This window comes from Plantactinospora endophytica, assembly GCF_016862915.1.
GTDB classification, from domain to species: domain Bacteria; phylum Actinomycetota; class Actinomycetes; order Mycobacteriales; family Micromonosporaceae; genus Plantactinospora; species Plantactinospora endophytica.
The window spans coordinates 576,716-634,386 of record NZ_BONW01000013.1 but is presented as its reverse complement, the minus strand read 5'-3'; the positions used below and the strand labels follow the sequence as shown (position 1 = coordinate 634,386).

Here is a 57,671-nt window from a genome sequence, read left to right as displayed (position 1 = left end):
CGGCAGCGTGAGCCGGCGCAGTTGCCCGAACGGGCCGCAGCCCTCCAGCGCCGCCGCCTCGTAGAGCCGCCCGTCGAGCAGGCGCCGGGCGGCGAGGACGACGAGGAAGCCCTCTCCGATCGGGAAGAGCAGCATCAGCACCACCCCAACCCGGGCGGTGGTCGGCTCGGCCAGCCAGGTGTAGCCGGGGTGCCCGACCAGCCCGAGGAGCTGGTTGAGCGGCCCGTAGAGCGGGTTGAGCACCCAGAGGAAGAGCACCGCCAACGCCACGTCGGGGATCACCGTCGGCAGGTAGACGGCGACCCGGAACCACCGGCCGCCGGGCCGGGGCGCGGCGAGCAGCAGGCCGAGCCCGACCGCCGCGAGCAGTCGCAGCGGCACCGAGACCGCGACGTGGAACAGCGACGCCTCCAGGCTGTCCAGGAAGAAGTCGTCGGCGAGCAGCCGGCGCAGGTTGGCCAGCCCGGTGAACCGGGGGTCGCGGGTCAGTCCGGTGTGGTCGGTGACGGCGTACCCGACGTTGAGCAGCGCCGGCAGCGCGATCAGCAGCAGCACGGCGACGCCGTACGGGGCGAGGAACATCCACGGGGTGAGCGGACGTCGGAACCGACCGCTCATCGACGTCGGCCGGTCTCGGCGACACTTCCTCGGCGCTGGCCGGTCTCGGCGACGCTCGCTCGGCGCTGGCCGGTCTCGGTGTCGAAGCGGTGCATCCGCTGCGGGTCGGGGCGCAGCCGCAGCCCGGCACCGGCCCGCAGCCCGTGCCGGGGGCCGGTGCGGACCGCCAGCCGGGTGCCGTCCGGGCAGCGGGTGAGCAGGATCGCCTCGCTGCCCAGCGCCTCCACCGCCTCGACCGTCGCCTCGATCGGTCCGTCGGGGTCGAGGGCGAGGTCCTCCGGGCGTACCCCGACGGTCAGCCCGGGGGCCTCGCCGAAGATCCCGCCGCCGGCCACCAGGTTCATCGGCGGGCTGCCGAGGAACCCGGCCACCACCAGGTCGGCCGGCTCGTCGTAGACCTGCTGCGGCGGGCCGACCTGGTGGAGCCGGCCGGCGTGCAGCACCGCCAGCCGGTCACCGAGGGTCATCGCCTCGGCCTGGTCGTGCGTGACGTGCACCATCGTGGTGCCGAGATCGCGGTGCACGGCGAGCAGGTCGGCCCGGGTGGCGAACCGGAGCTGGGCGTCCAGGCTGGCCAGCGGCTCGTCCAGCAGATAGACGGTCGGCTCCCGGACCAGGGCGCGGGCCAGCGCCACCCGCTGGCGCTGCCCGCCGGACATCTGGTCGGGATACCGGTCCAGCAGGTCGGCGATGCCGAGCCGCTCGGCGGCGGCCCGGGCCCGCCGGTCCGCCTCGGCCCTCGGCACCCGGCGGACCCGCAACCCAAAGAGCAGATTCCCGCGTACGGTCAGGTGCGGATAGAGCGCGTAGTCCTGGAAGACCATCGCCACCGCCCGCCGGTGCGGGGGCACCTGGGCGACGTCGGTGCCGTCGACGAGGATCCGACCGGAGTCCGGCCGGTCCAGTCCGGCGACCAGTCGCAGGATCGTCGACTTGCCCGAGCCGGAGGGCCCGACCAGGGTCAGCAGCTCGCCGGCCCGTACCTCCAGGTCGACGTCGTGCAGCGCGGTGACCGACCCGTACGCCTTGGTCAGCCCCTCCAGCCGGATCGCGCCCCGGTCGGCACTCACCGGGGCGGGTCCCGGAACAGCGGCCGGATCTTCTCCTCCAGTTGGCGCAGCCCTTCCTCGCGACCGACCCGGCCGTAGAACGCCTCTTCCAGCAGGGCGTCGGTCTCGCGTTCCACCCGCGACCAGCTCGCGGTGCGCGGGGTGGCCCGCAGGTGCGGCTCGGCGTCGAGATAGACCTGCGACGAGCGCGGCGGCAGACTCGGCTTCAGGAACTCGTCGGAGCGGGCGACGTCGAGCCGGGACGGCACCGTACGCCCCGACGCGGCCAGGATCCGCTGCCCCTCGGCACCCATCGCGAACTCGATGAACCGCCAGGCACTGCGGTGGTCGGGCCGCCCGGCGCTCATGCAGTACGCGTCGCTGTGCAGGATCGACGCCGGTACCCCGCCCGGTGCGACCGGCAGCGCCGCCACGTCCCACTCGAAGTCCTTGATCGTCCGCAGGGTCGGCACCGCGACCCGGCTGTTCAGGTACATGCCGAGGGTGCCGCGCAGGAACCGGGCCTCGCTCGACTCGCTCTGCTCCTCGGCGTCCGGCGGCACCACGTGGTGCACCAGTTGCAGGTCGAGGAACCAGTCGACGGCCTTCCGGGTGGCCGGCGAGCCGGTCAGGGTGAGCGTGCTGGGCCGGTTGGGGTCGTCGACCAGGTCACCGCCGTTGGACCAGACGAACGGCGCCAGCCGGGGCACGCTCGGCTCGACGCCCACGCCGTACCGGCCGTCCCGGGTGAGCGCCTTCGCGCTGGCCAGGAAGTCGTCCCAGGTCCAGCCGGCCGTCGGCGGTGTCAGACCGGACGCGCGGAACAGGTCGGCGTTGTAGTAGACGACCAGCGACGACAGGTTCTGCGGCAGGCAGGTCAGGGTGCTGCCGTCGAACCGGAAGGCGTCCAGCGCCCGCCTGCTGAAGTCGCCCTCGTCCAGCGCCCCGCTTTCGTCCAGATAGGACTGAGCGGGCTCGATCGCACCCTGCGCGGCGAACTGGCCGTACCGGCGGTAGTTCAGCAGGAAGACGTCGGGTGGGGCGCCGCCGGCGAACGCCGTGGTCAGCCGGGCCATCAGCTCGTCCTGGGTGGCCACCGGGGAGAGCGTGACGTCCACGTCCGGGCTGGCCTTCTCGAACGCCTCGACCATCGTCCGGTAGCCGGCGATCTCCTCGGCGTCGCCGAAGAGCACAACAGTGATCCCCACGCTCTCCTCGGGGTCGTCCGCGCCGCAGCCGGCGAGCAGGCCGGCGACGAGCAGGCCGGCGGTCCAACGCCGCCAGGATCGGGTCGAGCGCTGCCAGGATCGGGTCATCTGCGTCCTCCAGATCTCAGTGCCGCCAACGGATCATCGTTCAGCAGGATCCGCTGGGCCAGCAGGAAGACCAGCACGCACGGCAGGGTCGCGACGACACAGCCGGCCATCAGCAGCGGCCAGTCGGTCGGGTTCAGCAGGCGCAGGAACTGCAACCCGAGCGCGTACGTGTAGCGGTCACCGCTGTGCAGGTAGAGCAGCGGGTCGATGAAGTTGGCCCAGTGGTAGGTGAAGGCGAGTACCGCCACCGCCAGCGTGGTCGGGCGTACCTGGGGCAGCGCCACCCGACGCCACACCGACAGCCACCGGGCGCCCTCCAGCCGGGCTGCTTCCAACTGGCTCTCCGGTACGCCACCGAAGCTCCACGCGTAGAGCAGCACCAGGAACGGGCTCACCGCGAGCAGGGCCGGCGCCAGCAGCGGCAGGTAGGTGTCGACCACCCCGAGCAGCCGGAACAGCTCGAACCGGGTCGCCCAGACGGCGGTGACCGGGACGAGCAGCACCACCAGCAGACCGAGTACCACCCGGCGTCGGGCGACCGGGCCGAGCAGCCGGATCCCGAACCCGGTCAGCGAGGCGGCCAGCACCGTCACCGGTACGGCGAGCGCCACCACCAGCGCCGAGTTCGCCAGATAGCGGAACAGCGGGATCAGCTCGGGCAGCCGGGCGTACGCGGCCAGCGTCGGCTCGGGCGGCAGGACCTCCAGGGTACGCGGCGGCGGAAGGCCGGCGGGGCGGAGCGAGCCCACCACCATGAACCACAGTGGAGCGGCGAAGAGTGCCGCGACCAGGGCCGGCACCACGAACCGGCCGACGATCCGGGTCGTCCGGCGACGTCCGTCCCGCCGCGCGGGGTGAAGGGGACGGCCGGAGGTCGGGCGGCGTCGCGGACCCGACGCCGTTCCGGGGGAAGTGCCCGGTCGGGGGGAAGTTTCCGGCACGCCGCGAACCGTCATACCGACCCGCGACCCGCCTCTCACCACGCTTCGATGACCGATCCCGCCGCTCGGCGCCCATCCTACGCTGATGATCGATATCGCCGTCCAGCCTCGATTCCACCGACCCGGCGGCCAGCCCAGGCTCCGTTGACCCGGCGGCCAGCCTCGGTTCCGTCGACCTGGCGGCCGGCCCCGGCTCGACCGGGCGACGTGGACGGTGGTGACTCCGGTGCCGGCGTGGACCGCGAGGGGGCCGGTGGCACGGGCGGTCGCCGCGCCAGGCAGACGACGTACTCGACCGTGGCGCCCTGGTGGATCCGGGTTCCCGCCACCGGGGTCTGCGCGACCACCCGACCCGGTCGGCAGTCTGCGGTCCACCGCTCCGGCCGGGGCTCGGCGTGCAGCCCGGCGTCGTGCAGTTCGCGTACGGCGTCGCCCTCCGGCAACTCCACGAGCTGCGGGACCCGTACCTCGGTCGGCCGGGTGGTCAGCCAGAGGCCCGTCCCGGCGAGCCCGAGCAACAGGGCACAGAGTCCGAGCAGCAGGGCCGGCGGGCGCCAGCGGTCGTTCCGGTACCGGCCGGGCGACGGCAGGGCGTCGGCCCGCCAGGCCGGTACCTGCCCGGGTGGTACGACCGGCTGACCCGGTGGCGTGGCGCGGGGCTGCCCGGGTAGGGCGGCGCGAACCTGCCCGTGCCCAGCGGGACCGGCCGGTCGCCCGACGATCTCCGACCGCAGCGGATACGGCTCCGACACCCCCGGCCGGTACGCCGCCTCGTCGGCGTGGAACCGGCGGAACGCGTCCAGCGCCATTTGGCGGGCGTACCGCAGATCGTCCTCGTCGACCCGGGTCACCCGACCGCCCCGGCACACGAAGCCGTACGCCAGGACCAGCGGTCGGCCGGCCCGGTCGAGCAGCGGCACGGGTCGGCCGGCTCCGGTGGTACCGGCATCGGCGGCGCTGGGTCGGAGCGTCCGGTAGACGACGCAGAGTTCGCCGCCCGGGCGTGGGTCGAGGACCGTGACCACCGGTGGCGCGTCCTCGGGCACCTCGCCGGTCACCACGGCGAGCAGCGCGGCAGAGTCGTCCGCGTCGGCCACCGGACGCGGGGTGAGCAGCATCCGGTAGCCGGCGTCGCGACCCCGGCCGACCAGGAACGGCCAGCCGGACCGGGTCGGCGCGGCGCTCACCGGACACCCCAGGTGGTGAGGTCGGAGGCCGGTAGCTGCCGACGGAGCACCACCATGTTCTCCCGGAACTCCTCCAGCACGGCCTGCCGGGCGAGCCGGATCTGGTCCGCCGAGCGGTGCGCGTCGTCGATCGCCTGTGCCACCTCCCGGGCCTTCGCCTCGAACGGCTCGCCGATCCAGTCGAGGAAGGTGCCGACGATCTGTTCGCTGAAGACGTTCCGTCCGACGGCCAGGTCGGCGGCGAGGCGTACCGCCTGGCCGGTCGGGCGGGCGAGGAACCGGCCGACCGCCGACATGGTCTCGGTGAGGGAGAGCCGGGAGAGTGCCCGGGACTCCTCGGCGATCTTCCGCTCGACGGCCGCGTCGAGCTTCGCGCTCACCTGGGCGAACAGGTCGGGCAGCACGGCGCAGAGCGGCAGTTCGACGTTGACCGGCCGGAGCCGGCCGTGCGGCAGCTTGACCATGTGCCCGTCCTCGGTCATCGTCGCGAACTGCCGCCCGATCGCGCTGACCGGGATGAGCCGGACGATCTTGTGGGTCCGCCGTCGCTGTTCGACCAGGTTGCGGATCGGCGGGTACGACAGCAGTTCCTTGCGGGCGAGTTCGAGCCGGTCGTTCTCCTCGTCCTCGTCGGCGCCGACGGTGTCGAACAGGTCCCACTTGGTCAGGACGAAGTGCACCGGACACTCGGCCCGACGCATCAGGACGATCATCGGGACGATGGTGTTCTCCAGGTAGAGCTGGCCGTCCCGCCCGCCGCGCAGCGCGTCCACCATGCGTCGGCCGTCGATGATGCCGAAGATCGCGTGTGCGGCATCCAGCCGCTGCTCCAGGTCCTGCTGGCTGACCTGCCGCCCGTGCACCGGTACGCTCGCCGCCCGTCCGCCGCCGACCAACTCCCCCGCGTAGTCGAGGTAGTTGAACCGGAGTACGGCATGGTCCCGGCCGCCGGCCGTGCCGACGCAGTCGAAGCTGAACGACCTTGTCTGTCCGATCATCGTGCCGGGTGGCCAGGCGTCCCCCGGGTCGCGCAGGGTGGCGTACAGGTCGGTCAGGTCGGCGGCCTGTTCGAGCCCGGTGACGAGGCGGAAGCCGCCCTCGCGCAGTTCGGTGCTGAGCCGGTGGAACATGCTGGCCAGCAGGACGGTCTTACCGGTCTCCTGTGCGCCGAGGGCGATGATGTTGAAGGTCGGCAGTTCTGCGGTCACGTCGATGGTGGACGGACGGCCGGCGCCGGCCGGGGCGGGCCGCGCCCTGCGGTGGCGCAGCAGGCGGACGACCAGCACGACACCGGTCGTCACGACGGCAAGCAGCAGCAATATCCCGATGGGCTGCATGGGTCACCGATTCCGGACGGGGTACAGCCGGGTCGGGTCGGCCACGGCTCACCAGAACAGAGGCCACCGCCCCCGCCGTAGATTCGTCCGGGCCGAAATCCGATCGGACCGGCTTCGGTCGGGCCGGGGTCGACGGGGCCTGGTTCGGTCGGGCCGGGGTCGACGGGGCCTGGTTCGGTCGGGCCGGGGTCGATCGGGGCCGGGGGTCCGGTCGGGGTGTGGTCAGTGTCGGCGGCGGCGCCGGGTCTCCTGCTCCTGCATCTCCTCGACCGCCTGGCAGGCGTTGTGCATCGGGTCGAGCCGGTCCGCGTGGATCGCCACGCGTTGCAGCAGCTCCTTGAAGGCCGGCTCGTCCCGGCCGAGCACGGAGAGGATCTCGGCCTCAGCGCTGGCCAGTGCGGCCTGCCGGTCCTGCCAGAGCGCCTTGCCGGCCTCGGTGGCGACCACCCGGCGGCTGCGCCGGTCGGCCGGATCCGGCTGCCGCGAGACCAGTCCGGCGGCCTCCAGGTCGTCGATCAGGTAGGTGAGGACCGTCCGGTCGATGCCCAACTGGGCGGCCATCGCGCCCTGGTTCGTCGCGAGGTTCTGGCTGGCCGAGGCGACGACCTGGTAACCACGCGGGCCGCCGGGGACGTCGTTGACGATCTCCTCCGCCGCGCGCAGGTAGCGCCGCATGATCACACCGAGTGCCCAGCCGAAGTCGTCCTTGAGCAACTCCGCCGCGATCCGCCCGGCACCGTCGCGGGGACGGGCGTCGGATGGCGCGGGAGCTGCGGTGTCGGACACCTCACCAGCATACCTGCCCGGGAGATCATCCCGTTCATGGATGTTCTGTAACACAGAAGTATCAAGTCGAAGATAATATAAATCACAGTCCTGCTGCACAGCAGTCGATCTGCGGTTAATTTGGTCGCGCTTGCAGAACTTTTCTTCGGAGGTAGCAGTGAGCCTGTTCCGACTCGACGCCAGCATTCGCGGCGAGCAGTCCGTCAGCCGCGCGGTCGCGGACACCGCCGAGGCGGCGTGGACGCGTACCCATCCGTCCGGTCTGATCACCCGGCGCGACCTGGCCGTGTCGCCGGTACCGCACGACGCCTGGCCGGCGGCGGTCAGCGCCGGGTTCGTACCCGCCGACCAGCGCACCGAGCAGCAGGTGCGGGCCGCCGCCCTCGCCAGCACGTACGCCGACGAACTGGTGGCGGCCGACGCCTACCTGTTCGCCGTGCCGCTCTACAACTACGGCATCTCCCAGCACGTCAAGTCCTGGATCGACATGCTGCTCACCGAGCCCCGGCTGGCGCCCAACCAGGAGTCGCCGCTGCGCGGCCGGCCGGCGGCGCTGATCATCACCCGGGGCGGCGGCTACGGGCCGGGTACGCCCCGGGAGGGCTGGGACCACGCGACGCCGTACTACCGGCGGATCTTCGGCGACCTGTTCGGCCTGGACCTGCACGTGAGCGAGGTCGAGCTGACCTTGGCCGAGGTCACCCCGGCGATGGAGCCGCTGCGGGACCTGGCCCGGCAGTACCTCGACGCCGGTCACACCTCCGCCGGCAAGCACGGCGAACTGCTGGCCCAGCACACCCTCGGTCTGGCGGCCTGACCGTTCCGGCCGACCGGTACGGGTACGGGGCGGGCGGCCGACCCGCCCCGTACGCCCGCACGGGTGGGCTGCGTAGGCTTGCTGGTCGTGCTGATCCTGCTGCCTCCGTCGGAGGGGAAGACCGCGCCCCGCACCGGCCGGCCGGTGCGCCCGGACGCGCTGACCCTGCCGGCGCTCGCCCCGGGCCGGGAGCGTGTCCTGGCGGCACTCGTCGACCTCTGCGCCGGGCCGGACCGGGAACGCGCCCGCGAGGTGCTCGGGCTCAGCCCGGGGCAGGACGAGGAACTGGACCGCAACGCCCGGCTCCGCACCGCCCCGGCCCAGCCGGCGGCCAAGATCTACACCGGGGTGCTCTACGACGCCCTCGACCTCGGCACCCTGCCCGCGCCGGCACGCACCCGGGCCCGGCGGTCCGTCCTGGTCTTCTCCGGCCTATGGGGCGTGCTGCGGACGGACGACCGGATTCCGGCGTACCGCTGCGCGATCGGGGTGAACCTGCCCGGGGTGGGCGGGCTGGCGGCGTACTGGCGCGGACTGCTCGACCCGGTGCTCACCGAGGCGGCCGGTGGCGGGCCGGTCCTCGACCTGCGCTCCATCGGGTACGCCGCGATGTGGCGGCCCAGCGGCCGGCTGGCCGAGCGCACCGTCACCGTCCGGGTGCTGCACGAACAGGTGGTCGCCGGGGTGGTCCGGCGCTCCGTGGTCAGCCACTTCAACAAGGCCAGCAAGGGCCGGCTGGTCCGGGACCTGTTGCTGGCCGGCGCGGCGCCCCGGTCGGCCGGCAAACTGGTCGAGGCGCTGCGCGACCTGAAGTACACCGTCGAGGAGCAGCCGGCGGTGGCCGGCCGCCCCCGTCAGCTCGACCTGGTGGTCACGGAACTCTGAGATCGCACCGGGCCGCCCGGCCGGGACGACCGGCGCCCGACCCGGTACGGCACCCGGCCGCCGCCGGACCGGGACGCTTGTCGGTGACCCGTGGGCCGTGCGAGGTCATCAGCACCGGTACGTCGAGCAGGCCGCCGATCGTGGTGGGCCAGTCGTCCGGCCGGAACAGCACCGCCGGCCGGGCCCGGTACAGCAGCGCGGTCAGCTCCGCCTGCCGGGCGAGGTCCCGCGCCGGGCCGGGGACCAGCCGGAACACCGGGGCACGGTCCACCTCGTAACCGGTGCAGACCCGCAGCGCCGGTTCCCGCTCCGGCGCGTCGACGTGCGTGACGGCCAGCGCGTCGACGCCGCCGCAGACGCCGACGGCGTACCGGTGCGCGACCGCGTCGAAGTGGCCGACCCGGAACGGGCCCTGCCAGCGACCTGTCCCGTTGTGCGGCTCCGGCAGGCGCAGCGCTGGATCCTCGGTGACGAACGGCCCGGCGCCGTGCCGGGTGGTGTACGTCCGCACCACACCGAGCCGCAGCGCCGACTCGTCCGCCTCGGCCAGCAGGGTCGCCGCGTTGTCGAAGGTCGTCGTCGACCACGTCGTGTACGGGTGCCAGCCACGCCACTCGTCCAGCAGCACGCCCTGCGCCCCCTCGAACACGCACGGTCCGGCCCGCAGCAGGCGGCGCCGGGCGGCGGCGCCGTCCACCACCGCGACCGCCTCGCCGAACGCCCGGAACGCCGCCACCACGTCGTCCACCGACGGCACCTCGAAGCCCGGCGCGTCGAGCGGTGCCGGGGCGGGGCGCGGGACGGTGGCCGGCGCAGCGTCGAGGGACGGGACGTTGCCCGGTGCGGCATCGGGGGGCTGGGCGTCGAGCGGACCGAGTTCGTCGGTGAGGCGGTCACGCAGGCTGGTGAGCCGGTGACGCAGGCGTACCGGATCACGCACGTCGGCGACGCGCGGGGCGTCGGGGTGGCGCTCGGCGTACCGCATGGTCTCGCCGACGCCGACCCCGCACGAACCGTGCCGGTCGGCACCGCGCCGCAGTTCGCGGAGCTGGTTCGCGGCCCGGTGCCACGGTGTCGTGAGCAGCGCGTCGCCGTCGACCGTCAGCAGCCCGAACGGGTCCGGCACCCCCAGGCGGGCCAACTGCGTCGCCTCGGCGGCCAGGGCGAGCGGGTCGACGGCGACGAACCGCGACAGGTGGGTGGGTACGCCGCGCAGCGTGCCCGAGCCGAACTGGGCGAAGGTGTGGTGCCGCCCGTCCGGCGTCAGCACGTTGTGTGCCGCCTGCGCGCCCCCGTTGAACCGGATCACGGCGGTGACCGGCGCCCGGGTGCAGAGCCACTCCACTGTGGTCCCCTTGCCCGCGTCCCCGTAGCCGAGGTCCACGACGACCGTGTGTTTCACAGCCGGAGGTTCCCGCCGGTGCCCCGGTCGAGGCCGGTCAGCGCCACCGAGCTGCCGACCGGGTCGGGCCGGATCGCCGCCAGCGCCCGGCCGACGCTGTCGCCGGCCGTCGAGCCGAGGTCGTCGAGGTCCCGCAGGCCGGCGTCGAGGTCGACGGCGCGCTCGCCCAGCCCGACGGTGAGGGCGATGGTCTCGCAGACCGCGTCCAGGTCGTCGAGTTCCAGCACGTTCTGGCCGAGCAGCTTCCGCCAGGCGGTCAGGGTGCGCGAGTTGCCGGCGTAACTCGAACCGCCGGGCAGGATGTAGTAGACCTCGAAACTGCGCCGCAGCTCCCGGACGATCTCGTCGACGGCGATCGGCTCGGTGAGCTGGTCCCCGATCACCCGCCGCACCTCCGCCGGCTTGACCCGGTCGTACGGCAGCTCGTCGCCGATCAGGAAGAGATAGCCGGTACGGCCGCGCTTGCGGACGCTGTCCAGCACGGTGTGCCGGGCCATGAAGTACATCGCCAGTTCGTACGACTCGGTCTGCTGGCCGCCGCCGCCCCCTTCGAGGACGATGTTGGCCAGTTGGTCGTCCATCCGGTTGTCCGACTCGAACTGGCCGATCTGCAACGGCACCCGGTCGCAGGTGGCGTCGCCGACCGCACCGAACAGGATCTGCGGATCCGTGGCGTAGCCTTGGCGCAGCAGCAGGCCGAGCAGTTGCGGCAGCTTCGTCTGGAGTACCCGGGGCACGTCGTACATCGAGCCGGTGACGTCGAAGAGTACGGCGATCGGGGTCGTGTGCGGGTGTTCGGCGCTGTCCCGGCTCTCCCGGGCGGTCACCTTGTACGGGCTGAGGTCGGGGTGCGCGGTACGGGCGCCGCTGTCGTTGTACGCGAACGGGCTCGCCCCGCGGGCCGCCCGGTAGCTCGCGGCGGCCGAGTACACGTCGGTCGACCAACGTCCACTGCCCATGATGCTTTCCCTTCGGTCGGGCCTGAGCGGTCAGGCCGGGATGACGAACGGTCGAGATCGAGTGGGGGTCGGGTGGTCAGGCCGGCAGGGACGAGCGGCCGGAACCGGCGGGGGCCGGGGTCAGGTGGGCAGGACGAACGGTCGGAACCGGCGGGGGCCGTAGAGGTCGTGCAGCAGGTCGTCGAGTTCGGCGAGCAGTCGCCAGGCGTCGTCGGGGCGCATCGAGGGCCGGTCCAGGCGGCAGCCGTCCGCGAACCGGCGCAGGGCCGGCGGCAGCCGGGGGCCGATCAGTCGGGCCATCAGCTCGGCGGCGGCGTACAGGTCGGTGGCCGGGGTGGCGGGTCGGCGGCCGGGCACCTCCGGCGGGTAGGTGTCGCGGTAGCGGGCGACGAGCGCGGCTATCCGCTGGCCGGGCCGGACCGCGTAGCACCAGTCGACCAGGGCGAGGCCGTGTTGGGCGGGGTGGATCAGCACGTGCTCGGGGAGTACCGCGCCGTGCACGAGGCCGGCCCGGTGCGCCCAGCCGAGCCCGACGAGCAGACGGCGCCACATCCAGGCGGCGTCGCGCGGGTCGACTCCGTCGGGGTACCGCCGGGCCACCTCGGCGAGGCTGACGAACCCGTCGAGGCGTTCCAGCACCGGTCCGGTGCGACGCGTCCCGGTCGCCGGATCGTCGTGCACGACGGTGTCCAGCAGTCGTGGGGCGTAGTCGCGGAACCGGTGTTCGCCGTGGCTCGCCAGCCGGTCGAGCGCGTCGATCTCGGCCCGTACCAGATCGGCGTCGGCCGGGTCGCGCGGCAGTTTCAGCAGGCCGGACAGGGGTCCGTCGGTGACCTCGCGGAGCGTGGCCAGGTCGCCGACGGCGATCTCGGCACCGACGGACCAGCGGTGCCGCCGGGTCCGGATCACCGCCGTGGTCGTGGCCCAGAGCGCGGTGAGCCGGGCCAGCGCCGCCGTCGCGGTCGCGGTGCGACCGGCCGGTGCGACATCCGGGTGCAGGATCTTGACCAACCGGCGGTACGCGGTCGCGCCGTCGGCGAAGATCTCGGCCGGGGTACGCGCCCGCTGCACCAGGGCAACCGCCTCGTCGAAGGTCATCGTGTCGGTCCCCTCTCGCGGCCGGCTCCCGGCGCCGCGTCGGCCACCCGGCCTCGTCCTCCGCCGGCCGCCGTTGCGGCACCTCGGCCCCGTACCGCCGTCGTCGCCCGTCGCGTCCGCACCGCCGTCCCCGGCACCGCCCCGGTTCACCGCACCTGCTCCTCCCGGGTCGGCCGGAGCAGAGCCGGATGCAGCAGGGCGGCGTCGCCCGCACGGTAGAGGCGGGCCCGTGGCCCACCCCGTTCGCCGCCCCGGCTGGTCGTCCCGCCGGTGCTCTCCACGAAGCCGGGCACCGACAGCACCTTGCGGTGGAAGTTGCCGGCGTGGAGTTGCTCGCCCCAGACGGCGGCGTACACGGCGCGCAGCTCGCCGATGGTGAACTCCGCCCCGAGGAACGCCGTGCCCAGCGGGGTGTACTCCAGCTTGGCGCGGGCGCGTTCGAGTCCATCGGCGAGCACGGTGTCGTGGTCGAAGGCGAGTTCCCGGGCCTCGTCGACGGGCACCCATCCGGCGGTGGCCGCGTCGCCGCCGGCCCGGGGGTCCGGCAGGCTCGGCGCGAATCCGAGATAGGCCACGGACATCACCCGCATCCTCGGGTCACGTCCGGGATCGCCGTAGGTGCGCAACTGTTCGAGGTGGACCCGGGCCAGGGCGGCCTCGCCCGGGCACAGCCCGGTCTCCTCGGCCAGTTCCCGGCGGGCCGCCTCGGCCAGCGTCTCGTCCCGGACGAACCCGCCGGGCAGGGCCGACCGCCCCCGGTACGGATGTTCGGCCCGCTCGACCAGCAGCACGTGCAGCGCACCGTCCCGGATGGTCAGCACCACGATGTCGACGGTGACCGCGACCGGCGGATATCCGGCCGGGTCGTACGCCGCCAGGAACGTGGACTCGGCGCGCATCGGCCACCCTCTCGTTATTCTCAGATTGAGTCTTACTCACCTAGAGAAGAAGTTACCGCGCCCGCCTCGCCGACTCAACCCCCACCGACACACGGATTTCCGCCAACCGCGCTCCGCCGTCCGGCGACCACAACCGACCGTCCGGCGACAGACGGGTTAGGGAAGCCTTTTCCCGCCGCCCTCCGTGCGGGCCACCGGTGATCGACGGGCTAGGATCGGCTCGCCTTCAGCAGCCCTCGAACCTCTCCCGGGAGTGGCCTTGCCCATCCAGGACTCCGCGCCGTCCGGTGTCGACACGACGCAGATGAGCCACGCCCGCGCGTACGACTACGTGCTCGGCGGCAAGGACAACTTCGCGGTGGACCGGGAGGCGGCCAAGCAGGTCATCGCGCTCGCCCCGGACCTGCCCGCGCTCGGCAGGGCCCAGCGGCGGTTCCTGCTCCGGGTCACCCAGATGTGCGCCGACCTCGGCATCAAGCAGTTCCTCGACGTGGGCGCCGGCATTCCGACCGCACCCAACGTGCACGAGACCGCCCGGGCCATCACCCCCGACGCCCGGGTGGTCTATGTGGACAGTGACCCGATCGTCTTCGTCCACAACCGGGCACTGCTGGCCACCGACGAGAACGTGGTCTCGATCCAGGCGGACGTCCGCCGCCCGGACGAACTCCTCGACGACCCGCAGGTGCAACAGCTCATCAACTTCGACGAGCCGGTACTGCTGCTCTTCATCGGCCTGTTCCACCTGGTCACCGATGCTGAGGACCCGGCGGCGCTGATCGCGCGGTTCCGCGAGCGGTTGGCGCCGGGCAGCTACGTCTGCATCTCCCAGTTCTGCGTGGACGGCAGCGACCCGGCGGCCAAGGCCAAGCTGGAGGAGATCTCGGTGAACTCCCCCGCGCCGATGACGTTCCGCCGCCGGGAGGAGATCGAGCGATTCTTCGAGGGCTTCGAACTGCTGTCACCCGGCGTCGTCGACGTGCAGGAGTGGTGGCCGGACGAGACCGCACCGCCGACCATGTTGAAGGTCGCCGCCGGGGTCGCCCGGAAGCGATAGGCGGCCGGCGACGGGTCGGGTTCGCTGCGGCGGTGAGACAGCCGTAGGCGCGACCTCCGACCGCCACCGTGATCGGGTACGCCCACCGACCGGTCCCGACGGCCCTGGTCAGGTGCGGCGCGGCGCCAGGTCGGCGAGTACCTCCAGCATCGCGGTCACCGCCGGCGCACGGAATGCCGGCGTGGCCGTCGCGGCGTAGAGCCGACGGGTCGGCAACACCGGAACGGTGGGACGCAGCACCACGTCACGTCGTACCGCCACGGCGGCCAGCGTCGGCATGAGCATCACGCCGACACCGGCCGCCACCAGCGCCTGCTTGCCGTTCCAGTCGTCGCACCAGAACCCGATCCGGGGCGCCGTGCCGAGCGCACCGGCCAGCGGGGCGACCGGCCCGAGACAGTCCGGATGCGCCCCGTCGATCCACGTCTCGTCGCCCAGGTCGGCCAGGCGTACCCGACGGCGCCGGGCGAGCCGGTGCTGGGCCGGCAGGACTACCTGGAGTTCCTCGTCGAGCAGGGGTACCAACTCGACACCCTCCATGGTCGTCCGGGGCAATTCGACACCGGCCGGGGCGTCCCGGGCCGCCTGCGGCTCGTCGTACAGGTGCCAGTCGGTTACCAGGGCCAGGTCGATCCGCCCGTCCCGTACCGCAGGAAGCAGGCCCGCCTGGTCGAGTTGCCGGAGGCTGAGGGTCACGCCCGGATGGAGCTGCCCGAACCGGCGGACGGCCTCGGGCACGAAATGCGTGTTGGCGCTCGGAAAGGCCGCCAACCGGAGTTCACCCGACTCCAACTCGGCGAAGGACGCCAGCCGGGCCTCCAGGGACCGCAGTCGGGTCAGGCTGTCCCGGGCGAGTTCGATCGCGACCGCACCGGCCGGGGTCGGCCGGACCCCACGGGCGGCCCGGCTGAACAGCCGGACACCGAGTCGCCGTTCCAGACCCGCGATCTGACGCGAGACGGCGGGCTGGGTCAGCGAGAGCGCCGAGGCCGCCGCCGAGAACGAGCCGCGCTCGCCGACCGCGACGAGCACCTGCAACGACCAGGGGTCAAGCATGCGTCGAGCTTATGGCAGACCCAACCAACCCGCAGTTGTGTGCATGGGATGCCGGACCGACGCTTGACCGGTGAGTCCAATCAGCACCGACCGGGGGTACGACCCGGATGCCGGGGTGACGGCGGCCCGGATCGCCGACCAGATGGCGTACCTGTCCGGGTGGCTGCCGCCGGCGCCCGCCCGGATCCTCGACGCGGGATGCGGACGGGGCGACCTCGCCCGCGCCCTCGCCCGCGCCGGCTACACGGTCACCGCCGTGGACGTGGATCCGGTGACCGTCGGTACGGCCGTCGCGCGTGGCGCTCCGGCGATCGTCGCCGACCTTCTGCACTACCAGGACGACCGGCCGTTCGACGTGGTGCTCTGCGTACTGTCCCTGCACCACATGACCGATCTCGCCGGTGCGGTCCGGCGGGCCTGGTCGCTGCTGCGGCCGGGCGGGCTGCTGGTGGTCGACGAGTTCGCCTGGGAGCGGGCGGACCCCGCCACCGCCGGCTGGTACCACGACACGGCTGCGCTGCTCGCCGCCGCCGGACGACTCGCCCCGGTACCGCTCGACCCCCCGGAGGCGGCACCGCTGGCGACGGTGGAACCGCGTGACAGGACGGCGGAGCCGGGCGACGGGACGCCGGAACCGCGAGGCGGGACGGCGAGGACGGCGAGCACGACGGCGGAGCCGGGCGCCGCACCCGACGGGACGCCGTACGCGCGCTGGGTCGGACGGCACCGCGACGTGCACCGTCTCCATCCGGGCGACGCCGTGACCAGGGAGATCGCCAGGCTCTTCGAGATCCGCGAGGCGGTGCGGGTGCCGTACCTGCACCGCTACCTCGCCGACCGACTCGGCGACGACGCCGACGGGCTGGCCGTGTTCACCGTACTTCGCCAGATCGAACGACTGCGGGTGGCCGACGGTGGCCTCGCCGCGGTCGGCCTGCGGCTGCTCGCCCAGGCCCGTCCGAAAGGAAACTGAGATGCGCATCGTCAACACCGACCAGGCCGAGGCGTGGAACGGGCCGGAGGGCGCCAACTGGGCCGAGCAGGGCGACCGGGACGACCCGGTGAACGCCGCACTGACCGGGGCGCTGCTCGCCGCCGCCGGGATCGGGCCCGAGGACCACGTCCTGGACGTCGGCTGCGGCACCGGCGAGACGACCCGGCTCGCCGCCCGACTGGCCGACCGGGGACGGGTGACCGGCATCGACCTCTCCGCACCGATGCTGGAGCAGGCCCGGGCCGCCGCCTCGGCGGCGGGGTTGCGGCACGTCGAGTTCGTGCGGAGCGACGCGCAGGTGCACCCGTTTCCCGATGCCAGCTTCGACGTGGCGATCAGCCAGTTCGGCATCATGTTCTTCGCCGACCCGGTGGCGGCGTTCGCCAACCTCCGTTCCGCGCTCCGCCCCGGCGGGCGGCTCGCCTTCGTCTGCCCCCGCGACATGGCCGACAACGCCTGGTACGTGGCGCCGATGTCCGCGCTGCGCCAGGGGCGGGGCACCGGCCGACTGCCCGAGTCGGCGATGTTCTCGCTGGCCGACCCGGTACGGCTGACGCACGTGCTCGGCCGGGCCGGCTTCACCGACGTACGGCCCCGGCCGCTCGACGCGCCGATGAACTTCGGCCGCGACGTGGAGCAGGCCGCCGACTGGTACCTCGGGTCCGGGCCGGTGATGGCCGTCCTCCAGCAGGAGAACGGGCCGACCGCCAAGGCCGCCCGGGCGATCCTGGTCGAGACGCTGCGGCCGTACGAGGGGCCGGAGGGGGTACGAATCCCCGGCGCCAACTGGCTGGTCACCGCCGTCCGGCCGTGACCGGGGTGGGCGGCGCCGGCCGGTGTCGGGTCTTCCACTCCGGCGCCACATGCCACATCCTGGATCCATGGGCGAAGTACGGCCGATGCCGAGCGTTGGTGACCTGTTCATCGATACCCGTGGCGGCGACCGGACGATGCGGGTCAGCTACCACGGCGACCGGGGCACCGTGGTGGTGTCGTTGTGGCTCGGCACGGTGTGCCGGGGATCGTTCCGGATGGCGACCGACGACGTACGCAGGTTGGTCTCGACGCTCAACGAGATCGACCGGACCGCCGCCGTGCCGGTCGCACCGGTCGGGGCAGGACCGGTCGACTCCGGGCCGGGTGTCACCGGCACCGCCACGGTCGACGCCGCCGGGCCGGCCGACCCGCCGGTCGACGAGACCGGCGACATCTCCGGCATCGCCAGGATGGTGGCCGCGCCGACGCTCCGGGTCGCCTGAGCGTGGACGCCCGAAGGCTGAGCGTGGACGCCCGTCGGCTCTGCGTCGCTCCGGGTCGGCCGAGCGTGGGCGCTGCACCCGGGCACTGTGGACGCCGCCGGTTAATGTGCTGTCGGCGGTCGACGGCTGGGCTGCGGGCGTACCGGTGAGGGGTAACGCCGGTGTGCGGACCCGGCGCGGACCGACGGATGGAGGCCCGTGAGGATCTGGGAGTCGGCGCTGCTCACCGTGCTGGGTGGGCTGATGGCCGCCGGGGCGGGCCTGTTGGCGGCGGTACTCCAGGGCCGGCAGGCGGCACGGGCACGGGCCGAGCAGCAGAGCCGGGAGGACCGGTACCGCCTGCACCAGGACCGGGTGGCGGCGTACCTCGATTTCCACCTGTCGGCCAGCAACGCGCGGGGTGTCATGCAGGACGTCACGGGCGAGACCGAGGAGGCCGATGCCGAACGGCGCGCGGCGCGGAACGCGACGCAGCACAGCTACGTCATGGTGATGCTGATCGGTGGCGCCGAGACGATCGCCGCGGCCCGCCGGACGATGGTCTACATCGACGGCGTCGTGTTCCGGCGGGAGCCGTTCGACGCGCCGGCCTGGAGCGACATCATCGGCGGCTTCCAGCAGGCGGCCCGGTACGACCTGACGGGGCACCGGGACCTCGCCGAGATCTGGCGGATGGTGGACTGGCCGCCACCGCCACCGCGCGGCCACCCCGGCCACGGGTCCGGTGTGCCCGGGGCCGACCCCGAACTACAGCACGCCGAGCCGGACGGCGGCCGGCCCGGTAGCTCAGCCGGCACCTCCGGCGCCTGACGTCCGCAACTCGCTGGCACCGCGACGGGATAAGGCGTCCGACGAGGGCTAGCGCAGCGGGCACCTCCGGCGCCTGACGTCCGCCGCTCGGGCCAGCTCGGCCCGGTAGGCCGGGGCCCTGAGGTCGCGTCGCATCGCACCGTTCCGGGTGTTCGGCCGGCGCACCGTACTTTTGACCGGTTCGGCAAGTGGCACCGCACCTCGTAGCCTGACCTACGTGAACGTTCGGAAGTGGCTGGCCGGGCGGTCCTGGGTCGCGGCCGACACCGGGCTCGGCATCGTGTTCGGCGCGGCCCTGCTGGTCACGGCGACCGCGCTCGCCGGAAGCTGGGGCGGCAACTACTGGCAGTTCGACTGCGCCGCCGGGGCGCTGGCCTGCGGCATCGCGCTGGCTCGCCGACGGCACCGGCTCGCAGCGGCCGTCGCCGGCCTGGCCGTGGCGGTGCTCGCCATCCTGGTCGCCCGGTCCACCGGGCTGCCCGCCGAGCCCGGCCCCGCGATGGCGCTCGCGCTCGCCGTACTGGTGGCCTCCGCGCTGAGGACTCTTCCGGCGCCGTCGGCCGGCGCCGTCACGGCCGGCGGGTTGGCCGTCGTGGTCGGCAGCCAGCTCGCCTTCCCGCCCTCCTCCGGCGCCGGCCTCGGCGGGGTCACCGCGCTGAACGCGGCGAGCTGGCTCGGCGCGCTGACGGTCGGGCTTGGCCTGCGGCTGCTGGCCGCCCGACGGCGCAGCGTGGCCGAGCGGATCCGGCGCAACGAACGCCTGGAGCTGGCCAGAGAGCTGCACGACGTCGTGGCGCACCACATCACCGGCATCGTGGTGCAGGCCCAGGCGGCCCAGCTCGTCGCCCGCCGGCACCCGGAACAGGCCGGCACCGCCCTGGCCGGCATCGAGGCGGCCGGCTCGGAGGCGATGGCCGCGATGCGCCGCGTCGTGGGACTGCTCCGGGACACCGACGACGCGGCTCCGGCCAGCGGCGGCCCGGAACAGCTCGGCGAACTGGTCCGACGCTTCGCCGGCCACGGACCGGCGGTACGGCTCCGGCTGCCGGACGGCGAGGACGAGTCGAACTGGCCGCCCGAGGTGACCAGTACGGTGCACCGGGTGGTGCAGGAGTCGTTGACCAACATCGCCCGGCACGCCCCGCAGGCCCGGTCGGTCACCGTGACCGTCGCCCGGGAACCGACGGCGGTCACCGTCGAGATCGTCGACGACGCCCCACCGGGCGGCAGCCGCCTACACCAGCGCGGCGGATACGGGCTGCTCGGAATGCGGGAACGCCTCGAAGCGCTCGGCGGCACCCTCCGGGCCGGCCCGCGCCCCGACACCGGCTGGGCCGTGCACGCCAGCCTGCCCGTACCGGTCGGGAACCGTCGATGAGCATCCGGGTGCTGCTCGCCGACGACCAGGCGATGGTACGCAGCGGCCTGCGGCTGATCCTGGAGGACCAGCCCGACATCGACGTGATCGCCGAAGCCTCGGACGGCGGGCAGGCGGTCGCGCTCGCCCGACGGCTGCGCCCGGACGTCTGCCTGGTGGACATCCGGATGCCCCGGCTCGACGGCATCGAGGTCACCCGCGCGCTGGCCGGCCCCGACGTCCCGGATCCGCTCCGGGTGGTCGTGGTGACCACGTTCGACCTGGACGAGTACGTCTACGGCGCGCTGCGCGGCGGCGCGGTCGGCTTCGTACTCAAGGACGCCGGTCCGGCCCTGCTCGTCGAGGCCGTCCGGGCGGCGCACGCCGGGGACGCCCTGGTCTCGCCCTCGGTGACCGTACGGCTGCTGCGTCACCTACGGTCCACCACCGCGCCCGGCAGCGGGCGGCCCGCCCGGGCACTGACCGAGCGGGAGGCCGAGGTCGTCCGGGCCATCGCCCGGGGACGGACCAACCGGGAGATCGCCGCCGAACTGTTCATCACGCTGAGCACGGTCAAGAGCCACGTCTCCGGCATCCAGACCAAGCTCGGGCTGCGCAACCGGGTCGAGATCGCCGCCTGGGCCTGGGAGAACTCGGTGGTCGGGCTCGGCTGACGACCGAGCCGGACCGGAGGTCCCCGCCGCCGACGGGGACCTCCGGAACTTCGTGCCGGTGGTGTGGAACCCCGGTGCCGGTCACCTGGTGCCGGCTGGTTCAGGACCCGGTGCCTGTCACTCGTCCTCGAAATAGCAGGACCACGAGGCCCAGGCCGAGACGAACCCGTTGGCGCTGTGGCTGCGTACCCGAATGTGGTGGCACTCCGGACTGGTCGCCCGGAACGAGATGTGCGCCGTACCGTCCTCCTCGGCGGGTACGGTCCGCGGCTCGTCGCGGTCCAGCACGTACTCATACCGGTCGACCTGGACGCCCCGGGCCGGCGACGCCTTCAGCACCACCTCCTGGCCCAACTCCGGCTCGGCGCCGAGGCGGGTCACCCCGGGGGCCGAGGACGGCACGGACACCTGGTAGACGGCGGTGGGCGACGCGTTGCCGGCCGCGTCGAGCGAGCGGACGAACAGCCGCTGCACACTGCTGCCCGGTGGGTTCAGGGTCACCGTGGCGGAGCCGCCCGGCGCGTTCGCCCGCACCGTGCCGGGTCGGCTGAACACGGGCTGGCAGACCAACTGCCCGACGTCACCGCCCGACTCGCAGCCGGGAACGCTGAACTCGGTCCAGCCGTACTGGAAGCCGGCGACGTCCCGGTCGCCGTTGCCGGAGAAGGTGAAGATCCCCGGCTCGCCCGGCGGTGTCTGCTGGCCGTCCTCGTCCGGCGGATAGTTCGACGAGCTGACCGTCGGCGGCTCGGCCGGGCTGCTGCGGTCGTAGGTGAAGTAGCACTTCTTCGACCAACCGGAGAGGTCGGCACCGTCGCCGGCACGGGCCTGCCAGACGTACGAGGTGCCGTCGACGAGTACGCCCTCCGGCAGGTTCACCCCGTTGGCCCGGCCCGAGCTGCCGTGCTCGCCGGTGAACTCGGCGCGGGCCTCGGGTCGACCGACCGGCCAGATGGCGACGGTGGTCCGCACGTTGTGCTCGTCCTGTCCGTCGGCGTCGGAGCCGCGCGCCTGGAGAACGTCGGCGAAGGCGCCGATCCTCGGGTACGGCTTCAGGGTGCTGCACGGGAAGCCACCGTTGTAGAGGCGGCTGCTGTCGACGGTCGGCACCGAGTTGTACCGGACGCTCAACTGCACCGAGTAGTACGCGGAGAGCCGGCGGGCGTAGCTCGGGTCGTTCTCGTACTGTTCCGGCACCCGGATCTCGAAGCTGATCCGTCGCTGCCGCTGCTGGAGCGCGTCGAGCAGCACCGCACCTACGTCGAAGTTGATGGTCGCGCCCGGGCAGAAGTCCGCCGTGTGGATCTCGTCGGCTCTGACCAGCGGTGCGGGAGACCGCCGCCAACTGGGCGTGGCCCCGATCGGCCGGGTCCGCCACACCTCGATGGCCCGCTTCGTGCAGTCGGCGGCGCTGTCCTCCTGGATGAAGAGTGAGCCGGCGTAGACCTTCCTGCCCTCGAAGGCGGAAAGGTCGAAGGTGGCGTAGACCCGCGAGGTGTGCCGGATGCCGTCCTCGTCCGGCCAGCTTCCCAGCGGCAGGTCCTCCGCACCGGCGTCGTACGCCTGTCCGGGGTTGGCCGAGTCGGTGTAGCCGATCTGGACCGGCGGCGGCGATTCGTTGAAGGGTGCTGCCCGGGCGGCCCCGGCGGTCGCGACCATGCCCAGTGTGCTGGTCACGAGCGACAGGGCGAGTGTCGACACCAGGAAACGGCGTGGCCCACGTCCGGTCACGATCGATCCTCCCCGTTTGTTTCCGCGTCGATGTGCGGATAGTGAGGAGGATTGAAACCGCCGCCCGGGAGAACGGCAATCACCGTGTATCCCATGCCGAACGGAACTGTCAGGTAAATGTCCGACGATCCGCCCGGTAAGCAATCCTATTTCCCGGTAAAACCAGCTCATTCGATTACGGAAAAGCGCCGGCCGTTGCGGATAACGGCAGTCGGCACCGTAGGGGCGCGTGTATGGCTGGCTCCGGGGCTGACGGCGCGCGTTCCGCCGCTGCGCCCAGTCGTCCCGCCCCCGCCGCATCCCGATCACGGTAGCCGGTCGGAGACCCGGTCAACCGGCCCTGACGCCGGCCAATTCGGCCTCGCCACGCTCAGGCGGCCCTGCCTGGTCACGGTCCGCCGAACCGGCCTGGTCACGGTCCGCCGAACCGGCCTGGTCGTGGGCTGTCCGACCTGCCTGGGCGCGGTCGGCCGGCCCCGCCTGGTTGCGATCTTCCCGACCTGCCTCGTCATGGTCGGCCGGGTCGTCCGCCTGGTCACGGTTGGTTGGTGAAAGCGGGTACAGGGCCGCCAGGCCGGCGACGGTGGCGGCCAGCCGCTGTCGCAGCGACTCCGGCGCCAGCACCTCGACCTCGGCGCCGAGCCGCAGGAACTGCCGCTCGGCGTGGCTGTCCGACTCGATCGGCACCCGGGCGAGGATCCAGCCGTCGGGCTGCGGCTCGCCGTCCGCCACCGCCGCCGCCACCGCGTTCCCCAGCAGGTGCGACACCTGGTCCAGCACGCCCGGTGCGAATCGGGCGAGCGCCTCACCCTGGTGCAGCCGGGCACGAAATTCCAGGACGTGCGCCCGCCAGTACGCCGCCAGGTCGAACTCCGCCGGCCGGTCGAACCCCTCGGCGAGCACCGACAGGTGACGGATGTGGTTGACCCGGAACGTCCGTACGCCCCGCTCGGCGCGAGCCACCAGATACCACCGGCCGGCCTTCAGCACGAGCCCGTACGGCTCCAGCCGGCGGTCGACGATTCGCGTCCAGTTCTCGTACCGCACCGTGACGACGCGTTGCCGCCACACCGCGTCGGCGACGACGGCGAGCTGGTCGGCGCTGTCCCCGTCGTGGTACCAGCCGGGGCTGTCGAGGTGGAAGACCTGGCGCATCCGGTCCGCCCGCTCCCGCAGCGCCGCCGGCAGCGCGGCGGTCAGCTTCAGTTGCGCGGCGGCCACCGCCTCGGCCAGCCCCAGGTCCGCCGCCGCGCCCGGCAGCCCGGTCAGCACCAGCCCCCGGGCCTCGTCGGGGGTGAGCCCGGTCAACTGGGTCTGGTAGCCGTCGACCAGGCAGTAGCCGTTGGCGTCACCGTAGACCGGGATGCCGGCGGTGCCGAGGGCCAGCACGTCGCGGTAGATCGTCCGGACCGAGACCTCCAGCTCGGTCGCGAGCTGCCGGGCGGTCAGCCGGCCCCGGCTCTGCAACAGCAGCGCGATGGAGAGCAGACGGTCGGCGCGCACGGTGCCGAAGTCTGCCAGTCGGGTCTGACAGAACGTGTCAGGGGTACGGCCGTAGCGTCCGGGCCATGCGGAACACGGATTTCGACTTCCTGGCCGGACACTGGACCAGCCGGCAGCGCCGCCTCGTCAAGGTGCTCGCCGGCATCGACGAGTGGTACGAGTTCGACGCGACCCTGGACTGCCAGATCCTGCTCGACGGTACGGGCGTCTTCGACGTGCTCCGGGCGCCGGAGCGGGACATCGAAGGCGTCACCCTGCGGCTGTACAGCCCCGAGGAGCGGGTCTGGCGGATCTGGTGGGCCGCGAAGACCAGCGGCGGCCAGTTGGACGTACCGGTCGTCGGGCGGTTCACCGACGGGGTCGGTGTCTTCGAGTGCGACGACACCTGGCAGGGGCGCCCGATCCGGGTGCGCTACACCTGGTCCGACGTGGACACCGGGCGGCCCCGTTGGGAGCAGGCGTTCTCGGCCGACGGCGGGCAGACCTGGGAGGTGAACTGGGTGGCGGACTTCCGCCCCGCCGAGCGAGGCGGACCGGCCGCAATTGCGTGAATCAGCACGGCGCAATCCCGACAACGCGCCTCGGGACGCCATTCCCCGGCTCTAGAGTCGAGTTTGTCATCGATCCACCTGCGGACAAGACAGGGGAGGGCACCGCAGTGCGAGGACACGAAACGGCATCCGAGATCGGCATCGTCGCGGTCGCGAACGACAACACCTTCGCGCACGCGTACCGGGACGTATCAACCCTGCTCAGCGACGACATCATGGGAATCGACAGTCTCCACCGCGACGATCTCGCGTTCTTCGACGCCACCGGGCACCGGCTGCTGCCGGTCTTCGGCCCGGAACGGGAACTGGTCGACCTGCGGAGGTCGACCGAGGCGCCCGACCCGGAGGGCCTTCGGCGCCGGCTGGCCGAGGTCGTCCGGCACGTCGAGAGCTACCTCCGGGCGCATCCGGAACTGGCCGAGCGCTCGGGGCTGACGCCGGAGGCCGCCGTCGCCGGACTGCCCGACCCCGAGCGGCAGAGCCTGGCGGAGTTGCTCGCCGCGTTCCCGCACGAGGTCCGGCCCGAGGTCGAGGCCGCCTGGTGGCAGCCGCGCACGATGGCGTACGCCGACCGGGGCAGCTACTTCCACAATGCCCTGCACGCAGCCGGCTGGACGCACTGACGTCTTCGTCGACCGAGTCGGCCGGGGTCGACGGGCCGCGGCTGACCGCCGTACGTCCCGGCCCCGGTCCCGGCTGAACCCTTCCGGACGTCTGCCGCCCCGGGTGGCGAACGTTTACGGTCGGGCCGCCCGGGTAGCCCGCCGGACAGCGTGGCGGACGGAGCCGGCGGTTGAGGATCACGAAATTTCTGCACTCGTGCCTGCTGGTGGAGCAGGACGGGGTGCGGCTGCTGCTCGATCCGGGCCGGTTCAGTTTTGTCGAGGGCCGGGTACGCCCCGACGACTTCGGTCGGCTGGACGCCGTCGCGCTCACCCACCACCATCCGGACCACGCCGACCCGACGGCGCTGGCCGAGATCGTGCGACGGACCGGGGCGCCACTGCTCGGCAACCAGGAGACCGCCGAGGTGCTGCGCGGGGCCGGGCTCGACGTGGCCGTACTGGCGCCGGGCGAGCACCGGATCGGCGCGCTGCGGCTCGATGCCGTACCCGCCGATCACGAGCCGGTGCTCGACGACAGCACCCCACGCAACACGGCGTACCTGGTCGACGGGCGGCTGCTGCACTGCGGTGACTCGCTGCATCCCGGGCTGCTGGCGTACCGGGGTGTGCGGGTGGCGGCCGTACCGGTGATGGCGCCGTTCCTGACCGAGCGCGCGGTGGCCGGGTTCGTCGCCCAGCTCCAGCCGGGCGGGGTCCTGCCGGTCCACGACGGGTTTGCCCGCGACTTCTTCCTCCGGCAGCGCTACGACACCTACCGCCGGTACGTCGAGCGGCTCGGCATCACCTTCCACGAGCTGGCCGAGCCCGGCGCCAGCCTGACGCTCTGACCCGCCTGCGCCGCACCGCCGTCCGCAGGGTGATCAGCCTCGCCCTGGACCCTGTCAGGGTGTCACGGCGATGTTGGTGAGGCCGCTGGTCGCGTTCGTGACCGTGTTGCTGGCGTACACCACGTTGAGGTTGCCGGCGCACTTCGAGGTCGAGGTGACGTTGACCGCCCAGCGACCCACTCCGCCGAGGTCGGAGCTGTTACGCCGCCAGATGTTCCCGCAGCCCGAGCCGGCCACCGGGTTGTGCGTCTCGTAGCCGTTGGCGAAGGTGCCCGGTGGGGCGTACGAGCCGGTGTTGTCCTCGACGAGGTAGCCGGTGCCCTTCAGGTCGACCCAGGAGTCGGCCGAGTTCTGCCCGGACAGCCCGCGACCGTCGAAGGTGTTGCCCCGGATCACCCCGCCGACGGTGCCCTCCTTGACGTCGATGTGTTCCGCGGTCACCCCGGGGCCGAGCCGGTTGCCGAGCACCTGGACCCGGTCGGAGCGGTCCACTCCCCCACTGTTGCCGTGGCAGGACCAGTTCGAGTTCGCCGAGCCGAGGTAGACCGCCTCGCCGTAGCCGGGCTGGGTCAGTCCGGTGTGCTCGATCCGGGAGTTCCGCAGGATCCCGTCGGCGGAGGAGCGGCGGAAGTGCACCGCCTCCTCGTCGACGTGGTGCACGTACACGTCGTCGATCGTCACGTGTGGCGAGTTGTCCAGCACGATGCCCTTCTTCGACTCGGCGACGGTGAAGCCGGAGAGTCGCCAGTGGGCGGAGTCGAAGAGCCAGAGGCCGTAGCCGGAGTCCCAGCCGGTGGTCGGTACCGGGCAGGCCGGGCCGGTGCCGCTCGGGCCGTCGTTGACGAGGATCGCGTCGCGGGGGCCGGTGAGCACGATCGGGGCGGCGGCGGTACCCGGCCGCCGCGCCACGAACGCGCCCCGGTAGGTGCCGGGGGCGAGCTGGATCCGCTGGCCGGGGATCGCGTCCGCGAGTGCGGCCCGGAGCTGCGCGGCGGTGGCCACCGGGACGACCGGCCCCGACGGCGGCTGACTCGGCGTCGGGGTCGGAGTCGGGCTGGCCGGTGGGGTGGTCGGCGCGGGTGGGGTGGTCGGGGGCGGGGTGCCCGGGTCGCCGCCGAGGCAGGGCTCGCCGTTGACCAGGCAGTTGGTCGGCCGGCCGAGCCCGCTGACGTTGAAACCGAAGTCGGCCGAGGCACCGGGTGCGAGGCTGCCGTTCCAGGTGGCGTTGCTGAACCGGTAGCGCTGACCGGTCTGACTGCGTACCGAACTCCAGGAGCTGGTCACCTGGGAGCCGGCCGGCAGGTCGAACTCGACGGTCCAGCCCTCCGCCCCGGCGTCGCCGGTGTTGCGGACGGTGTAACCGCCGCCGTAGCCGGTGCTCCAGGTCGACGCCTCGACGTAGCCGGCGGTCAACCGCGCGGCGGCAGCGTACGCGGCCGGGGCGGTCAGCGGAGGTACTCCGGCCAGCGCGGCGACTCCGGCGAGCAGCGCGGCCAGGCCAGCCGCGACGGCGGGGCGCGGCGCTTTGGCGGGTACGGGCACCGGAGGCTCCTCCCTCGGCCGCCACATGGCGACATCCGTCTATCCGTTAGTTAACTTAACAGTTCCCCTCCCCGTCAAGGCCGAGGACGTGCCGACCCGCCACACACAAGCGCCGCCACGACGACGGCGAGTCGTCAAGGGACGATCCGCCCCTGCCGTGTCGACGGGTGGCCGGAGGTACTCAGACCGATCGTCCCGCCACCGACCAAAGACATATCAGATCGATGAACGTCGAGCTAGCACAGTTTGGTCAGCGCCCTGTCACTTAGCGCGCATGAGCCGCATTCACATCGCTCCATACTCCCTCTGGCGCGACATCGGGTTCGTATCCCCCATTTCCCCGCGCGCCCCGACGAGGAGGAGTTCATGAAGCGTGCAAGGTCGGCCTGGGCCGGCACCGCCGGCATCTCGATAACGGCGCTGGCACTCGTTCTGACCACCGGGCTGCCGGCCGGCGCCGTCGACGGCAACCTGCCCGGCGGCACCAGCATCTCGGTCACCATCGACACCCCGGCCGACGGGGCGGTGCTGCCGCCGGGCCCGGTGACCGTGACCGGGACCGCCTCGGTCGGCGTCGGCCAGCCGGTGGCGAACACCGCCGTCGTCTACGTACTGGACGTCTCCGCCAGCACCATCGCGGGCGGCAACAGTTGCGGACAGATCATCGACTGCGAGATCGCCGCGGCCCGGAACCTGAACAACAAGATCGTGACCGATCCCGCCGTCGCCGGCACCGTCGGCAGCGTCGGCGCGGTGGTCTTCGGGTCGACGGCCGTGGCCGCCGACGTGGTGCCGGGCGGCACACCCGACGATCTGATCACCGGCCCGGACAGCGACCTCGGCGGCACCGGCGCCGACGCGGGCGACCGGGACATCGAGGAGGTGTTGAGTTCCGCCTTCGCCAGCAACGGCAACGGCGGGGTCGACGACTTCACCCACCGCGAGGTGGCGGGCTCGACCGACTTCGCCGACGCGGTGACCCAGGCCCGGGCGGTCGCGGCGGCCACCGACGAGCAGCGCAAGATCGTGGTCTTCCTCTCCGACGGCGTGGCCACCGACGGCGCGGTCGGCGGGGTGCAGGCGGCCCTGGCCGGCATCCCGGAGAACGTCGACATCTACACCTTCGCGGTCGGCTCCGGCTCCTCCTGCGCCAACAACGGCGGCGGGCGCGGCAGCCTCGAACAGATCACCGCGGCGACCGTGCCCGGCGGGCACTGTGTCGCGGTACCCACCGAGGCCCTGCCGGACTTCCTGCCCGGCGTCATCACCTCCGAGCTGACCTCGCTGGCGTTGAGCAGCACCGGACCGGGCGGGCCCTACACGCCGATCGGCAACGCCGACATCCAGCCCGACCTGCCGCAGTCCCCCGGCCCGCGCAGCGTCACGTACAGCACCAGCACGCCGGCGCTGGCCGCCGGGACGCACGAGATCTGCGTACGGGCCAGCGGCAGTGACGGCGGTGGCACCGGCTCGGTCACCGACTGCCGTACCGTCGTGGTCAACGCCCCACCGGTGGTGGAGCCGGGCGGCCCGTACGCCGGCCAGGAGGGCACCCCGGTCGGCATCGCCGGCACCGTAACCGACCCGGACGGTCCCCCGGCCACCCTGGACTGGGACGTCAGCGGCGGCGGCGAACCGGGCGCCACCTGTGCCTTCGGTAACCAGGCCGCCATCTCCACGACGGTGACCTGCACCGACGACGGCGTCTACACGCTCACCCTGCAAGCCGACGACGGGGTCAACCCGCCGGTCTCGGCCAGCACCACGCTGACCCTGAGCAACGTCGCCCCGGCGGTCAGCATCTCCGCCCCGGCGAACGGCGCACTGTTCACCCGGGGTACCCCGGTCAGCTTCACCGCGCCGTTCACCGACATCGGCACGAACGACACGCACACCTGCTCGATCGACTTCGACGACGGCAGCCCGCTGGCCACCGGCACCGTCACCGAGTCCGGCGGCGCCGGCACCTGCACCGCCAGCCACCCGTTCACCGCGCTCGGCCCGCACAACGTGCTGGTACGGGTGACCGACGACGACGGCGGCTCGGCCACCGCCGTGGTCCGGGTGGTCGTCTACCTGCGCGGCGGCGCCTTCGCCCTCCAGGCCAGCGGCCTGCTGCTGACGGTTCCCCGGACACCCGATGTCACCTGCCCGCCCGACGACGCGCGGACCTCGGTGGCGGTCAACGCGCCGCCGCTGCTGAGCACCGGTGTACTGAACGCCAGTTGCACCCTCGACCCGGCCACCGGGACGACCACGGCCAGGGCGACGGTCGCCGGGGCCAACCTGCTCGGCGGTCTGGTCAACCTCTCCACCATCGAGAGCACCAGCGTGGCCGGGCCGGCCGGCATCACCCGGACCTCCCGGGTGGTGGGCACGGTCAACGGTGCCGCGGTCGGCACCAGCAGCCCGGTGACGATTGGCATCCCCGGCGTCGCGGTCGTCTACCTGAACGAGTCCAGCACGAACGCCAACGGACAGCTCGTGCAGACCGCCGTCCGGGTCCAGGTGCTCGGACTGCTCGGCCTGCCGAGTGAGGAGATCGTGCTGAGCCGGAGCTATCTCGGCTGAGGCCGGAGCAGCCTCGCAGCGAGGTCGGGACACCGGGATGGCGCCACGCCGTCCCGGTGTCGCGGCACGTCCGGGCAGCAGAAGTCGATCGGCCTTTGCGGACTTCCGCAATTGATTCGAGAATTGATCATCCTCCGGTCGGAAACCCGATATCGTCAGTTGTCGCGACCCTGTATGTGTACGTCAGGCTGCGTATTTCCGATTGTCGTCTGTTGTGTCAGCCTGTCGGAGACACGGGGCGGAGAGGGCGATGATCAACGGGGTGGAATTCGGGCTGCTCGGGCCCATCGACGTACGAGTGGGGGGCCAGCCGGTGCCGGTGCGTTCGCCGAAATGCCGGATACTGCTGGCGACACTACTGCTGGAGCCGGGCCGGCTCGTCTCGGTCGGGCGACTGACCGAGGCGATCTGGGACTCCCGGCAGCCGGACAATCCACGACGGGCGGCACAGTTGTGCGTCACCCGGCTACGCGCACTACTGGACGGGGCGGGATCGCCGCCACTGATCGCCACCGGATCCGACGGCTACCGGATCGAGGTCGGCGCGGACCTGGTGGACGTCGGGCGGTTCCAGCACTGGCTGCACCGGGCCGACTCGGCGGCACAACGGTCCGACCTGCACGGCGAGTCGGCCGCACTGCGCGAGGCACTGCGGCAGTGGCGCGGCGACGCGCTCTCCGACGTACCCTCCGAACTGCTGCACCGGGAGAGCGTCCCCGGCCTGCGTGAACGGCGGCTGCGTACGCTGGAGCGGCGGATCGACGTGGACCTGAGCCTCGGCCGGCACGCCGAACTCGTCGAGGAGTTGCGCGGGCTGACCGCCCGGGACCCGCTCCGGGAGCGGCTGTGGCGGCAACTGGTCACCGCACTGCACCGCAGCGGGCGTCGGGCGGAGGCGCTGGACGCCTACCACGAGGGCTGCCGGCACCTGGCCGAGGAACTCGGGCTCGACCCGGGCGAGGAGTTCCAGCGGCTGCACGCACAGGTTCTCGGCGGCAGCCCGACGGCACCGGTCGAGGCGGTCGGACTGCCGCCCGTACCCCGGCAACTGCCGCCGGAGGTGTCCGGCTTCGCCGGCCGGGCCGCCGAGGTGGCCCGGCTGCACAGCCTGCTCGACAACGGCGAGCACGGTTCCGGCGGCCCGTCGGGCATCCTGGTGCTCAACGGCACCGCCGGGGTCGGCAAGACGGCGCTGGCAGTGCACTGGTCGCGGCGGATCGCGGAGCGCTTCCCCGACGGGCAGCTCTGGGTGGACCTGCGCGGCTACGACGGCCGGGCGACGGTGCGGCCGGGACACGCGGCGACGCTCTTCCTCCGCGCGCTCGGCGTCCCCGCCGCGCAGATCCCGGCCGACCTCGACGGCCAGACCGGACTCTACCGGTCCCTTATGGACGGTCGCCGGATGCTGGTGGTACTGGACAACGCGGGCGACGCCGAGCAGGTCCGGCCGCTGCTGCCCGGCGGATCCGGATGCTTCGTGCTGGTCACCAGCCGCAGCGAGCTCTCCGCGCTGGTCGTCACCGAGGGGGCCATGACGGTACGGCTGGACCCGTTCACCGCGTACCAGGCGCGGCAGATGCTCGGCTCCCGTCTCGGGCAGCAGCGGATCGACGCCGAACCCGAGGCGGTGGGTCGGATCGTCGAGACCTGCGGCCGGCTGCCGCTGGCGCTGGCCGTCGTCGCCGCCCGGGCCGTCGCCCGACCCGCCTTCCCGCTGGCGGCGCTGGACCGGCAACTCGCCGAGGCCGGCAACGGGCTGGACAGGTTCGCCAGCCCGGACACGGCGGTCGACGTACGCGCGATCTTCTCCTGGTCGTACCGGACGCTGAGCCCGCCGGCCGCCCGGCTGTTCCGGCGGCTCGGGCTGCACCCCACGCCGGAACTGTCGGTACCGGCCGCCGCCGCCCTGGTCCGCGCCGACGAGCCGGAGACCCGGGCCCTGCTCGGCGAACTCGCCGCCGCGCACCTGGTCGGCGAACACGCCCCGGACCGGTTCGTGGTGCACGGCCTGCTCTACGCGTACGCCGCCGAACTCACCGCCGAGCAGGATCCGGCGCGGCTGCGGGCGGCCAGCCAGCACCGGCTGGTCGAGTGGTTGACCCGGAGCGCGCTGCACGCCCGGCCGCTGCTCCAGCCGAGCGAGTCCGAGGTGACGGTGCCGGGGGTGCCACGCGGCGTCACCCCGCTGACCTTCTCGGGCGAGCGGCAGGCCCGGCAGTGGTACGAGACCGAGCGGCACAACCTGATCGCCGCCGTCGACCTGGCCACGGCCTGCGGCCTCGACGACCTGTGCTGGCGCCTCGCCTACGCCACCTGGATCCACCTGCACCTGACCAGCGCCTGGGGTGATCTGATCCGCACCCATCGGGCCGGGCTGGAGGCGGCCGAACGGACCGGTGACCTGATCGGCCAGGCGCACATGCTCAGCGGGATCGCCACCGCCTACCGGTCGACCCGGCAGGCCGCCCTGGCGGTGCAGACGCACCAGCGGGCGCTAGAGATCTTCCGCGAGGTCGACGACCCGGCCGGCATCGCGACCGTGCTGAGCAACCTGGGTGCCGCGTACCGGGACACGGGGGAGCACTACCGGTCGCTGCGGTGCAGCCGGCAGGCGTACGCGCTGGAGCGGGCGCACGGCGACACCGGGAACATGTCGATCTCGCTCTACCAGATCGCGCTCACCCTGACCGACGCCGGCCGGCCCGCCGAGGCGGTACCGGTGATCACCGAGTCGATCCAGCTATTCCGGACGCTGGGCCACCGCCGGGGCGAGGCCCGTGCGTTGCAGGCCGCCGCGACCGCACACGGCCAACTCGGCCGGCACGGCGCGGCGATCGACGACTACCGGCGGGCCGCCGAGATCTACCGGGACCTCGACGACCGCTGGTACCAGGCGGCCACCCTGCACCGGCTCGGCGACGCGCTGCGGGCGGCCGGACGCGGCCAGGACTGCCGGGCGGCCTGGCGGCAGGCGCTCACCGTCTACGAGGAACTCGGGGCACCGGACGTCGCGGTCCTGCGCGCCAAGCTCCACACCTGACCGCGCCAGGCTCCGCACCGCCCGGTCGAGGGGCGGCGGGTGGGCCGGGCAACCTGCCCCACCCACCCGCCAATCGTCCTGTTCGGACGGACGGCTACGCCGTAGCGGTGGGCTTGTCCTCGGTGCCGGTGGCCGCCGGGGCGGCGGTCGCGCTCGGTTCCGCCGCCGGAGCCGCCTTCGCGGCCTCGTCGGCCTGCTCGGTCTCGGCCGCTTCGGCTTCCGCCGTCTCGGCCCCTTCTGCTTCCTCGTCCTCTTCTTCGTCCTCGTCCTCGTCTGCTTCGTCGTCTTCCTCGGCGGCGGCCGGGGCGGTCCAGGAGAACTCGATCTCTACCGAAATCTCCGCGCCGTCGCGCTCGATCTCCAGTTCACACTCGACCTCGTCGCCGACGGCGACCGCGCCGCCAGCGCCGTAGAAGATCTTGCCCTCGGAGTCAAGCTGGTGGGCCAACTGCCGCAGCCAACCCGCCAGGTCCGCCCGCGACACCGTCCGCTCGTCCTCGTAGTTTCCCATGGCCGCCATGCTCGCACTCCACACAGGACCGTCCGCGCCTGGGTCCGGTACGGCTACGCCACCGGCTCCAACCGGAGGAACGACACCCCCGGCATCGGCAGCGGGAAGTCGACCGTGCAGGAGCCGTCCAGCACCGGCACCACCTGCTCCGGCCGGTACTCGTCCAGGCTGTCCCGGGCGCGCAGCAGCTCCCACTGGTCCTCGGTCGGCCAGTCGTCGCCGCCCAGTTCCTGCCAGACCCGGCGGATGTTGGAGTGGTCCCGGTCGACCCGCCAGTGACGTACCCGAAAATTGCCGGCGGCCAGGCCACGGACCTCGACCCGGACGTCGCGGTCCAGCCGCCGGTCCCCGCCGGCCTTGGACTGGTCCAGCGTGCCGTTCCAGACCAGCACCGTCACCGTGCCGCCGTCGTCCCGGGCGGCCCACGTCTCGACCAGGCTTCCCGCCCCGTCCCCGCTCAGCGTGGCCGGCAACTCGTGCTCGCCGAGCCGGTCGGCCAGGGCGAGCGCCCAGAACCGGGGCTTGCGCAGGTTACCGACGGTCAGCAGGCCGAAGCCGCCGTGGAAGAGCCGGGGCGGGCGGCCCAGCTCCTCGAAGTGGTCCGACGCCACCCAGTAGGCGAGCGCGTCCACCCGGCCGGCGGCCGAACGCATGCCACGGAGCAGGAAGGTGGCGGCGAAGACCTCGTCACCGACCGGGTTGAAATGGGTCGGCGTGATGCCCCACTCGGTCCACAGGATGCCCAGCTCCGGCCGGCCGTACCGGGCACAGAGCGGGCGGAAGTCCAGCGGCGGGGCGCCGTAGGTGTGTGTGGAGACGAAGTCGATCGGCGCACCGGAGGCGTCGACGTGGTCGAGAAGTTCGCCCACCCAGCCGGCGGCGGCCGAGGCCGGGCCGCCGACCGTGAGCCCCGGATCGACTTCCCGGACCGCCCGGACGGTCACCTCGTACAGTCGCCAGAACTCGGCCCGGGTACCGGACCAGAACACCTCCAGGTTCGCCTCGTTCCACACCTCGAACGGCCAGTGCCGCACCTCCTCCCGCCCGTACCGGTCGAGCAGGTGGGTGACCAGGGCACGGATCAGTTCCGTCCAGCGCTGCCAGTCCCTGGGCGGTGAGATGACCGCCCCGTACGCGAAGACGGTCCTGTCCGGGTCGCTGGCCAACTCCCTGGGCATGAACGACAGTTCGACCACGGGCCGGAGCCCGAGGGCCAGCAACCGGTCGTAGACCTCGTCCACCCGGCTGAAGTCGTGCACCGGGGCACCGTCGACCTCCCGGTAGACGCCGAGGTCGTCACAGAGGATGGCGTGCGCACGTACGCTGCCGACGCCCAGCTCGGTACGCATGATCCGCAGCGCCTCGGCGAACTCCGCGCCGATCGGCCGCCCGCCGGTGGTGTCCGTGCTGAGCAGGTGACTCAGGTGTTCGGAGCCGACCATCGGACGCCACGGCCGGTGCACCGGGCGGGTCCGGCCCGCCGCGTCGACCGCCACCCGCACCAGCGGGTCCCCCGGGGCCGTACCCGGACCGGCTGCCCCGGCGCCCGGAGCTGCTGTGTCTTTGGCGGAAGCGGCTGTGCCGCTGCCCGGATCGGCTGCACCGGTGCCCGGAGCTGCTGTGTCGTTGCCGGGGACGGTCTCGGTCTCGGTGAGGGCGGTCGCCCGGACCGGGGTCGAGAGCGGTCCGGGCTGGTCGACGTCGTGCAGCGCCGCCACGGCGTACTCGTAGGTGCGGCCGGGTTCGCCGGTGGTGTCCGCGTACGGCGGGTGCGGCACCGCCAGCACGTCGCCGCCGTGGTGGTCCAGCGGCGCGGGTGGCGCCCCGTCGACCGAGCGGTACACCTGGTAGCCGATGGCGCCCGGCACCGGCGTCCAGTCGAGGGTGACCTGCCCCCGGCCAGAACTCGCCAGCAACGTGGCGGGCGCGTCGAGGCGGAGCTGCCCGCCGTCGTCGCCGGCCCGACGTCGCCCGATCCGCCCCTGCCAGTCCGCCCGCGCCCGCGCCGCGTGCTCGGTACTCGTCGTCTGTTCGCTCATCCTCGCGTGATCCTCCGTCTGGATGTCCTGCTGTCTGTGCCGCCGGCCGCCGTACTACTGCCGGGCCGGTACGGAGAACTCCTCCATCCGCATCACCGGACGCAGCAGCCGCTCCGGGCCGCCCGGGGTGAACTGGTCACGGAGCACGTCGTCGCCGAGCAGGTTGCCGAGTGCGCCCAGCACCATGCCCTGGTCCAGCGCGAGATAGCGCTTGGCGACCGTGCCGCTGCGTACCGCCACCGAGTCGTAGAAGCCGCCGGGGCCGTAGACGTCGAACTCCCGGCGCAGTTTCGCCAACTCGGCCTGCGCCTGCGCGGGCGCGTACTGGAGGGCCAGGAAGACCGCGTGCGGGGTGACCACGCCGTCGCCGTACGCCGCCGGCTCCGGCTGGGCGGGGCGGTCGGGGCAGCCCTCGAACCCGTAGTCGACGCTGGTGCGCTCCTGGTCACTGGTGTAGCCGGGGGTGTCCAGCCCCATCGCGTCCACGCCGTACTCCCGGTAGCCGCCGGCCGGGTCGGAGGCGGGCGAGAAGCCCCAGTGGCCGTACTTCGCGTCCTCCAGGCCGTGCGCGATCTGGCCGCGTACGTACACCGGGTGGTTGCGGGCCCAACTGTTCGGCCCCCACCTGGTCTCCGGGACGAACATGTCCGGCATGAACGCCTCGAACATGTCCCCGCCCCAGGACGGTACGAACTGGAGGCCCCGGTAGCGGTATGCGCCCTCGAAGACCCGGACCCCGGCGTACTCCCGGTACCCGCCGACCGGCTTCATCTCCTGCCAGGACCAGTCGCAGGTGTCCGGGAAGGTCCGCCACGGGCCGAAGTAGTGCGCCGGCGGCACCTGGCCACGGGCGATGGCGACATAGCTGATCATGCGGGTCTCGCTGTTGAACGCGCCGTAGGTGTGGCAGGTGTAGTGCACGTCCGGCCCACGACCACGGTAGTTGCCGGGCAGCGAGCAGCCCGGTGGCGGTTCGACCCAGAAGCCGCCGCGCATCAGCCCGACCGGCACCTCGGCGCCGAGCGCCTGCGGGTCGTAGTAGAAGCCGAAGTCCATCGTGTTCAGCAGCGGGTCGGACTTGCCGCGCAGTTGCGGCAGCGCGTTGTGCACGATCATCAGCGCCGCCGCCAACCAGGCATTGTCCACACTGGAGGCGAACGGGTACACCGGAGTGCCGTCGACCGGCCAGGTCCGCAACAGTTCCAGGGTGGCCGGGTCGTACCAGTTGAAGAACATGCCGGAGTCGGCGTGCCGGTCGAGTCGGGCCAGCGAGTCCAACGCGGCGTCGACCCGCCGGACCAGCTCCCGCTCACCGATCAGCTTGAGCTCGCGGGCCACCACGGCGGACCAGATGTACGAGCCGATGTTGGTCGGCGAGGTGTACTTCGCCCGGCTGTCGACGGTTAGGTCACCGTCGATGTTGTCGGCCGGCAGCCCGGTGCCCGGGTCGGTCATCGCCACCATGGAGCGCCAGGTGTCGGCCGCCCAGCGGGTGGCGGCGGCCCGGTCCACGGCGCCGGTCGGCGCCCCGGCCGGCGCGGCCGAGGCGGCCCCGGCGGGAACGGTCAGGGCGAGGGTGAGGGTCGCGGTCAGGGCGACCCGGAGGGGACGGATCACGGATTACCTCCGGAGGTACGTCGTCACTCGGGTTGCGGTGTTCAGTTCAGGCCGGTGTTCACTTGAGTCCGGTGGTCGCGATGCCGCGCACGAAGTGCCGCTGCAACACGATGAAGACGACCACCACCGGCAGCACCACCACGACCGAGCCGGCGAGCAGCAGCCCGAACTTGGTCTGGTTCTGGCCGACGCTGTAGAGCGCCAGCGCGACCGGCAGGGTGTACTTGTCCTCGGTGGTCGCCACCACCAGCGGCCAGATGAAGCTGTTCCAGTTCGCGAGGAAGGTGAGGATGCCGAGCGCGGCCAGGGCGGGCCGGCACAGCGGCAGCACGATCCGGACGAAGATGCGCAGCTCGCCCGCACCGTCGACCCGGGCGGACTCGATCAACTCGTCCGGGATGGAGAACATGAACTGCCGCATCAGGAACGCGCCCAGCGCCCCGGCCAGGAACGGCAGCACCAGCGCGGCGTAGGTGTTGGTCAGGCCCAGGTTGGCGATCAGGACGAAGAGCGGTACGAAGGTCACCATGCTGGGCACCATCACGGAGCTGAGTACCAGCCCGAACAGCGCCCGGCGCCCCGGAAAGCGCAGCTTGGTCAGGGCGTACCCGACGGCCGAGCAGAACACCAGGTTGCCGACGGTGACCAGGGTGGCCACCAGGGCCGAGTTGAAGAAGTAGGTCGGGAAGTCGAGTCGGCCGAACAGCTCGCGGTAGTTCGCCAGGGTGAACCGCTCCGGCCACCAGGTCGCCGGGACGCGCCAGATCTCGGCCTCCGGCTTGAACGACGACAGTGCCATCCAGAGGAACGGGCCGACCATCACCAGCAGGCCGACCACCAGCACCACGTGCAGGACGATCACGGCGACCCGGTCGCGGCGGCGGCGTACCGGCCGGGCCGGACCGGCGGCGGTTGCCGGCGGTACCGCCACCGTGGGCCGGGTACTCGTCGTCGGGGCGGTCACCGCGACACCTCCTCGCCCGAGCGCAGCAGCCGGAACCACAGGATCGACAACCCCACGATGGCGACGAACAGCACGTAGCTCATCGCCGAGGCGTAGCCGTAGTTGCCGAACCCGAACTGGTTGTAGATGTGGTACGAGACGGAGAGCGTCGAGTTCAGCGGCCCGCCCCGGGTCATCACCAGGGGCTCCTCGAAGAACTGGAGGTAACCGATGGTCGCGATCACCCCGACGAAGAGCAGCGTCGGGCGCAGCGACGGCAGCGTCACGTACCGGAACTGCTGCCATCGAGTGGCCCCGTCGATCCGGGCGGCCTCGTAGAGGTGCTGCGGGATGGCCTGCAACCCGGCCAGGAAGATCACCATCTGGTAGCCGAGGTTGCGCCAGGCGGCCATCACGATCAGCGACGGCAGGGCCAGGTCGGTCCGGCCCAGCCAGTTCGGCCCGTCCAGCCCGACCAGCCGGAGCACGCTGTTGACCAGCCCCGAATCCGGCTGGAGCAGGAACCGCCAGACCACGGCGACCGCCACGATGCTGGTGACCACCGGCAGGTAGTAGCCGACCCGGAACATCCCGCGCAGCCGGGTCAGCCCCGAGTTGAGCCCGAGCGCCGCCGCCAGCCCGGCCACCATGGTCAGCGGTACGCCGAGCAGCACGAAGAGTGCCGTGTTCACCGCAGCCCTGACGAACAACTCGTCGTCGAAGAGCCGGAGGTAGTTGTCCAGCCCGACGACGTTGACGGCGAACGGGTTGCGGACGTCGGCGCTGCGCAGGTCGGTGAAGCTCATCAGCAGCGAGGCGAGCACCGGCCCGGCCAGGAAGACGACGAACAGCGCGGTGAACGGCAGGGCGAAACCCCAGCCGACCACCGCCCGGCGCAGTCGCGGACCGAGACGTCCACCCCGGGTGCCCGCGTCGGGCGCGACGGCGGTCATCTCACACCCCGGTACCGATCGAGGTCGCCCGCTGCTGCATCGCCTTGGCCGCGTCCTCCGGTGCGGCACCGGCCTTGGCCATCTTCTCCACCTCGCCGTCGATCGCCGCGGCGACCTGCTCCCAGGTGGCGATCGCCGGTGGCGACTTGGCGTCCTCCAACTGCCTGCCGAACGCGGAGAGCAGCGGGTCGCCGCTGAGCGCCGGGTCGTCCCAGCCCTTCTTGACCGCCGGCAGGTCGCTGACCGTCTGGTACCACTTCGTCTGCACGTCCGGCCGGCTCAGGTAGGCGACGAACTTCCACGCACCGTCGCGGTTCTTCGCATCCTTGAAAACCGCGAGGTCACCGCCGCCGACGAAGGAGGTGGCCGACTTCCGGCCCGGCATCTGCCACAACTCGAACCTGTCGGCGCCGCCCTGCTCCCTGAGTACCCCGATGTGCCAGGGGCCGGACGGGAACGCGGCGATCTCGCCCTTGAGGAAGGCCGGTTCGAGCGCGCCCTGCGCGAGGTCCTTCGGTGCCAGCCCTTCGACGAAAAACGACCGGTAGTACGCGTACGCCTCGGTGGCCTGGGGGCTGTCGAGGGTGAAAGCGCCGTCCCGGGCCACCTCGCCGCCGTTCTGCCAGACGAACGGCATGACGCTCTGCCAGGAGCCGATGGTGGAACCCGGCGGCTGGAGGTTGACCCCCCACTTCGCCCCGCCCTTCGACTTGAACGCGGCGATCGCGGACTTGAACTCCTCCCAGGTCTTCGGCGCGGTGGTGATCCCGGCCCGGGCGGCGACCGCCTTGTTGACGTAGAAGAGCCGGGTCTCGACGTACCAGGGGACGCCGTAGGAGGTGCCGTCGACGACTGTGGTGTTCCAGGCACCCTCGTAGAAGTCCTCCTTCCTGATCAGGTCGGCCGGTGTCGGGTCCAGCCCGCCGGTCTTGGCGAACTCGCCCATCCAGGTGGTGCCGATCAGGCTGACGTCCGGGGTCTGCTTACCGGCGATGGCGGTGGCGAGCTTGTCGTGCGCCCCGTCCCACGGGATCGGCGTCACGTTGACCTTCGCGTCCGGGTTCTCCTTCATGAAGTCGGCCGCGAGTACGGAGAGCTTCTCCCCCTCGGTACCCATCGCCCAGACCGTGATGTCGCCCGTCGCCTTGCCCTCCGCGACCGGCGCGGCCGCCTCCTGGCCGGCTCCCTCGTCCCGGCCGCAGCCGGTGACCGTGAGCACCGCCGCGAGCAGCACGGCGGCACCCGGCCGTCTCCATGCCTTCATCCTCGGACCTCCTTCTCGGCGTCATGTGGACCGCAGCTCGTCCGCACGACGAGCCGGGTCGGGAGAACCTCGCGACGCACCGCCGCCTGGCTGCCGGCCATGCGGTCCTGCAACCACCGCGCCGCGGTCGCGCCCAACTCCCGCATCGGTTGGTGCACGGTGGTGAGCCCCGCGTAGCGCGCGGCCATCACGTCGTCCCAGCCGGTGATCGCGACGTCGGCGGGGACGGTCAGTCCCTGCTCCGCCGCAGCCGCCATCGCCCCCAGGGCGACCTCGTCGTTCGCGCAGACCAGCACCTGCGGCCGGGGCGATCCGGCCAGTGCGCGCCGGGCCGCCCGATGGCCGGCGTCCACGTCGAACGCGCAGCGCACCGGTGACCGGGGCGGCTTCCGGCCGGCGTCGGTGAGCGCTTCCCGGAACGCCCGGTACCGGTCGGTCACGTCCGGCGAGGAGTCCGGGTCCCCCAGGTAGGCGAACCGCTGGTAGCCGTGTTCGAGCAGGTGCTCGACCAGTTGCCGGGCGCTGGTGTCGTTGTCGGCGGTGATCGTGTCCAGTGCGCCGACGGCCGCCCTGGCCAGCAGCACCGTCGGTACGCCGATCTCGGCCACCTGCGCGACGACGTCGTCGGCGACCGTCCGGCCCATCACCACCATCCCGTCGACCCGGCGGGCCAGTTCGAGCACCTTGCGGGACGGGTCGGGCCGGCCGTGGGTGGCCAGGATCAGCACGCTGTTGCCCAGTTCGGCGGCGACCTCCTCGTAGCCGAGGACCACCTCCGAGTAGTAGGGGCCGGAGAGGTCGGGGAAGACGATGCCGTTGGCGGCGTGCCGCCCCTCGGCGAGCGACTGCCCCAGCCGGCTCGGCCGGAACTGCAACTCCTCCACCGCCGCCAACACCCGGCGACGGGTCTCCGGCGCGACGTAGTCGGTGCCGCGCAGTGCCCGGGACACGGTGGCGATCGAGACGCCGACCCGCTGGGCGACCTCGTAGATCGTCACCTGTTGGCGGTCCTGCACGGCCATGCCGACTCCATATCAAATGCGGTCAAACCAGTCCGGAAGCGCTTACAGATCGCGGAGTATCGACCGGCTTCCGGAAGCGCTTACAGTGGCCCCAGCCTGACCCGGTGACCCGTCGCTGTCAAGCCGAGCGACCCATCGACCTAGCACGAGACTGTTACGAAAGTTCGACGATGCCGTGACAGACCGGGGCACACCGGCCCGGCCGGCCGGTGCCACGGTCCCGCCGGGCCGACCAGGTTCGTGATAGGCAGGGACCGCGACCGGATCGTCCACCGGCCGAGGGTCGGCGGCTCGGGCGCCAGGCAGGAGAAACGGAAGAGCATGACTGGTCAGCGGATCGGCTTGGTGGTGCACGAGGGCCGGGCGGCGGCGGTGGAGGCGGCGGCGGCCGTCCGGCGCTGGGCGGGCGACCACTCGATCGGCGTCAGCGACATCGACGTGTGGGAGCCGGCCTGGGGGCACCGGCAACGCCGCAACGCGGGCGACGAGGCCGAGGCCGCCGGCCATCCGGCGCTGGTGGTGACGATCGGCGGGGACGGGACGTTCCTGCGCGGAGCCAGGATCGCCGCCAAGGACGGCGTACCGGTGCTCGGCGTCAACGTCGGCCGGGTCGGTTTCCTGACCGAGATCGAGCCGGCCGAGATCGACATGGCGCTGGACGCGTTCTTCTCCGGCCGGGTACAACTCGACGAGCGGCTGATGCTGACCCTCTGCGCCTCCCGACCGCTGGAGATCCCCGGTGGGATGGAGGCGCTGCTGCGGTACGGGCGCGGTCCACTGCTGCCGCCGCCACCGCCGCTGCCGCCCGCCGCCGAGCCGGTCGACCGTCCGGGCGTGGCGCTGGACGTCACCGCGCTGAACGACATCGTCTTCGAGAAGCTGGCCCGCGACCGGCAGGCCAGCCTCGGGGTGTACCTGGACGAGACGCTGTTCGCGTCCTACTCGGCCGACGCCCTGGTGGTGGCCAGCCCGACCGGCTCCACCGCCTACAACTTCGCGGCCGGCGGGCCGATCCTCTCCCCCCGGCTCGCCGCGCTCGTCTTCACCCCGGTCGCCCCGCACATGGTCTTCAACCGCAGCCTGGTGATGGCCGCCGAGGAGGCGGTGACGGTTCGGGTGCTGGAGCGGTCCGGCCAGGTGGCGCTCAGCGTGGACGGCCAGCTCCGGGGCGTACTCGACCCCGGGGACTGGGTGACGGTGCTGCCGGCGAGCGCACCGGCTCACCTGGTACGGCTGCGCCCGTCCCGGTTCTACTCACGGCTGCGTGAGCGGTTCTCCCTCGCCGACGCACCGGCGGCGGTCGCCGACAGCCGACGGCCCGACCAGGCCGACGGCTGACCTCCCGCCCGGCCGGAACGACGATCTCCCGGCCGGACGGGGATGCCAACCTCGCGGCCGGACGGAACGACGACCTGCCAGCCGGACGGGGACACGACCCTCCGGCCGGAGTGGGACAAAATCCCCCGACCGGCCGGGGACACGAGCTCGCGGTCGCCTAGTAGCGGGTCGGGTCGACGCCGTTCGGGGTGTAGACGGGCGGCGAGTGGTGGTGCTGCGGCTGCTGCGGGGGCTGGTGCGGCTCGAACATGTTCATCGGCGGCTCGGGGCGTTCGACCGGCTCGGGCTGCACCGGGTGCTCGATCGCCTCGGTCACCTCGGTCACCTCGGTTACCTCGACCGCCTCGACCGGAGGCTCGATCGGCCCCTCCACCGGGCCACGGTTGGTCTCCGACCGGACCGCCACCATCTGGTACTCGCCCGTCTCGCCGGTGATCGCCGCCGCCGCCATCACCGCGGCAGCGGCCCGGTCGGCCAGCCGCTTCGCCTCGCGCTGCGTCCGGGCCCGCACCTCGGCCGCCTGCCGCTCGGCCGTCTCCGCCGACCGGCGGGCCTCGTCCAGCCGGTTGAGTTCGGCCGTCAGGTCCTGCCGGACCTCACCGAGCCGCTGCTGCAACTGGGCGAACTCGTGCTCCGCGGTGACACCCTCCTGGCGGGACTGCGCCAACCGCTGCTGTGCGGTCTCCTGCGCCGTCTGCAACTTGGTGAGCGACTGCTGCCGGGTCTCGATCTCCTCCTGGAGCGCGGCGAGCTGCTGCTGGTGGGCGGTCGCCTGCTCGTCCGCGCGTCGACGCAGCTCGGTGGCGTACTGCTGGGCCTCCGAGCGGAGGTTCGCGTTCTCCTCCTCGGCCTGCTTCTGCTGGCGGGACAGCTCCGACTCGGTGCTGCTGCGCAGCTCGGTCAGCTCCCGCTCCACGTTGGCCTGCCACTGGGTCAGCTCCTGCTGGGTACGCGACCGGGCCGCCTCGATCTCCTGCTGGATCTGGGTCCGGGCGGCGTCCAGCATCGACTCCGCCTGGGCCTGGGCCCGCTCGACCTGCTGGGCGCTCCGCTCACTGATCCGTTGCGCCTCCTGCTCGGCGCGCTCCCGGCTGGCGTCGCCCTCGGCCACCAGCTTCTCGGCCTGCTCGCGGGCGTCCGCGAGGGCCCGCTCCGCCTCGCTCTGGTGCTCGTTGGCCCGCTGCGCGGCGGCGTCGACGATCACCCCGGCCTGCTTCTCGGCCAGGGCCATGATCTGGTCCACCATCGGCCCCAGGTCACGGAAGGACGCCCGGTCCACCTGCGGCGGGCGCTCCCGCAACTCGGTCAACTCGGACTGCACCTGCTGGAGATGGACGGTCAGCCCCTGGATGTGGCTGAACGCCTGCTCGCGCTCGGACACCAGCTTCGAGAGCTCGTTGGCCGTCTGTGCGACGTACTGCTCGACCTGCCGTTTGTCGTAACCACGCAGGGTGGTTTCGAAGCTTGGTCGCGAAGTCTTGTCCTCGTGCAGGTCGAACAGCTCCTGGCCTTGGGACATGCGCCATCCTCCATACGCTCGCGAGCCTGCCGGCGTCCGGGGTACCCGCCGTTGGGGTAGGGCTCAACCGGCGGATCATACACCTGTGGACGGCGATGGGCCGCCCCCGGCCGGTGGGCGGTACGGCAGCACTCCGCCGGCCGTCCGGGACGGCCGGCGGAGTGGCCGGTCAGAGCCCGGCGGCGTGCGCGGCGGGCGTGCCGCCGATGACGGGCAGCACGATGTGGCTGGTCTTCAGCGCCACGTCGATGCTGGCCCGGTTCGGGTCGGCCTGGCTGGAGTACTGCGGGTAGCTGCCGACGATGACGACGCCGATCCGGTGACCCGGCTGGAAGACGTAGTCCTCCGGCAGCAGCGGGAACTCGAAGTTGTAGAGCTTGTCCGGGACCAGCGGGGTGGCCGTGCGGATCGACTGGCGGTTCTGCGCGTCCAGGATGCCCTTGGTGACCAGTTCGAGGTCGGCGGTGGCCACCCGCTTCTGGGTCTGCTTGTAGCAACCGTCGTCGGTCGGGCTGGTCTCACCCCAGCAGTCCTGGGTCTCCAGGGTGATGATGCCCTCCCCGGACGTCCGGTGTGCCACCCGTTCGGCGGTACCGTAGTCGACCAGGATCGCCCCGAAGTTCGTGTCGGTCTTGTCCGCGCCGGCCCGCAGCTTCACCACCGGCGTACCCGAGATGTGCAGCGGGGCGCGCAGCGGCTCCGACAGGTACGCCAGCCGGCTCGGCTGGACGGTGTCCGGGTTGTTGACCATCGCGTCCTGGCGCTGTGCCGGGTCGTCCGCGAAGGTCTGGGTGACCTGCTTCTGCTGCGGTACCAGCTTGAGACCGCCCGCTCCGCCGGTACCCGGCTGGAGGAAGATCTCGGTCTCCCGCATCCCCGGGATCGGCCAGTCGGCGTGCGTCTCCCACACGTCGGCCGAGCGTTCCAGGTCGACCCGGGGCTCGGTCATGATGCCGTTCGGCACCTGGTGCAGCCAGTAGTCGAACCACCGGTGCAGGGTGTCCACCCAGACCGTCCGGCGCGAGTCGAACGGATCGACGTGCCCCTCCTGGGAGAGCCACAGCTTGCGCGGCACGTTGTGCGCGGCCAGCTCGTACCAGAACTTGCTGAAGTGGTCCGCCCGGACGTTGTCGTCGTTCAGGCCGTGGTAGAGCAGCACACTGGACTTGATCTTGTTGACCTTCCGGACGTAGCTGCGCTCGGTCCAGAAGGGCGTGTAGTCGCCGTGCTCGTCGCCGTCGGCGGCGGCCATCGCGTCCCGGACCGGCTTGCAGTACTCCCTGCGGTCCGGATTGGTCACCGTGTTGGCCAGCGACGCCACGTAGCTGTTGCCCCGGGTGATCACCCCGTTGCTGCGGACGTAGTCGTAGTACTCCGTCGGGCCGCTGATCGGCACGATGGTGGTCAACCCCTTGACGCCGGTCACCGCCGTCGCCATGGCCAGCGAGCCGTCGTACGACTTGCCGATCATCCCGGTACGACCGTTGTGCCAGTCGGCCCGGACGACCTGCCCGGCCGCGTTGCGCGCGGTGGCCCGGCCGTTCAGCCAGTCGATCGCCTGCTTGGCACTGAGGTTGTCCGGCGCGGCGTTGGTGGTCGGGCAACCGGTGGAGTTGTTGGTGCCGACCATGTCCAGCAGGATCACCGCGTAGCCGCGCGGCACGAAGTAGTTGTCGTAGAAGAGCGGCCACTTGTCGAGCAGGCCGTCGCCGTCCAGGTCCACCTTGCACTCGGACTCGTTGCCCCGGCAGAGCGTCGAGTAGTACGGGCTGGCGTCCATGATGACCGGCACCTTGAGCCCGTCGGCGGTCGCCTTGGGCCGCATCACGTCGAACGCGATGATGTCGCGTAGACCGTCGGAGTCACTGTCGAAGGTGGACTCGACGAACAGCCGTTCCCGGATGGCGTCGGCGTAGCCGAACACCGGTTGGGTCACGCCGTCGGAGACCACGATCGACGGCGCCGGGCGGGCGAACGCCGGTGGCGTGACGCCCAGTACGGTCACCGCCGTCAGCGGCAGCACCGCGAGTCCGACTCGCCAGATCCTACTGATCCGCCCCATACACACTCCTCGTTCGCTGGTCAGAGGCGTGGGTAGGCTACGGGCGGATTCCACGATCGAACAACGTACATTTGTCGGAACCTGCGCCGTCCGGGTTCGACGGCACGCGGAACGGCATCCCCGACCGTCGCCGGGTTGGCGTCCGGCGGCAGGCGGGTGGACGGGGCGGCGGTCGTGGTGCGGCACAGTGGAGCGGAACCGGTGGCGGGTTTTCGGGTCGTACCGGGCGCGGTCGACAGTGCGGTCCTGCTGCACGTTCCGCACGCCGGCTGGCTGGACCCGCCGGCCGTACGCCGGGACCTGCTGCTCGACGACGCCGACCTGGCGGCCGAACTGGCCCTGATGACCGACGCGCACACCGACCTGCTGGCGACCGAGGCCGCCACGGCAGCCGGGCGTGTCCCGTGGACGTTCGTGAACCTGCTCTCCCGGCTGGTCGTCGACCCCGAGCGCTTTCCCGACGCCCGGGAGGTGATGCGGGCGGTCGGAATGGCCGCGGTCTACACCCGGACCAGCGGCGGCCGACGGCTGCGCGCCGACGACCCGGTGGTTGAGGAGGAGCTGCTCAGGCGCTGGTACCGGCCCTATGCCGAGGCGGTCGGCGATCTCGTGGACGCCCGGTTGGCCGCCCGGGGCCGGGTGACCATCCTCGACGTGCACTCCTATCCGAGCCGGCGGCTGCCGTACGAGATCGGCGGTGCCGACCGGCCGGCGGTCTGCCTCGGCACCGATCCGGCGCACACCCCGGACTGGCTGTTGGCGGCCGGGCGGGCGGCCTTCGCCGGCTGCGGCGGCACGGCGGTCGACACACCGTTCGCGGGCTGCTACGTCCCGTTGCGGCACTACGGCCGGGACCGCCGGGTCACCGCCCTGATGGTGGAGATCCGCCGGGACGGCTACCTGGTGGAACCGGGCGGACCGCCGACCGCCGGGCTGGCCGGCCTGGCCGGGTCACTGGCCCGGCTCGTCGACGCGGTGGACGCCGCATCCGAAGCATCCACGGGCTGACCGGGCCGACGCCCCCGACCGCCCCAACGCTCCCGACCCGGCCAACGCCCCTGGCGCGTCGGGCGTCGTCGGGGAGGCCGCTCCGCCGGCCTTCGCCCGTGCCTCGCGCACCATTTCCGGGTACGTCCCGCCCGGCGGCCAACGCCGCTGGCCCGGCCGACGCCCCGTGTCCGGCTGCCGCAGTTCCGCCGAACCGGATGACGCCGGGGTGCACCGGCACCGGGAACGGCCGCCCGACAGATCGACGCCGAGCGGGCCGGGAGGAGCCGGCTCCCGGCGACTCGCCTACCGCGACCCGTGCCGCAGTTCCGGGACGGGCCGGCTCCCGGGACTCGCCTACCGCGCCCCGTCGGTCACCGTGTCGGCCTCCGGCCGTTCCCCGGCCGCCCGCACCGCACGGTGGGTCGGCCCGGCCGTGAGTGCCGGCGTGCGGCGCCGAAGGTAGCGGGCCAGCAGTGCGCCGGCGGGTCGCGCGGGTCGCCGATGTCGGGCCGGTGGCCGTGATCCCGGCCGCGATCCCCGGTCGGTCCGCTCCCCCGCCACCCGTCCCACGCCGGCCGGTGCGGCGCCGATCTGTGCTGCCCCGGCCTCTGCGGCGACGGCCTGTGCCGCACCGTGCTGTACCGGGGCGGCCTGCACGGCGGCGACCTGCACGGCGGCGGTCCGGGCACCGGTGTCCGGCACCGGTCGTGGCTGCGGGGCCGGCGGCTCGGGCCGGTCGCCGACGCCGTGCCGCCGCCGGTACGTCGCACCCGGGCCGCGCCGCTTCCACCGGCTGGCGGGACCCTCCACCAGATGCCAGGACGGTATCGCGAAGAGCAGCGCGCCGAGCAGGCTGAGCAGGATGTAGCCGGCCAGGCCGAACCGCTGCGCGCCGAGCAGGGCGAGCACCTGCTGCACCGGGAAACCGTAGATGTAGACGCCGTACGTGTAGTCCCGCCCCTGCCCGAGCCAGGCCAGCCGGCGCGGCAGCGCGACCGCCAGATAGAGCACCAGATACCCGTACGCCGGCAGGCCGAGCGCGAAGAACCCGCCCCGCCACAGCGTCGCCACGACCAGGGTGGCGGCCACGGCGGCCATCGCGCCGTGCAGCGGAATCCGGTGCGCGTAGAGCCGGGCGACCGCGCCGAGCAGGAAGAGGAAGCCGAGTTGCAGCATCCAGTCGGCGGCGAACGACCCGATCAACGGGATCGGGCCTACCGCGCCGTGTGCCGGTGGCCGGGCGGTCCAGGTCGGGGCGGCGAGCACGTCCCGGAGCAGGAGCAGGTAGCAGCCGACGGCCAGCAGCAGCACCGCCCGGGGCGTACGGCGCAGTAGCCCGGTCCCGAGCAGGACGGCGATCACGGCGTAGAAGGCCAGGTCGTAGCGGAGGGTCCAGAGCGAGCCGGCGAAGGCGCTCGGACCGCCGACCACCTGCCCGAACGGCGTCTCCGCGAGCAGCCCGGAGATGGGGAACTGCTCCATCGAGGCCAGCCAGTTGGTGGTCAGGTAGTCGAACGGTCCCTCGGGATGGCTCCAGAACCCGTCGAGGCTGCCGCGTTCGTAGAGCGCGACCAGCGGGGCCAGCCCGAAGGCCGTCACCAGCAGGCAGACCCAGAGCCCGGGAAAGATCCGGAGGAACCGGGCCCAGAGGTACTGCCGCAGCGACGACCGGAGCCCGCTCTCGGTGATCAGGAAGCCGGCGATGAAGAAGAAGCCGTACACCGACAGCGTGCTGAGGTCGCTCTGCCCGGAGGAGAACGCGTGGCCGGGGCTCGGCAGCCCGAAGCCGAGCGGCCAACTGTGTGCCACGATGACTCCACCGGCCAGCAGCAGCCGGAGTACGCCGAAGGCGTTCTGCCGGGCCGAGTACCGCTCGGCGAGCGTCGGTAACCGACGCGGATGGGTCCGTACTCCGTACACAGCCGCTCCCGTACCGGATGGCTGGTCGGATGCGCGGCCCCGGCTGCGGCGCCCAGAGTTGGGCGGCCTGCCCCGAGCCATCCACTCCAAGCCGGGCACCACAGCCATTGTCACGCCGGATATAGTCCAGTTCGTCACTTTTCGTCAAATATCACCCCTGACGCCCGGAATCGGGGGGCGGAATCCGGCGGCGGTCAACGGTAGGCTTCGAAGCCGGCAACTCGGGAATAACCGCCCGATGCTGGGCTTTCTACCCGCCACGCCCTGGCCGATCGCGGTGAGCATCGGCGTCTTCGCCGTCGCCGGCCTGATCACGATCCTCGGCAGCATCCGGCTCGTCGCCCTGGGCGACGCCCTGGCGGACCGGACCGGCTGGGGCGAGGCCGTCTTCGGCGTGGTCTTCTTCGGCGTCGCGACCGGGCTCTCCGGGATCGTGATGACCGCCGTCACCGCGGCCGGCGGGCATCCGCAGCTCGGCTACAGCAACGCCGTCGGCGGCATCGCCGCGCAGACCACCGCCGTCGCGGTCGCCGACGCCTTCTACCGGCGGGTCAATCTCGAACACGCCGCCGCCTCCCCGTCGAACCTGCTCTTCGGCTGCCTGCTGATCACCCTGCTGGCGCTGGCCCTGCTGGGCAGTTACAGCCCCAACGTCACCGTCCTCGGCATCCATCCGGTCTCGGTCGCGATCGTCGCCCTTTACCTGGGCGGGCTCCGGCTGATCCGGACCGCCGGCACCAGACCGATGTGGCAGGCCGTCGGAACGACCGAGACCCGCCCGGACGTACCACAGGACCACGGTGCGCTGGAGAACCACAGCCTGCGCACGCTCTGGGGGCGGTTCGTCCTGGTCGGCGCGTTCGTCGCGGCCAGCGGCTGGGCGGTGTCGCTGGCCGCCGAGAGCGTCGTCGAGACCACCGGGCTGACCGCCGGGTTCACCGGTGGGGTACTGCTCGGCATCGTGAACGGCCTGCCGGAGACCGTCACCGCGATCGCCGCCGTCCGGCGGGGCGCCGTCACCCTCGCCGTCGCCGCCGTCCTCGGCGGGAACATCCTCGACGTGATCACCCTGGTGGTCGGCGACATCGCGTACCGCCAGGGGTCGATCTACCACGCCGCCGGCAGCGAGGACCTGTTCATCACCACCAGCGGGCTGTTCATGACCGCGATCCTGCTCGGCGGGCTGCTCGTCCGGCAGACCTGCGGCTGGGGACGGCTGGGTTTCGAGGGCATACTGCTGCTGGCCACGTACCTCGGGATGACCATCGTGCTCGCCACCTGAGCCGTACGCCGACGGCGCCCGGGCCGCTCCCGTCGTCGGACGAGCCGTCCGGGCCGGTGACCCGCTAGGTTTGGTGCCCACACCACACCCAGCAGGACGAGGAGGCCGGACGTTCGGTGGACGGTTACGGGCTACAGGTGGCACTGGTGCTGTTCCTGGTGCTGGTCAACGCGGCGTTCTCCGGCAGCGAGATGGCGCTGGTGTCACTGCGGGAGAGCCAACTGCAACGACTGGAACGCCAGTCGCGCGGCGGTCGGGTGCTGGCGAGGCTGGCCCGCGACCCGAACCGGTTCCTGGCCACCATCCAGATCTTCATCACGCTGGCGAACTTCCTCGCCTCGGCCGCGGCGGCGGTCTCCCTGGCCGCACCCCTGGTACCCGCGCTCGGCTTCCTCGGCTCGGCCGCCGAACCCGCCTCGGTGATCCTGGTGACGATCGTGCTGACCTTCGTCAGCCTGGTCCTCGGTGAACTGGCGCCGAAGCGGATCGCGATGCAGCGGGCCGAGGGCTGGTCGCTGGTGGTGGCCCGACCGCTCGACGTGCTCGCCGCGCTCTCCCGGCCGGCGGTCTGGCTGCTCAGCAAGTCGACGAACGTGGTCGTCCGGCTCACCGGCGCCGACCCGGACGGCGGCCCGGAGGAGGTCAGCGCCGAGGAACTGCGCGAGATGGTGACCGCCCAGCGCGGGCTCTCCGCCGAGCACCGCACCATCATCAGCGGCGCGTTCGAGATCGCCGACCGGATCCTGCGGGAGATCCTGGTACCGCGTGGACAGGTCGTCACCCTGCACGCCGAACTGCCCACCGGGCAGGCCCGGCGGCTGCTCGCCGAGTCCGGTCACAGCCGCGCCCCGGTCGTCACCCGGGGCGGTCTCGACGACGTGGTCGGCGTCGTCCACCTGCGGGACCTGCTCGACGACGCCGGCACGGTCGCCGAGCACACCGCCCCGGCGCTGTTCCTGCCCGAGACCCTCGGCGTCACGGACGCCCTGCGCCAGATGCGGCAGCAGCGCCAGCAGTTCGCCGTCGTGGTCGACGAGCGGGGCGCCAACGACGGCATCGTGACGATGGAGGACCTGATCGAGGAGATCGTCGGGGAGATCTACGACGAGACGGACCGGGACGTCCAGGCCGTGGTCCGGCAGCCCGACGGGACCCTCCTGGTGGCCGGCACGTTCCCGATCCACGACCTGCCCGACATCGGACTCGACCTCGACGAGCCCGACGACGGCGACTACACCACCGTCGCCGGCCTGGTCCTGGCCCGCCTCGGCCACATCCCGACGGCTCCTGGTGAAACCGTCGAACTGCCGGCCTTCACCGCCCAGGTCGCCGAGATCGACCGGCACGCCATCACCAAGGTACGGCTCCGGCCCCGGCCGGCCGGGGCGACCGAGGGCGAGGCGGAGGTGGGTGCGGCCGGCGCGGCCACCGCCGAGCGCCGGTGAGCGGAGGCGGCCGGCCGACACGGTGACCGTCCGTCGTCGCACCACTCCCGGCTGTCGACCGGACGCCCGCGCGCGCGTCGGATGCGGCCGGTGACACCACATTGGACGGCACAGGTACGTGCGTCAGGGAGATCGACGCTCTACCGTGGAGCGGTCGTGTCTGCCGCGAAGACCCTGAGGAAGGCCACGTGACGAAGGAAGCACTGCCGCCACAACGTTCATGGCCCGACGGGCTCGACACCGGCGTGCCGCACTCGGCCAGGATCTGGAACTACTGGATGGGCGGCAAGGACAACTTCGCCGCGGACCGGGATGCCGGAGACGCCTACCTGCGGCAGTTCCCGGGGATCGTCCCGCTGGCCAAGCAGTCCCGGCGGTTCCTGATCCGAGCCGTGCACCACCTGGCGGCCGAGGCCGGCATCCGCAACTTCCTCGACATCGGCACCGGCCTGCCCACCCTCGACAACACCCACCAGGTCGCCCAGCGTGCCGCGCCGGACTCCCGGATCGTCTACGTGGACAACGACCCGCTGGTGCTGGCGCACGCCCGCGCCCTGCTCAGCAACACCACGCCGGAGGGTGTCACCGACTACGTCGACGCGGACTTCCACGACCCCGACCGGATCGTCGCCGACGCCAAGAACATCCTCAACTTCAACCAGCCGATCGCGGTCATGTTCATGGGCGTGCTCGGCCACGTCGCCGACCACGACGAGGCGGAGTCCATCGTGGCCCGGGTGATGGCCGCCGTCCCCAGCGGCAGCTACCTGATCCTCTGGGACAGCACCAACACCACCGAGGGCTTCGACGAGGCCCAGCAGGGCTACGACGACACCGGCGCCGTCCCGTACGTGCTGCGCAGCCCGAAGCAGATCGAACGCTGCTTCGCGGGCCTGGACCTGCTGGAGCCGGGCGTGGTCTCCATCTCGCAGTGGCGACCGGAGGACGTCGACGCGGAGCCGGTCGACGGTTACGGCGGCGTCGCGCGCAAGCCCTGACCGCAAGCCGCTACCTGCCGGTTCTGGAGCCGGCAGGTAGCGGCTGGTCGAGCCGGCGGGGTCGGGCGGTCAGTCTCCGCCCGTTGCGGCCGTTCGGGCGGTACCGGTGCGCGGCCCGAACGCGGTCAGGAAGCGGTCACGGAAGGCGTCCATCCGCCAGACCGGCGCCTGCGGGCCGGGCTTCAGTCCAGCCTGCCAGCCCCACCGGGAGATCCGATCCAGCACCGCCGGGTCGTGGGCCACGACGGTGATCGGCACGTCCCGACTGGCACCGGTACCGGTGACGATCGGCGAGGGCTGGTGGTCACCGAGGAAGACCATCACGGTGTCGTCGTCGCCGTACTTCTCCAGGTAGCCGATCACGCTGTTCAGCGAGTACTCGATGGAGCGGCGGTACTCGGCCCGTACCTTCCGCTGGTCGCCCCAGAGCACGCTCTTCGGCTCGCCCTCGCCGGCCATCGGCGCGAAGACCGACCCGTCACCGAGGTCGTCCCAGTCGACGAGCCGGGGAAGAGGCGTCCAGGGCGCGTGACTCGACACCAGGGTGATCCCCGCCATCAGCGGAGGGCGGTCCGGCGTCCCGTGCTCGTACCGTTCGAAGGCGGCCAGGGCGTACTGGTCGGGCATGGTGGCCCAACTGAACTTCGGGCCGTGGTAACCGAGCTGCCGGGAGTCGTAGATCTTCTCGTAGTCGTACAGCTCCCCCTCGGGCCAGGCCCGGGTGACGCCCGGCATGATGCCGACGGTGCGCCAGTTCGCCCGGCGGAAGGCGCCGGTCAGGGTCAGCCGGTCGCTCGTGACGATGTTGCGGTAGCGCTGCTGGTTGTCGATCCAGAGCCCGGACAGGAACGTCGAGTGGGCCAGCCAACTGCCGCTGCCGGCGGTCGGCGAGGTCAGGAAGGCACTGCGCGCGGCGAAGCCGGCGGCGGCCAGCCGCTGGGTTCCGGCGTCGAGCACCGTACCGACCTGTGGCGCGAACGCCGGGTCCTCGACCGCGTCGCGCCCGTAGCTCTCGACGAAGACCAGCAGGACGTCCTTGCCGCGCAGGCCGGTGAGAAGCTGGTCACCGGGTACGTCACGGAAGGCGTCGACCCCGGCCTGCCGGGTGAACTCCTGCTGGCTGCGCAGGCCGTCGTGGATCTGGTGCGCGCGCCCGTGCGCCAGGCCGGCCGTGTTCCTGGCCGCCACCGGTACGCCGGGCACGATCTGTACGCCCAGCACGGCACAGGCCAGCCACCCGGCCCCGACCACCACGGCGGTACGCCCGGCGGCGACGTCGTGCCGGGCCACGAGGCGGGTCAGGCGCAGTACCGCCGACGTCATCAGCACGAGTACCGCGACGACGAGCAGCACCGCCACGATCGCGGCGCCGACCGCGCCGACCCGGCCGAACGAGTCGGTGAGGAACGAGATGGCGTCGTCGACCAGGATCCAGTCGAGTACCGGGTCGAACTGCCGGGCGAGTACCGCGTAGAAACCCATGTCCACGAGCTTCAGCAGGCCCAGCAGCCCGAGAGTGATCCCACCGAGTACGGCGGCCACCTGCCGCGCCCTCGGCCGCAACGCGAGGACGAGGCCGAGGCCGAGAAGTGCTTCCACCGGTATCCGCGCGAGCGTGCCGAGGGTGAACTGGTCCGGCTTGTTCGGCGCGGTGAGGGCGACCAGGACGAGCAGGGCCGCCAGTACCGTCGTCACCTGCGTGCGGATCCGCCTGGCGGGCGAGCGGCGTTCACCTGCGACCGCTTCTCCGCTCCCACCGTCACCGGACGCCTCCGCACGCCCGTCGGCACCGGGCGCTCCCCCGCTCCGCTCCCCACCGGCAGCCAGCGACGGATCGGCGGCCGGCGACTCAGCAGCAAGCGGCGGATCGGCGGCCGGCGACGGGTCAGCGGCCGGGGTCGGGTCGGCCGCCGGACGCGCATCGCCGTCCGGCGTGACGCCGCTGTCGGCATCAGGGGCGGCCTTGCCGGCCTGCGTGACGCCGCTGTCCGGGTCGGCACCGCCGGGCGCGCCGGTCGGGTCGTGGGTGCTGGAAGCGTCGTCCAGGCGCACGGTGGCCTGCTCGGCGGAGTCGTCGCCGTCGCCGTCGCCGTCGCCGGGCGGATCGTCGAGCGGGCGGTCTTCGCGGTCTCCGTCCGGCGGCGGGTCGTCCTTCGCGGTTGCCCGTTCCTGAGGTGGTTGCTGACGGAAGCGCGTGAAGAGTGACAACCCGAAGATCCTCTCCCGGAGGCCGTGGTGACATGGCGGGCCAGGCTCGGAACGGCGTGGCCGTACGTGATCTGAAACGGGATTTCGGCGCCGACAGTTCAATCCCCGTGCCGGCACGCCTCGGCCGGGTCGTTGCGGAATCACGCAACGAATCAACTCGATGATCTTGTCGGCCCGAGACATCGGTGCGGTCCTGTGTTTGTATCGCGGCAGACCGTTCCCGGGGGGAGGGAGTTGTCGATGGCGGGCAGGGGCACGGGGGTGCTGACCGTCGGACAGGCGGTGCCGCTGCTGGTTCGCTGGGGCGTCTCCGCAGACGCCGACCTGGTCTACCGCTGCCTGGTCAGCTTCGGTGACCGGAGCGCGGGAGCCGCCGCGGCGAGCCTCGGTCTCGCCGTACGGCGGGTCCGGGTCGCGCTCGACGAGTTGAAGGACGCCGGTCTGGCCGGCCGGACCGGTCAACCGTCGGGCGTGGGCGCGGACGCGGTGCGCTGGCAGGCGGTGCCGGTGGACGTGGCGGTGACGGCCCTGCAACAGCGGGCACTGCGCCGGGTCGGACCGGTACCCGATACCGGTCCCGGCCTGGTGCGGACGGGCGCGGACCGGCCGTTCGCGGCTCGCCGCCTGCCGGACCGCGAGGCCACCCGCCGCCGCATCGCCGAACTGGTCGCGGTGGAGCGGGCCGAACACCTGTCGATGAACCCGGAGGAGGTCTTCAGCACCGACGCCCTGGCGATCGCCGCACCCATGGACATCGCCCTGCTCAAGCGCCGGATCCGGCTGCGTTCGCTGGGTCGCGCGCCGGCCGACGGTGACCGGTCGTCGAGGCACGCGACCGAGTTCGCCCGGCTCGGCGGAGAGTACCGCGAGGCACCCCGGCTGCCGCACAAGCTGATGATCTTCGACCGCCGGGTCACGCTGCTCGCCGTCGACCCGCTCGGCCTGCACCAGGGTACGTGGGAGATCGTCGAGCCCACAGCGGTCGAGTCGTTCGTCTCGCTCTTCGTCCGGCACTGGACGGAGGCGACAGACCCACGCCGGAACGGAGTACCCGAGGTCGTGCTCACGCCACGAGAGAAAGCGGTCGTCGCGCTGCTTGCCGAGGGCCACACCGACACCAGCGTCGCGCAGGCGCTCGGCATGTCGACCCGTTCGGTTACGTACGCACTGCGGTCGCTGATGGACCGGCTCGGTGTGGACAACCGCTTCCAGCTCGGCCTCGCGCTCGGCGCGATGCAGGTGGCGAGCCCACCGAAGAAGGAAATCATCGAGGGAGAACCTGAATGAGACGCCTCGGCGCGGCACTCGCCGCCGTTGTGATCACCCTGCTCACCGCCGGCCCCGCGCTGGCGGCCGAACCGGTGTGGGAGCGGATCCCGTGTTCGTCGGGCAACCTGGACACCGCACTGCTGGACCGCACCAAGGAGGGCGGCGACTTCCTCACCCTGGCCGGTCAGCTCGACTGCGCCGAGCCGAAGGGCGTCGCCAGCTTCGGGTACGCCATCTACCAGTCTGCCTTCGCGCACGGCCTGGTGTACGAGTCCCACCTGCGGCCGTACGCAACCGTCGGTGCCTCCCCGTTCGCCGACCGTAAGCAGGTCCCGGCCGGGCCCGTCGACTTCGGGATCTGCGTGGTCACCGACTACCTGGTGCGGATCCAGTGCGTCCGGGTGGTGTGGGACCTGTTGGACGCCGCTCTCGACGTACGCTGGCTGTCCACGACCGATCCGTTGGTGGACCGGACGGTCCGGCTCGTCTCGTCGGACTGGGGACCCCGCCCGGTCTGCGGAACCTGCTGGTGACGGTCGGCCACGGTCGAACGAGATTCGGTCGTCGGTGCTGTTCCGGACACGCCGCCGAACTCGACGGTGACGAACACCCCGCCGCCCGGTCGGTGCCGTCGGTGCCGTCGCTGACTGCGACTGCGACTGCGACTGCGACTGCGACTGCGACTGCGACAGAACCATGACAGGATCCGCATAGGTTCCGCATCCGGACGCTGGATCCTTGCCTGGTGCATCCGCTGTCGCCGTACCCGAATCCGTCCGTGACGCCGCTGCGGCACCCGGGGCGGTCCGCCGCTCGGGCGCCGGCCGCTCGACTGCGCCGCGCCGCGCTCGGGTACCTGCTGGCGTTCGTGGTGACCGCCGTCGGGTTCGTCGGCACCGCCCCGGGACAGCGCCTCGACGGCCGGCTGCTGCCCCGGGCCGAGCGGGGCGGCGGTTACGAGCAGCCGACCGACCTGGTCGGGCCGGCGAAGGCGGTACTGGCCTGGTTCGGCAACCCGACCGTGCTGGGCCTGCTGCTCGTCGTGGTGCTGCTGCTGGGCGTGCTGTTCCGGCGGGTGTGGGCCGGGGTGGCCGGTGTCGCCCTGGTCGGGGTCGCGGTGGTCCTCGCGAGCGTCGCCAAGCAGGTGATCCTGCGGCCCGAACTCGGGGTAGCGACGTCGACGACGCACAACAGCTTCCCCAGCGGCCACGTGTCCGTGGCCATGGCATTGCTGCTCGCGGTCGTACTCGTACTCCCCGCACCGGCCCGCTGGTGGATCGCCGTGCCGGGCACGGCCGGGGTCTGCACCGTCGCCGCGGCCACGATGATCGCGGGCTGGCACCGGTTCAGCGACGTCGTCGGCGGTGTACTGCTCGCGGCGGTGCTGTTCTGCCTGGCC

General features: G+C 72.3%; 48 protein-coding genes (2 of these 48 running past the window's edge). 22 read left to right on the top strand and 26 right to left on the bottom strand.

The features are described 5' to 3' along the window. The 7 genes from Pen02_RS15680 to Pen02_RS15650 all read right to left on the bottom strand — a co-directional run. Positions 1–618: the 5' portion of a carbohydrate ABC transporter permease gene (locus tag Pen02_RS15680; protein ID WP_203866725.1), read on the bottom strand. The gene continues 261 nt to the left of window position 1, outside the view; only the first 618 of its 879 coding nucleotides appear in the window; the start codon lies at positions 616–618; the stop codon falls past the left edge of the window. Further along, positions 615–1,688, bottom strand: coding sequence for an ABC transporter ATP-binding protein (locus Pen02_RS15675; protein WP_203866724.1), 1,074 nt, complete (start codon positions 1,686–1,688; stop codon positions 615–617). The genes Pen02_RS15680 and Pen02_RS15675 overlap by 4 nt, the downstream gene beginning before the upstream one ends. Further along, a complete protein-coding gene (locus Pen02_RS15670) occupies positions 1,685–2,983 on the bottom strand; it encodes an ABC transporter substrate-binding protein (RefSeq protein WP_203866723.1) in 1,299 nt (432 codons plus the stop codon). Before Pen02_RS15670 ends, Pen02_RS15675 begins: the two co-directional genes overlap by 4 nt. Continuing rightward, complete coding sequence (locus Pen02_RS15665; protein ID WP_203866722.1) at positions 2,980–3,786, bottom strand: carbohydrate ABC transporter permease; 807 nt, start codon at positions 3,784–3,786, stop codon at positions 2,980–2,982. The genes Pen02_RS15670 and Pen02_RS15665 overlap by 4 nt, the downstream gene beginning before the upstream one ends. A gap of 215 nt (positions 3,787–4,001) precedes the next feature. Beyond that, positions 4,002–5,111, bottom strand: a complete 1,110-nt coding sequence (locus tag Pen02_RS15660) for a PASTA domain-containing protein (RefSeq protein WP_203866721.1) — start codon at positions 5,109–5,111, stop codon at positions 4,002–4,004. Continuing rightward, positions 5,108–6,412, bottom strand: a complete 1,305-nt coding sequence (locus Pen02_RS15655) for a hypothetical protein (RefSeq protein WP_203866720.1) — start codon at positions 6,410–6,412, stop codon at positions 5,108–5,110. Before Pen02_RS15655 ends, Pen02_RS15660 begins: the two co-directional genes overlap by 4 nt. 258 nt (positions 6,413–6,670) lie before the next feature. Next, on the bottom strand, positions 6,671–7,234 hold the full coding sequence (locus Pen02_RS15650) for a MarR family winged helix-turn-helix transcriptional regulator (RefSeq protein WP_239140755.1): 564 nt from the start codon (positions 7,232–7,234) through the stop codon (positions 6,671–6,673). Positions 7,235–7,391: 157 nt separating this feature from the next. Here Pen02_RS15650 and Pen02_RS15645 point away from each other — a divergent pair, with 157 nt between their 5' ends. Both Pen02_RS15645 and yaaA read left to right on the top strand, forming a co-directional pair. Beyond that, complete coding sequence (locus Pen02_RS15645) at positions 7,392–8,051, top strand: FMN-dependent NADH-azoreductase (RefSeq protein ID WP_203866719.1); 660 nt, start codon at positions 7,392–7,394, stop codon at positions 8,049–8,051. Positions 8,052–8,138: 87 nt separating this feature from the next. Then, positions 8,139–8,936 (top strand): peroxide stress protein YaaA, encoded by a 798-nt coding sequence (gene yaaA / locus Pen02_RS15640; RefSeq protein ID WP_203866718.1) that lies wholly within the window; start codon positions 8,139–8,141, stop codon positions 8,934–8,936. Here the strand turns inward: yaaA and Pen02_RS15635 are convergent. The 4 genes from Pen02_RS15635 to Pen02_RS15620 all read right to left on the bottom strand — a co-directional run bounded on the left by Pen02_RS15635 (position 8,923) and on the right by Pen02_RS15620 (position 13,294). After that, on the bottom strand, positions 8,923–10,338 hold the full coding sequence (locus Pen02_RS15635) for an adenylosuccinate synthetase (RefSeq protein ID WP_203866717.1): 1,416 nt from the start codon (positions 10,336–10,338) through the stop codon (positions 8,923–8,925). The two genes, yaaA and Pen02_RS15635, sit on opposite strands and share 14 nt — an antisense overlap. Further along, positions 10,335–11,297, bottom strand: coding sequence for a hypothetical protein (locus Pen02_RS15630; protein ID WP_239140752.1), 963 nt, complete (start codon positions 11,295–11,297; stop codon positions 10,335–10,337). Before Pen02_RS15630 ends, Pen02_RS15635 begins: the two co-directional genes overlap by 4 nt. A 120-nt stretch (positions 11,298–11,417) precedes the next feature. Beyond that, positions 11,418–12,395, bottom strand: a complete 978-nt coding sequence (locus Pen02_RS15625) for a protein kinase family protein (RefSeq protein ID WP_203866716.1) — start codon at positions 12,393–12,395, stop codon at positions 11,418–11,420. 146 nt (positions 12,396–12,541) lie between these two features. Then, positions 12,542–13,294 (bottom strand): NUDIX hydrolase, encoded by a 753-nt coding sequence (locus Pen02_RS15620; protein WP_203866715.1) that lies wholly within the window; start codon positions 13,292–13,294, stop codon positions 12,542–12,544. Positions 13,295–13,553: 259 nt separating this feature from the next. On the opposite strand from Pen02_RS15620, the gene Pen02_RS15615 reads away from it, so the two are divergent. Then, on the top strand, positions 13,554–14,351 hold the full coding sequence (locus tag Pen02_RS15615) for an SAM-dependent methyltransferase (protein ID WP_203866714.1): 798 nt from the start codon (positions 13,554–13,556) through the stop codon (positions 14,349–14,351). Positions 14,352–14,459: 108 nt separating this feature from the next. Here the strand turns inward: Pen02_RS15615 and Pen02_RS15610 are convergent, their stop codons facing one another. Then, the gene (locus tag Pen02_RS15610; RefSeq protein WP_203866713.1) at positions 14,460–15,407 is read right to left on the bottom strand and encodes a LysR family transcriptional regulator; all 948 of its coding nucleotides are present in this window, start codon (positions 15,405–15,407) and stop codon (positions 14,460–14,462) included. A 70-nt stretch (positions 15,408–15,477) separates the two neighbouring features. Here Pen02_RS15610 and Pen02_RS15605 point away from each other — a divergent pair, with 70 nt between their 5' ends. The 6 genes from Pen02_RS15605 (at position 15,478) to Pen02_RS15580 (ending at position 20,501) form a co-directional block, all read left to right on the top strand. Further along, complete coding sequence (locus tag Pen02_RS15605) at positions 15,478–16,380, top strand: class I SAM-dependent methyltransferase (RefSeq protein ID WP_203866712.1); 903 nt, start codon at positions 15,478–15,480, stop codon at positions 16,378–16,380. 1 nt (position 16,381) lies between these two features. After that, positions 16,382–17,215: a class I SAM-dependent methyltransferase gene (locus Pen02_RS15600; protein WP_203866711.1), complete on the top strand. Its 834-nt coding sequence runs from the start codon at positions 16,382–16,384 to the stop codon at positions 17,213–17,215. 67 nt (positions 17,216–17,282) lie between these two features. Beyond that, positions 17,283–17,660 (top strand): hypothetical protein, encoded by a 378-nt coding sequence (locus Pen02_RS15595; RefSeq protein WP_203866710.1) that lies wholly within the window; start codon positions 17,283–17,285, stop codon positions 17,658–17,660. Between the two features lie 198 nt (positions 17,661–17,858). Beyond that, on the top strand, positions 17,859–18,470 hold the full coding sequence (locus Pen02_RS42555) for a hypothetical protein (RefSeq protein WP_203866709.1): 612 nt from the start codon (positions 17,859–17,861) through the stop codon (positions 18,468–18,470). A 217-nt stretch (positions 18,471–18,687) separates the two neighbouring features. Continuing rightward, positions 18,688–19,848 carry a sensor histidine kinase gene (locus Pen02_RS15585; protein WP_239140750.1) on the top strand — a complete coding sequence of 387 codons (1,161 nt, stop codon included), beginning with the start codon at positions 18,688–18,690 and terminating at the stop codon, positions 19,846–19,848. Further along, the gene (locus Pen02_RS15580) at positions 19,845–20,501 is read left to right on the top strand and encodes a response regulator (protein ID WP_203866707.1); all 657 of its coding nucleotides are present in this window, start codon (positions 19,845–19,847) and stop codon (positions 20,499–20,501) included. Before Pen02_RS15585 ends, Pen02_RS15580 begins: the two co-directional genes overlap by 4 nt. A gap of 117 nt (positions 20,502–20,618) precedes the next feature. Here Pen02_RS15580 and Pen02_RS15575 read toward each other — a convergent pair whose 3' ends face one another. Together Pen02_RS15575 and Pen02_RS15570 are read right to left on the bottom strand one after the other, a co-directional pair. Beyond that, positions 20,619–22,232: an Ig-like domain-containing protein gene (locus tag Pen02_RS15575; RefSeq protein ID WP_203866706.1), complete on the bottom strand. Its 1,614-nt coding sequence runs from the start codon at positions 22,230–22,232 to the stop codon at positions 20,619–20,621. A 330-nt stretch (positions 22,233–22,562) separates the two neighbouring features. Then, positions 22,563–23,735: a helix-turn-helix transcriptional regulator gene (locus Pen02_RS15570; RefSeq protein ID WP_203866705.1), complete on the bottom strand. Its 1,173-nt coding sequence runs from the start codon at positions 23,733–23,735 to the stop codon at positions 22,563–22,565. A 65-nt stretch (positions 23,736–23,800) separates the two neighbouring features. On the opposite strand from Pen02_RS15570, the gene Pen02_RS15565 reads away from it, so the two are divergent. From Pen02_RS15565 to Pen02_RS15555, 3 genes are all read left to right on the top strand, one after another. Next, positions 23,801–24,286: a hypothetical protein gene (locus Pen02_RS15565; protein ID WP_203866704.1), complete on the top strand. Its 486-nt coding sequence runs from the start codon at positions 23,801–23,803 to the stop codon at positions 24,284–24,286. A 107-nt stretch (positions 24,287–24,393) separates the two neighbouring features. Next, positions 24,394–24,909, top strand: coding sequence for a hypothetical protein (locus tag Pen02_RS15560; protein WP_203866703.1), 516 nt, complete (start codon positions 24,394–24,396; stop codon positions 24,907–24,909). 170 nt (positions 24,910–25,079) lie between these two features. Further along, positions 25,080–25,739, top strand: a complete 660-nt coding sequence (locus Pen02_RS15555; protein WP_203866702.1) for an MBL fold metallo-hydrolase — start codon at positions 25,080–25,082, stop codon at positions 25,737–25,739. Positions 25,740–25,793: 54 nt separating this feature from the next. Here Pen02_RS15555 and Pen02_RS15550 read toward each other — a convergent pair whose 3' ends face one another. Beyond that, positions 25,794–27,281 carry a cellulose binding domain-containing protein gene (locus tag Pen02_RS15550; RefSeq protein ID WP_239140748.1) on the bottom strand — a complete coding sequence of 496 codons (1,488 nt, stop codon included), beginning with the start codon at positions 27,279–27,281 and terminating at the stop codon, positions 25,794–25,796. A gap of 366 nt (positions 27,282–27,647) precedes the next feature. Between Pen02_RS15550 and Pen02_RS15545 the strand changes: the two genes are divergently transcribed. Together Pen02_RS15545 and Pen02_RS15540 are read left to right on the top strand one after the other, a co-directional pair. Next, on the top strand, positions 27,648–29,852 hold the full coding sequence (locus Pen02_RS15545) for a vWA domain-containing protein (RefSeq protein WP_203866700.1): 2,205 nt from the start codon (positions 27,648–27,650) through the stop codon (positions 29,850–29,852). Between the two features lie 250 nt (positions 29,853–30,102). Further along, positions 30,103–32,892 carry an AfsR/SARP family transcriptional regulator gene (locus tag Pen02_RS15540; RefSeq protein ID WP_203866699.1) on the top strand — a complete coding sequence of 930 codons (2,790 nt, stop codon included), beginning with the start codon at positions 30,103–30,105 and terminating at the stop codon, positions 32,890–32,892. A 94-nt stretch (positions 32,893–32,986) separates the two neighbouring features. On the opposite strand, the gene Pen02_RS15535 is transcribed toward Pen02_RS15540, so the two are convergent. Genes Pen02_RS15535 through Pen02_RS15505 form a run of 7 tightly spaced genes read right to left on the bottom strand, consistent with a single transcriptional unit; the run spans position 32,987 to position 41,241 of the window. After that, positions 32,987–33,403 carry an amphi-Trp domain-containing protein gene (locus Pen02_RS15535; RefSeq protein ID WP_203866698.1) on the bottom strand — a complete coding sequence of 139 codons (417 nt, stop codon included), beginning with the start codon at positions 33,401–33,403 and terminating at the stop codon, positions 32,987–32,989. Positions 33,404–33,456: 53 nt separating this feature from the next. Beyond that, the gene (locus Pen02_RS15530) at positions 33,457–35,442 is read right to left on the bottom strand and encodes a GH39 family glycosyl hydrolase (RefSeq protein WP_239140745.1); all 1,986 of its coding nucleotides are present in this window, start codon (positions 35,440–35,442) and stop codon (positions 33,457–33,459) included. Positions 35,443–35,496: 54 nt separating this feature from the next. Then, entirely contained in the window at positions 35,497–37,059 is a 1,563-nt protein-coding gene (locus tag Pen02_RS15525; protein WP_239140743.1) for a glucoamylase family protein, read from the bottom strand. A gap of 58 nt (positions 37,060–37,117) precedes the next feature. Further along, positions 37,118–38,023, bottom strand: coding sequence for a carbohydrate ABC transporter permease (locus Pen02_RS15520; RefSeq protein ID WP_239140741.1), 906 nt, complete (start codon positions 38,021–38,023; stop codon positions 37,118–37,120). Next, positions 38,020–38,955 (bottom strand): carbohydrate ABC transporter permease, encoded by a 936-nt coding sequence (locus tag Pen02_RS15515; protein ID WP_203866697.1) that lies wholly within the window; start codon positions 38,953–38,955, stop codon positions 38,020–38,022. Before Pen02_RS15515 ends, Pen02_RS15520 begins: the two co-directional genes overlap by 4 nt. A 1-nt stretch (position 38,956) precedes the next feature. Then, positions 38,957–40,219, bottom strand: coding sequence for a sugar ABC transporter substrate-binding protein (locus Pen02_RS15510; RefSeq protein WP_203866696.1), 1,263 nt, complete (start codon positions 40,217–40,219; stop codon positions 38,957–38,959). After that, positions 40,216–41,241: a LacI family DNA-binding transcriptional regulator gene (locus Pen02_RS15505; protein ID WP_203866695.1), complete on the bottom strand. Its 1,026-nt coding sequence runs from the start codon at positions 41,239–41,241 to the stop codon at positions 40,216–40,218. The genes Pen02_RS15510 and Pen02_RS15505 overlap by 4 nt, the downstream gene beginning before the upstream one ends. 321 nt (positions 41,242–41,562) lie before the next feature. Between Pen02_RS15505 and Pen02_RS15500 the strand changes: the two genes are divergently transcribed. Further along, a complete protein-coding gene (locus tag Pen02_RS15500) occupies positions 41,563–42,579 on the top strand; it encodes an NAD(+)/NADH kinase (protein ID WP_203866694.1) in 1,017 nt (338 codons plus the stop codon). Positions 42,580–42,736: 157 nt separating this feature from the next. Here the strand turns inward: Pen02_RS15500 and Pen02_RS15495 are convergent, their stop codons facing one another. Next, complete coding sequence (locus Pen02_RS15495) at positions 42,737–44,098, bottom strand: coiled-coil domain-containing protein (protein WP_203866693.1); 1,362 nt, start codon at positions 44,096–44,098, stop codon at positions 42,737–42,739. Between the two features lie 169 nt (positions 44,099–44,267). Beyond that, positions 44,268–46,160: a CocE/NonD family hydrolase gene (locus Pen02_RS15490; RefSeq protein WP_203866692.1), complete on the bottom strand. Its 1,893-nt coding sequence runs from the start codon at positions 46,158–46,160 to the stop codon at positions 44,268–44,270. Between the two features lie 201 nt (positions 46,161–46,361). On the opposite strand from Pen02_RS15490, the gene Pen02_RS15485 reads away from it, so the two are divergent. Beyond that, positions 46,362–47,168: an N-formylglutamate amidohydrolase gene (locus Pen02_RS15485; RefSeq protein WP_203866691.1), complete on the top strand. Its 807-nt coding sequence runs from the start codon at positions 46,362–46,364 to the stop codon at positions 47,166–47,168. Between the two features lie 336 nt (positions 47,169–47,504). Here the strand turns inward: Pen02_RS15485 and Pen02_RS15480 are convergent, their stop codons facing one another. Further along, a complete protein-coding gene (locus Pen02_RS15480; protein WP_203866690.1) occupies positions 47,505–49,070 on the bottom strand; it encodes an acyltransferase family protein in 1,566 nt (521 codons plus the stop codon). Between the two features lie 238 nt (positions 49,071–49,308). On the opposite strand from Pen02_RS15480, the gene Pen02_RS15475 reads away from it, so the two are divergent. The 3 genes from Pen02_RS15475 to Pen02_RS15465 all read left to right on the top strand — a co-directional run bounded on the left by Pen02_RS15475 (position 49,309) and on the right by Pen02_RS15465 (position 52,795). Beyond that, positions 49,309–50,352 carry a sodium:calcium antiporter gene (locus Pen02_RS15475; RefSeq protein ID WP_203866689.1) on the top strand — a complete coding sequence of 348 codons (1,044 nt, stop codon included), beginning with the start codon at positions 49,309–49,311 and terminating at the stop codon, positions 50,350–50,352. 116 nt (positions 50,353–50,468) lie between these two features. After that, a complete protein-coding gene (locus Pen02_RS15470; protein ID WP_203866688.1) occupies positions 50,469–51,797 on the top strand; it encodes a hemolysin family protein in 1,329 nt (442 codons plus the stop codon). 188 nt (positions 51,798–51,985) lie between these two features. Further along, positions 51,986–52,795, top strand: a complete 810-nt coding sequence (locus Pen02_RS15465) for an SAM-dependent methyltransferase (RefSeq protein ID WP_239140739.1) — start codon at positions 51,986–51,988, stop codon at positions 52,793–52,795. A gap of 69 nt (positions 52,796–52,864) precedes the next feature. Here the strand turns inward: Pen02_RS15465 and Pen02_RS15460 are convergent, their stop codons facing one another. Beyond that, on the bottom strand, positions 52,865–55,003 hold the full coding sequence (locus Pen02_RS15460; protein WP_239140737.1) for a sulfatase: 2,139 nt from the start codon (positions 55,001–55,003) through the stop codon (positions 52,865–52,867). A 240-nt stretch (positions 55,004–55,243) separates the two neighbouring features. Between Pen02_RS15460 and Pen02_RS15455 the strand changes: the two genes are divergently transcribed. The 3 genes from Pen02_RS15455 to Pen02_RS15445 all read left to right on the top strand — a co-directional run. After that, on the top strand, positions 55,244–56,290 hold the full coding sequence (locus Pen02_RS15455; RefSeq protein ID WP_203866687.1) for a helix-turn-helix transcriptional regulator: 1,047 nt from the start codon (positions 55,244–55,246) through the stop codon (positions 56,288–56,290). After that, entirely contained in the window at positions 56,287–56,805 is a 519-nt protein-coding gene (locus tag Pen02_RS15450; protein WP_203866686.1) for a hypothetical protein, read from the top strand. Before Pen02_RS15455 ends, Pen02_RS15450 begins: the two co-directional genes overlap by 4 nt. 212 nt (positions 56,806–57,017) lie before the next feature. After that, positions 57,018–57,671: the 5' portion of a phosphatase PAP2 family protein gene (locus tag Pen02_RS15445; protein ID WP_203866685.1), read on the top strand. The gene runs 309 nt beyond the window's last position; 654 of the gene's 963 nt are visible here — the first part of the coding sequence; the start codon lies at positions 57,018–57,020; its stop codon lies beyond the right edge, outside the window.

Coding starts and splice junctions, on each gene's coding strand:
- Pen02_RS15515 (WP_203866697.1), bottom strand. CDS start 38,955: ATGACCGCCGTCGCGCCCGACGCGGGCACCCGGGGTGGACGTCTCGGT.
- Pen02_RS15535 (WP_203866698.1), bottom strand. CDS start 33,403: ATGGGAAACTACGAGGACGAGCGGACGGTGTCGCGGGCGGACCTGGCG.
- Pen02_RS15600 (WP_203866711.1), top strand. CDS start 16,382: ATGCGCATCGTCAACACCGACCAGGCCGAGGCGTGGAACGGGCCGGAG.
- Pen02_RS15625 (WP_203866716.1), bottom strand. CDS start 12,395: ATGACCTTCGACGAGGCGGTTGCCCTGGTGCAGCGGGCGCGTACCCCG.
- Pen02_RS15565 (WP_203866704.1), top strand. CDS start 23,801: ATGCGGAACACGGATTTCGACTTCCTGGCCGGACACTGGACCAGCCGG.
- Pen02_RS15630 (WP_239140752.1), bottom strand. CDS start 11,297: ATGGGCAGTGGACGTTGGTCGACCGACGTGTACTCGGCCGCCGCGAGC.
- Pen02_RS15505 (WP_203866695.1), bottom strand. CDS start 41,241: ATGGCCGTGCAGGACCGCCAACAGGTGACGATCTACGAGGTCGCCCAG.
- Pen02_RS15500 (WP_203866694.1), top strand. CDS start 41,563: ATGACTGGTCAGCGGATCGGCTTGGTGGTGCACGAGGGCCGGGCGGCG.
- Pen02_RS15475 (WP_203866689.1), top strand. CDS start 49,309: ATGCTGGGCTTTCTACCCGCCACGCCCTGGCCGATCGCGGTGAGCATC.
- Pen02_RS15490 (WP_203866692.1), bottom strand. CDS start 46,160: ATGGGGCGGATCAGTAGGATCTGGCGAGTCGGACTCGCGGTGCTGCCG.
- Pen02_RS15510 (WP_203866696.1), bottom strand. CDS start 40,219: ATGAAGGCATGGAGACGGCCGGGTGCCGCCGTGCTGCTCGCGGCGGTG.
- Pen02_RS15610 (WP_203866713.1), bottom strand. CDS start 15,407: ATGCTTGACCCCTGGTCGTTGCAGGTGCTCGTCGCGGTCGGCGAGCGC.
- Pen02_RS15450 (WP_203866686.1), top strand. CDS start 56,287: ATGAGACGCCTCGGCGCGGCACTCGCCGCCGTTGTGATCACCCTGCTC.
- Pen02_RS15545 (WP_203866700.1), top strand. CDS start 27,648: ATGAAGCGTGCAAGGTCGGCCTGGGCCGGCACCGCCGGCATCTCGATA.
- Pen02_RS15595 (WP_203866710.1), top strand. CDS start 17,283: ATGGGCGAAGTACGGCCGATGCCGAGCGTTGGTGACCTGTTCATCGAT.
- Pen02_RS15530 (WP_239140745.1), bottom strand. CDS start 35,442: ATGAGCGAACAGACGACGAGTACCGAGCACGCGGCGCGGGCGCGGGCG.
- Pen02_RS15540 (WP_203866699.1), top strand. CDS start 30,103: ATGATCAACGGGGTGGAATTCGGGCTGCTCGGGCCCATCGACGTACGA.
- Pen02_RS15620 (WP_203866715.1), bottom strand. CDS start 13,294: ATGCGCGCCGAGTCCACGTTCCTGGCGGCGTACGACCCGGCCGGATAT.
- Pen02_RS15580 (WP_203866707.1), top strand. CDS start 19,845: ATGAGCATCCGGGTGCTGCTCGCCGACGACCAGGCGATGGTACGCAGC.
- Pen02_RS15455 (WP_203866687.1), top strand. CDS start 55,244: ATGGCGGGCAGGGGCACGGGGGTGCTGACCGTCGGACAGGCGGTGCCG.
- Pen02_RS15495 (WP_203866693.1), bottom strand. CDS start 44,098: ATGTCCCAAGGCCAGGAGCTGTTCGACCTGCACGAGGACAAGACTTCG.
- Pen02_RS15670 (WP_203866723.1), bottom strand. CDS start 2,983: ATGACCCGATCCTGGCAGCGCTCGACCCGATCCTGGCGGCGTTGGACC.